At 70.4% G+C, this 54,789-nt stretch carries 58 protein-coding genes (1 of these 58 cut by a window edge); 25 read left to right on the plus strand and 33 right to left on the minus strand.

Translation table 11 applies throughout. From position 1 onward, the window contains the following. The 4 genes in view from BWI15_RS03340 to BWI15_RS03355 are tightly spaced (at most 25 nt apart) and all read right to left on the minus strand, a layout consistent with a single transcriptional unit that may run on beyond the window. Positions 1–1,854: the 5' portion of an aldo/keto reductase gene (locus BWI15_RS03340; RefSeq protein WP_077012784.1), read on the minus strand. It extends 132 nt beyond the left edge of the window; 1,854 of the gene's 1,986 nt are visible here — the first part of the coding sequence; its start codon is at positions 1,852–1,854; its stop codon lies off the left edge, out of view. A gap of 25 nt (positions 1,855–1,879) precedes the next feature. Next, positions 1,880–2,707, minus strand: coding sequence for a carbohydrate ABC transporter permease (locus BWI15_RS03345; protein ID WP_077012785.1), 828 nt, complete (start codon positions 2,705–2,707; stop codon positions 1,880–1,882). Next, complete coding sequence (locus BWI15_RS03350) at positions 2,697–3,749, minus strand: carbohydrate ABC transporter permease (RefSeq protein ID WP_077012786.1); 1,053 nt, start codon at positions 3,747–3,749, stop codon at positions 2,697–2,699. The genes BWI15_RS03345 and BWI15_RS03350 overlap by 11 nt, the downstream gene beginning before the upstream one ends. Position 3,750: 1 nt before the next feature. Beyond that, positions 3,751–5,034, minus strand: coding sequence for an ABC transporter substrate-binding protein (locus tag BWI15_RS03355; protein WP_077012787.1), 1,284 nt, complete (start codon positions 5,032–5,034; stop codon positions 3,751–3,753). A gap of 193 nt (positions 5,035–5,227) precedes the next feature. On the opposite strand from BWI15_RS03355, the gene BWI15_RS03360 reads away from it, so the two are divergent. Further along, the gene (locus tag BWI15_RS03360; RefSeq protein ID WP_077012788.1) at positions 5,228–5,872 is read left to right on the plus strand and encodes an HAD family hydrolase; all 645 of its coding nucleotides are present in this window, start codon (positions 5,228–5,230) and stop codon (positions 5,870–5,872) included. Here BWI15_RS03360 and BWI15_RS03365 read toward each other — a convergent pair. Together BWI15_RS03365 and BWI15_RS03370 are read right to left on the minus strand one after the other, a co-directional pair. Continuing rightward, complete coding sequence (locus tag BWI15_RS03365) at positions 5,801–6,910, minus strand: MFS transporter (protein ID WP_077012789.1); 1,110 nt, start codon at positions 6,908–6,910, stop codon at positions 5,801–5,803. The two genes, BWI15_RS03360 and BWI15_RS03365, sit on opposite strands and share 72 nt — an antisense overlap. Further along, entirely contained in the window at positions 6,907–7,515 is a 609-nt protein-coding gene (locus BWI15_RS03370) for an HAD-IA family hydrolase (protein WP_077012909.1), read from the minus strand. Before BWI15_RS03370 ends, BWI15_RS03365 begins: the two co-directional genes overlap by 4 nt. Positions 7,516–7,604: 89 nt before the next feature. On the opposite strand from BWI15_RS03370, the gene BWI15_RS03375 reads away from it, so the two are divergent. Next, positions 7,605–8,765, plus strand: coding sequence for an ROK family protein (locus BWI15_RS03375; RefSeq protein WP_077012790.1), 1,161 nt, complete (start codon positions 7,605–7,607; stop codon positions 8,763–8,765). Here the strand turns inward: BWI15_RS03375 and BWI15_RS03380 are convergent. The 3 genes from BWI15_RS03380 to BWI15_RS03390 are packed head-to-tail and all read right to left on the minus strand — an operon-like array spanning position 8,727 to position 11,221. Next, the gene (locus BWI15_RS03380) at positions 8,727–9,380 is read right to left on the minus strand and encodes a DinB family protein (RefSeq protein ID WP_077012791.1); all 654 of its coding nucleotides are present in this window, start codon (positions 9,378–9,380) and stop codon (positions 8,727–8,729) included. The genes BWI15_RS03375 and BWI15_RS03380 overlap by 39 nt on opposite strands. Next, positions 9,377–10,207, minus strand: a complete 831-nt coding sequence (gene thiD / locus BWI15_RS03385; RefSeq protein ID WP_077012792.1) for a bifunctional hydroxymethylpyrimidine kinase/phosphomethylpyrimidine kinase — start codon at positions 10,205–10,207, stop codon at positions 9,377–9,379. The genes BWI15_RS03380 and thiD overlap by 4 nt, the downstream gene beginning before the upstream one ends. A gap of 51 nt (positions 10,208–10,258) precedes the next feature. Then, positions 10,259–11,221, minus strand: a complete 963-nt coding sequence (locus BWI15_RS03390) for a thiamine-phosphate kinase (RefSeq protein ID WP_077012793.1) — start codon at positions 11,219–11,221, stop codon at positions 10,259–10,261. 127 nt (positions 11,222–11,348) lie between these two features. Between BWI15_RS03390 and BWI15_RS03395 the strand changes: the two genes are divergently transcribed. From BWI15_RS03395 to BWI15_RS03440, 10 genes are all read left to right on the plus strand, one after another. Further along, positions 11,349–11,585: an Lrp/AsnC family transcriptional regulator gene (locus BWI15_RS03395; RefSeq protein ID WP_184806149.1), complete on the plus strand. Its 237-nt coding sequence runs from the start codon at positions 11,349–11,351 to the stop codon at positions 11,583–11,585. Between the two features lie 62 nt (positions 11,586–11,647). Further along, positions 11,648–12,079 carry a DUF3515 domain-containing protein gene (locus tag BWI15_RS03400; protein ID WP_237771106.1) on the plus strand — a complete coding sequence of 144 codons (432 nt, stop codon included), beginning with the start codon at positions 11,648–11,650 and terminating at the stop codon, positions 12,077–12,079. Positions 12,080–12,114: 35 nt separating this feature from the next. After that, on the plus strand, positions 12,115–13,353 hold the full coding sequence (locus BWI15_RS03405) for a sensor histidine kinase (protein WP_077012795.1): 1,239 nt from the start codon (positions 12,115–12,117) through the stop codon (positions 13,351–13,353). 1 nt (position 13,354) lies between these two features. After that, the gene (locus BWI15_RS03410; protein ID WP_077012796.1) at positions 13,355–14,008 is read left to right on the plus strand and encodes a response regulator transcription factor; all 654 of its coding nucleotides are present in this window, start codon (positions 13,355–13,357) and stop codon (positions 14,006–14,008) included. A 79-nt stretch (positions 14,009–14,087) separates the two neighbouring features. Next, a complete protein-coding gene (locus BWI15_RS03415; RefSeq protein WP_083750542.1) occupies positions 14,088–14,540 on the plus strand; it encodes a DUF6463 family protein in 453 nt (150 codons plus the stop codon). Between the two features lie 109 nt (positions 14,541–14,649). Then, positions 14,650–15,066, plus strand: coding sequence for a YciI family protein (locus tag BWI15_RS03420; protein WP_077012797.1), 417 nt, complete (start codon positions 14,650–14,652; stop codon positions 15,064–15,066). Then, entirely contained in the window at positions 15,066–16,268 is a 1,203-nt protein-coding gene (locus BWI15_RS03425; RefSeq protein WP_077012798.1) for an RNA polymerase sigma factor, read from the plus strand. Before BWI15_RS03420 ends, BWI15_RS03425 begins: the two co-directional genes overlap by 1 nt. Before the next feature lie 77 nt (positions 16,269–16,345). Continuing rightward, the gene (locus BWI15_RS03430) at positions 16,346–16,870 is read left to right on the plus strand and encodes an ArsR/SmtB family transcription factor (RefSeq protein WP_077012799.1); all 525 of its coding nucleotides are present in this window, start codon (positions 16,346–16,348) and stop codon (positions 16,868–16,870) included. Further along, positions 16,870–18,096: an MFS transporter gene (locus tag BWI15_RS03435; protein WP_077012800.1), complete on the plus strand. Its 1,227-nt coding sequence runs from the start codon at positions 16,870–16,872 to the stop codon at positions 18,094–18,096. The genes BWI15_RS03430 and BWI15_RS03435 overlap by 1 nt, the downstream gene beginning before the upstream one ends. Positions 18,097–18,191: 95 nt before the next feature. Beyond that, a complete protein-coding gene (locus BWI15_RS03440; RefSeq protein WP_077012801.1) occupies positions 18,192–19,436 on the plus strand; it encodes a pentapeptide repeat-containing protein in 1,245 nt (414 codons plus the stop codon). A 6-nt stretch (positions 19,437–19,442) separates the two neighbouring features. Here BWI15_RS03440 and BWI15_RS03445 read toward each other — a convergent pair whose 3' ends face one another. The 5 genes from BWI15_RS03445 to BWI15_RS03465 all read right to left on the minus strand — a co-directional run bounded on the left by BWI15_RS03445 (position 19,443) and on the right by BWI15_RS03465 (position 23,868). Continuing rightward, positions 19,443–20,318, minus strand: a complete 876-nt coding sequence (locus tag BWI15_RS03445) for an MBL fold metallo-hydrolase (protein ID WP_237771107.1) — start codon at positions 20,316–20,318, stop codon at positions 19,443–19,445. A gap of 79 nt (positions 20,319–20,397) precedes the next feature. After that, on the minus strand, positions 20,398–21,138 hold the full coding sequence (locus tag BWI15_RS03450; protein WP_077012803.1) for an SDR family NAD(P)-dependent oxidoreductase: 741 nt from the start codon (positions 21,136–21,138) through the stop codon (positions 20,398–20,400). Between the two features lie 98 nt (positions 21,139–21,236). Then, positions 21,237–21,896 carry a response regulator gene (locus BWI15_RS03455; RefSeq protein WP_077012804.1) on the minus strand — a complete coding sequence of 220 codons (660 nt, stop codon included), beginning with the start codon at positions 21,894–21,896 and terminating at the stop codon, positions 21,237–21,239. Next, positions 21,893–23,044, minus strand: coding sequence for a sensor histidine kinase (locus BWI15_RS03460; protein WP_077012805.1), 1,152 nt, complete (start codon positions 23,042–23,044; stop codon positions 21,893–21,895). Before BWI15_RS03460 ends, BWI15_RS03455 begins: the two co-directional genes overlap by 4 nt. Beyond that, positions 23,041–23,868: a CPBP family intramembrane glutamic endopeptidase gene (locus BWI15_RS03465; RefSeq protein WP_077012806.1), complete on the minus strand. Its 828-nt coding sequence runs from the start codon at positions 23,866–23,868 to the stop codon at positions 23,041–23,043. The genes BWI15_RS03460 and BWI15_RS03465 overlap by 4 nt, the downstream gene beginning before the upstream one ends. Before the next feature lie 218 nt (positions 23,869–24,086). Between BWI15_RS03465 and BWI15_RS39215 the strand changes: the two genes are divergently transcribed. Further along, complete coding sequence (locus tag BWI15_RS39215) at positions 24,087–24,434, plus strand: hypothetical protein (RefSeq protein WP_168197253.1); 348 nt, start codon at positions 24,087–24,089, stop codon at positions 24,432–24,434. Between the two features lie 192 nt (positions 24,435–24,626). Further along, positions 24,627–25,199 carry a TetR/AcrR family transcriptional regulator gene (locus tag BWI15_RS03475; protein WP_077012912.1) on the plus strand — a complete coding sequence of 191 codons (573 nt, stop codon included), beginning with the start codon at positions 24,627–24,629 and terminating at the stop codon, positions 25,197–25,199. Here BWI15_RS03475 and BWI15_RS03480 read toward each other — a convergent pair. Beyond that, entirely contained in the window at positions 25,196–26,071 is an 876-nt protein-coding gene (locus BWI15_RS03480) for an NmrA/HSCARG family protein (RefSeq protein ID WP_083750543.1), read from the minus strand. The two genes, BWI15_RS03475 and BWI15_RS03480, sit on opposite strands and share 4 nt — an antisense overlap. A gap of 64 nt (positions 26,072–26,135) precedes the next feature. Between BWI15_RS03480 and BWI15_RS03485 the strand changes: the two genes are divergently transcribed. The 3 genes from BWI15_RS03485 (at position 26,136) to BWI15_RS03495 (ending at position 29,580) form a co-directional block, all read left to right on the plus strand. Beyond that, entirely contained in the window at positions 26,136–27,464 is a 1,329-nt protein-coding gene (locus tag BWI15_RS03485; protein WP_077012808.1) for an FAD-binding oxidoreductase, read from the plus strand. A gap of 181 nt (positions 27,465–27,645) precedes the next feature. Continuing rightward, the gene (locus tag BWI15_RS03490) at positions 27,646–28,590 is read left to right on the plus strand and encodes an NADP-dependent oxidoreductase (RefSeq protein WP_077012809.1); all 945 of its coding nucleotides are present in this window, start codon (positions 27,646–27,648) and stop codon (positions 28,588–28,590) included. Between the two features lie 39 nt (positions 28,591–28,629). Continuing rightward, the gene (locus tag BWI15_RS03495; RefSeq protein ID WP_077012810.1) at positions 28,630–29,580 is read left to right on the plus strand and encodes an alpha/beta hydrolase; all 951 of its coding nucleotides are present in this window, start codon (positions 28,630–28,632) and stop codon (positions 29,578–29,580) included. On the opposite strand, the gene BWI15_RS03500 is transcribed toward BWI15_RS03495, so the two are convergent. Beyond that, positions 29,558–31,147 (minus strand): MFS transporter, encoded by a 1,590-nt coding sequence (locus BWI15_RS03500; RefSeq protein WP_077012811.1) that lies wholly within the window; start codon positions 31,145–31,147, stop codon positions 29,558–29,560. The two genes, BWI15_RS03495 and BWI15_RS03500, sit on opposite strands and share 23 nt — an antisense overlap. Positions 31,148–31,221: 74 nt before the next feature. Further along, positions 31,222–31,863: a class I SAM-dependent methyltransferase gene (locus BWI15_RS03505; RefSeq protein ID WP_077012812.1), complete on the minus strand. Its 642-nt coding sequence runs from the start codon at positions 31,861–31,863 to the stop codon at positions 31,222–31,224. Between the two features lie 113 nt (positions 31,864–31,976). Between BWI15_RS03505 and BWI15_RS03510 the strand changes: the two genes are divergently transcribed. Further along, complete coding sequence (locus tag BWI15_RS03510; RefSeq protein ID WP_077012813.1) at positions 31,977–32,573, plus strand: helix-turn-helix domain-containing protein; 597 nt, start codon at positions 31,977–31,979, stop codon at positions 32,571–32,573. Between the two features lie 69 nt (positions 32,574–32,642). Here the strand turns inward: BWI15_RS03510 and BWI15_RS03515 are convergent, their stop codons facing one another. The 4 genes from BWI15_RS03515 to BWI15_RS03530 are packed head-to-tail and all read right to left on the minus strand — an operon-like array spanning position 32,643 to position 36,391. Continuing rightward, positions 32,643–33,776, minus strand: coding sequence for a D-alanine--D-alanine ligase family protein (locus tag BWI15_RS03515; protein WP_077012814.1), 1,134 nt, complete (start codon positions 33,774–33,776; stop codon positions 32,643–32,645). Between the two features lie 58 nt (positions 33,777–33,834). Further along, the gene (locus BWI15_RS03520; RefSeq protein WP_077012815.1) at positions 33,835–34,977 is read right to left on the minus strand and encodes an NAD(P)/FAD-dependent oxidoreductase; all 1,143 of its coding nucleotides are present in this window, start codon (positions 34,975–34,977) and stop codon (positions 33,835–33,837) included. Further along, a complete protein-coding gene (locus BWI15_RS03525) occupies positions 34,977–35,168 on the minus strand; it encodes a ferredoxin (protein ID WP_077012816.1) in 192 nt (63 codons plus the stop codon). The genes BWI15_RS03520 and BWI15_RS03525 overlap by 1 nt, the downstream gene beginning before the upstream one ends. Next, entirely contained in the window at positions 35,168–36,391 is a 1,224-nt protein-coding gene (locus tag BWI15_RS03530) for a cytochrome P450 (protein WP_077012817.1), read from the minus strand. The genes BWI15_RS03525 and BWI15_RS03530 overlap by 1 nt, the downstream gene beginning before the upstream one ends. A gap of 96 nt (positions 36,392–36,487) precedes the next feature. Here BWI15_RS03530 and BWI15_RS03535 point away from each other — a divergent pair, with 96 nt between their 5' ends. Further along, positions 36,488–37,081: a TetR/AcrR family transcriptional regulator gene (locus BWI15_RS03535; RefSeq protein ID WP_077012818.1), complete on the plus strand. Its 594-nt coding sequence runs from the start codon at positions 36,488–36,490 to the stop codon at positions 37,079–37,081. A 23-nt stretch (positions 37,082–37,104) separates the two neighbouring features. Continuing rightward, positions 37,105–38,211, plus strand: coding sequence for a trans-sulfuration enzyme family protein (locus tag BWI15_RS03540; protein ID WP_077012819.1), 1,107 nt, complete (start codon positions 37,105–37,107; stop codon positions 38,209–38,211). Here the strand turns inward: BWI15_RS03540 and BWI15_RS03545 are convergent. Both BWI15_RS03545 and BWI15_RS03550 read right to left on the minus strand, forming a co-directional pair. Continuing rightward, positions 38,208–39,404: an MFS transporter gene (locus BWI15_RS03545; RefSeq protein ID WP_077012820.1), complete on the minus strand. Its 1,197-nt coding sequence runs from the start codon at positions 39,402–39,404 to the stop codon at positions 38,208–38,210. The two genes, BWI15_RS03540 and BWI15_RS03545, sit on opposite strands and share 4 nt — an antisense overlap. Continuing rightward, a complete protein-coding gene (locus BWI15_RS03550) occupies positions 39,401–40,186 on the minus strand; it encodes a DeoR/GlpR family DNA-binding transcription regulator (protein WP_077012821.1) in 786 nt (261 codons plus the stop codon). The genes BWI15_RS03545 and BWI15_RS03550 overlap by 4 nt, the downstream gene beginning before the upstream one ends. A 64-nt stretch (positions 40,187–40,250) precedes the next feature. Here BWI15_RS03550 and BWI15_RS03555 point away from each other — a divergent pair, with 64 nt between their 5' ends. Further along, complete coding sequence (locus BWI15_RS03555) at positions 40,251–41,408, plus strand: MFS transporter (RefSeq protein ID WP_237771108.1); 1,158 nt, start codon at positions 40,251–40,253, stop codon at positions 41,406–41,408. On the opposite strand, the gene BWI15_RS03560 is transcribed toward BWI15_RS03555, so the two are convergent. Then, positions 41,392–42,111 (minus strand): FadR/GntR family transcriptional regulator, encoded by a 720-nt coding sequence (locus BWI15_RS03560; protein ID WP_083750545.1) that lies wholly within the window; start codon positions 42,109–42,111, stop codon positions 41,392–41,394. The two genes, BWI15_RS03555 and BWI15_RS03560, sit on opposite strands and share 17 nt — an antisense overlap. A 22-nt stretch (positions 42,112–42,133) precedes the next feature. Between BWI15_RS03560 and BWI15_RS03565 the strand changes: the two genes are divergently transcribed. Beyond that, positions 42,134–43,330 carry a CynX/NimT family MFS transporter gene (locus BWI15_RS03565; RefSeq protein ID WP_077012823.1) on the plus strand — a complete coding sequence of 399 codons (1,197 nt, stop codon included), beginning with the start codon at positions 42,134–42,136 and terminating at the stop codon, positions 43,328–43,330. A 9-nt stretch (positions 43,331–43,339) separates the two neighbouring features. Here the strand turns inward: BWI15_RS03565 and BWI15_RS03570 are convergent, their stop codons facing one another. After that, positions 43,340–44,347, minus strand: a complete 1,008-nt coding sequence (locus tag BWI15_RS03570) for a sugar phosphate isomerase/epimerase family protein (protein WP_077012824.1) — start codon at positions 44,345–44,347, stop codon at positions 43,340–43,342. A 51-nt stretch (positions 44,348–44,398) separates the two neighbouring features. Continuing rightward, positions 44,399–45,487: a Gfo/Idh/MocA family protein gene (locus BWI15_RS03575; protein ID WP_237771109.1), complete on the minus strand. Its 1,089-nt coding sequence runs from the start codon at positions 45,485–45,487 to the stop codon at positions 44,399–44,401. A 78-nt stretch (positions 45,488–45,565) separates the two neighbouring features. On the opposite strand from BWI15_RS03575, the gene BWI15_RS03580 reads away from it, so the two are divergent. After that, positions 45,566–46,714 carry an ROK family transcriptional regulator gene (locus tag BWI15_RS03580; protein WP_077012826.1) on the plus strand — a complete coding sequence of 383 codons (1,149 nt, stop codon included), beginning with the start codon at positions 45,566–45,568 and terminating at the stop codon, positions 46,712–46,714. Here the strand turns inward: BWI15_RS03580 and BWI15_RS03585 are convergent. Genes BWI15_RS03585 through BWI15_RS03595 form a run of 3 tightly spaced genes read right to left on the minus strand, consistent with a single transcriptional unit; the run spans position 46,701 to position 49,380 of the window. Beyond that, positions 46,701–47,615, minus strand: coding sequence for an aminoglycoside phosphotransferase family protein (locus BWI15_RS03585; RefSeq protein ID WP_202817562.1), 915 nt, complete (start codon positions 47,613–47,615; stop codon positions 46,701–46,703). The two genes, BWI15_RS03580 and BWI15_RS03585, sit on opposite strands and share 14 nt — an antisense overlap. Continuing rightward, complete coding sequence (locus tag BWI15_RS03590; RefSeq protein WP_077012828.1) at positions 47,612–48,616, minus strand: NAD(P)H-dependent glycerol-3-phosphate dehydrogenase; 1,005 nt, start codon at positions 48,614–48,616, stop codon at positions 47,612–47,614. Before BWI15_RS03590 ends, BWI15_RS03585 begins: the two co-directional genes overlap by 4 nt. Continuing rightward, the gene (locus BWI15_RS03595) at positions 48,613–49,380 is read right to left on the minus strand and encodes a lysophospholipid acyltransferase family protein (protein ID WP_237771110.1); all 768 of its coding nucleotides are present in this window, start codon (positions 49,378–49,380) and stop codon (positions 48,613–48,615) included. The genes BWI15_RS03590 and BWI15_RS03595 overlap by 4 nt, the downstream gene beginning before the upstream one ends. A gap of 51 nt (positions 49,381–49,431) precedes the next feature. On the opposite strand from BWI15_RS03595, the gene cofC reads away from it, so the two are divergent. After that, positions 49,432–50,166: a 2-phospho-L-lactate guanylyltransferase gene (cofC, locus tag BWI15_RS03600; RefSeq protein WP_077012829.1), complete on the plus strand. Its 735-nt coding sequence runs from the start codon at positions 49,432–49,434 to the stop codon at positions 50,164–50,166. Between the two features lie 13 nt (positions 50,167–50,179). Here the strand turns inward: cofC and BWI15_RS03605 are convergent, their stop codons facing one another. From BWI15_RS03605 to corA, 4 genes are all read right to left on the minus strand, one after another. Then, positions 50,180–50,386: a hypothetical protein gene (locus tag BWI15_RS03605; protein ID WP_077012830.1), complete on the minus strand. Its 207-nt coding sequence runs from the start codon at positions 50,384–50,386 to the stop codon at positions 50,180–50,182. A gap of 166 nt (positions 50,387–50,552) precedes the next feature. Next, the gene (locus BWI15_RS03610) at positions 50,553–51,143 is read right to left on the minus strand and encodes an HU family DNA-binding protein (protein WP_077012831.1); all 591 of its coding nucleotides are present in this window, start codon (positions 51,141–51,143) and stop codon (positions 50,553–50,555) included. Between the two features lie 223 nt (positions 51,144–51,366). Continuing rightward, complete coding sequence (locus tag BWI15_RS03615) at positions 51,367–51,552, minus strand: hypothetical protein (protein WP_077012832.1); 186 nt, start codon at positions 51,550–51,552, stop codon at positions 51,367–51,369. Positions 51,553–51,616: 64 nt separating this feature from the next. Then, positions 51,617–52,789 (minus strand): magnesium/cobalt transporter CorA, encoded by a 1,173-nt coding sequence (gene corA / locus BWI15_RS03620; RefSeq protein ID WP_077012833.1) that lies wholly within the window; start codon positions 52,787–52,789, stop codon positions 51,617–51,619. A 1,051-nt stretch (positions 52,790–53,840) separates the two neighbouring features. On the opposite strand from corA, the gene BWI15_RS03625 reads away from it, so the two are divergent. Further along, a complete protein-coding gene (locus BWI15_RS03625) occupies positions 53,841–54,395 on the plus strand; it encodes a phosphotransferase-like protein (protein WP_077012834.1) in 555 nt (184 codons plus the stop codon). Positions 54,396–54,789: the final 394 nt, after the last annotated feature.

Consider the following 54,789-nt stretch of genomic DNA (forward strand, 5'->3'; position numbering starts at 1 on the left):
GGCCAGCGCGATCGCGGTCGGCTCGACGCCCTTCGCCGCGGCCAGCTCCCGGGCCCGGTCCAGCCGCCGGAAGTTCTCGTCGGAGTAGAAGCAGCGCACGAGCTCCTCGTCGGAGGTGTCCTCCGGCTTCGCCCGCCCGGTGAAGAACCCGCGGGCCTGGCTCGACCACGGGAACAGCGCGACCTGCCGCTCCCGCAACCACGCCTGCGACTCGTCGTCGCTGACGTGCCGGCAACCCTGCCACGGGACGTCGTAGGCCCGGGCGAGGCTGAGGTGGTTGCTCAGCAGCGTGAACGGCTGCTTGCCGTTCGCTTCGGCGTACGCGTTGGCCTCGTCGAAGCGGGTGGTGGTCCAGTTCGACCCGCCGTACGCCTTGATCCGGCCGGCGCGGAAGTGCTCGTCCAGGACGTCGACGAACTCGCCGACCGGAATCTCCTCGTTGTCACGGTGCATCAGGTAGAGGTCGACGTGGTCGGTCTGCAGCCGCTCGAGACTCTCGTGCAGCTGCCGGGTGATCGACTCCGGATCGCAGTGCGGCGTGTGCGCGCCCTTGCCGATGACAACCACCTCGTCCCGGTTGCCACGGGACCGCATCCACTGCCCGAGCAGCTTCTCACCCCGGCCGCCGCCGTAGATGTAGGCCGTGTCGAACGTCGTCCCACCGCGCTCCACGAAGTCGTCGAAGATCGTCGCGGCGTGCGGCAGCGTGTTCTGGTTGTCGACGCCCATCACCAGCCGGGACACCTGCTTGTCCAGGCCGGCCACGGTGCCGTAGGTCATCGGGGCGTCGTCGCGCCGGGCCAGCGGGCGGCCGGTCGCGGTCGGGATCACCGCGTCGTCGCGCTCACCGGCGTACTGCTGGCCGATCAGCTTGCGCCACTCGTCCTGGACCTCGAGGTTGCCCAGCGTGTCCGCCCAGGACATCTCCGGCGCCTGCCGCTGCTCGATCGCGGCGGCGACCGCGTCCGCCTCGGCGGCGTAGATGAAGGCCGGTTCCGCGGCGATGTCCCGCGGCTCCTGACCCACCTTGTGCACGGTCACGTGGGTCGGCTTGCCGTCGCCGCCGAACCACGGGTCCTCGATCACGAGGTAGCCCTCGCTGCCGTAGACCTTGACCAGCGGCTCGTCCTTCAGCCGGACGCCGGTGTTGACGTGCGCGGTCAGCCCGCTGTCGAAGAACAGCGTCGCGACCGCCCACTCGTCGGCGCCGGTCTCGCCGACCGTGCCCGCGGCGGTGACGGCGGCCGGGTCGGCGAACGGCTTGCCGACCGCGGCACCCGCGATCAGCCGGGCCATCGAGACCGGGTAGCCGCCGACGTCGAGAATGCCGCCGCCGGCCAGCTCGTCGGCGTACAGGCGGTGGCCGGCGTTGAACTGCGACTGGAACGCGAACGACGCCTGGATCTGGTGCACGGCGCCGATCTCGCCGTCGCGGATCAGCTGCGCGACCAGCTTGGTCTGCGGCAGGCACCGGTACATGTACGCCTCCATCAAGAAGACGTCGTGGCGGACCGCGGCCTCGATCATCGCCGCGGCCCACGACCGGTTGATCGCCAGCGGTTTCTCGCACAGCACGTGCTTGCCGGCCTCGGCCGCCTTGATCGCCCACTGCGGGTGCAGCGGGTGCGGCGTGGCGATGTAGACCGCGTCGACGGTGTCGTCGGCCAGCAGCGCCTCGTACGACGCGTGCCGGTGCGGGATCGCGAACTGGTCCCCGAACGCGTCGGCCGAGGCCTGGCTGCGGCTGCCGACCGCGGCCAGCACGCCGGTGGTCGAGGACGGGAGCTGACTGGCGAACCGGGAGGCGATGTTGCCGGTTCCCAGGACTCCCCAGCGGATCTTGTCGAGTTGCACGTAGGCCCCTAAAGACGGTGGACGATCAGAATTTCATGGCGCCGGCGGCGATGTCGGCGATGAAGTGACGGCCGCCGATGATGAACACCCCGATCAAGGGGATCACGCTCATCAGGGCGCCCGCCATCACCATGCTGTAATCGGTGCCGTAGACACCGTTCAGCTGCTGGAGGGCGACCTGGAGGGTGAGCCGGTTGGGGTCGGTCATCACGATCAGCGGCCACAGATAGTCGTTCCAGACGTTGATGAAGGTGAAGATGCCGAGAAAGGCCAGGCCGGGCCGCAGCACCGGCAGGCCGACGGTGAGGTACTGCCGGAAGAAGCCGGCGCCGTCGACCTTGGCGGCCGAGATCAGTTCGTCGGGGATCGCGCCCTTGGCGTACTGGCGCATCCAGAAGATCCCGAACGCGTTCGCCGCGCCCGGGATGATCAGCGCCTTCAGCGACCCGATCCAGCCGAATTCGGCCAGCGTGACGAACTGCGGCACCAGCGCCAGCTGGGACGGGATCATGAAGGTGACCAGCAGGATCCCGAACAGCAGGTTCCGGCCGGGGAACTCGTACTTGGCGAACGCGAACGCGGCCAGCGAGTCGAAGAACAGCACCAGCACGGTGACTCCCAGCGAGGCGAGCAGCGTGAGCAGCATCGCGCCGAAGAAGTCGATGTTGTCCAGCACGTTGCCCATGTTCTCCCACAGGTGCGACCCCAGCACCAGCTTCGGTGGGTAGGTGAAGATGTCCGGCGTAGTGTTCGAGGCCATCACCAGCATCCAGTAGAACGGGAACAGCGAGACCAGTACGCCGAGCATCAGCACGACGTGGCTGACCACCTCACGGACTCGTTCAGTGCGCATCGGTGGACTCCTTCCCGGCGGTGCCGGCCGCGGTCTGCTCCGCGGCGATCTTGCGCTGCACCCGGCGGGCGGCCCGCTTGGTCAGCCGTTCGTCGTCGCTGCCGCCGATCAGCCGCCAGTTGATGATCGAGAACAGCACGATCAGCACGAACAGCGCCCAGCCGATCGCCGCGCCGTAGCCGAACTGGTTGGAGCCGAAGGCGTTGTCGTACAGGTAGGACACGATGGTCAGACCGCCGTCGCCGGGGCCGCCGATCGCGCCGCTGCTGCCGAACAGGACCTGCGACTCGGTGAAGATCTGCAGGCCGCCGATGGTCGAGGTGACCGTGGTGAACAGGATCACCGGGCGCAGCAGCGGCACGGTGATCTGCCAGAACTGCTGCCGCGGCGACGCGCCGTCGACCTTGGCGGCCTCGTAGATGTCGGACGAGATCGCCTGCAGGCCGGCCAGGAAGATGATCGCGTTGTAGCCGGTCCAGCGCCAGGCCACGATGGTCGCGATCGCGACCTTGATCCCCCACGGCTGGCTGAGCCACTCGATCTTGTCCAGCCCGACCGAGGTCATGAACGCGTTGAGCAGGCCGAAGTTGTTGCTGAAGATCGAGCCGAACACCATCGTCACCGCGACCACCGAGGTGATGTTGGGGATGAAGTACGCGATCCGGTAGAAGCTGCGGAACCGGGTCGCGTTGTGCAGCGCGTTGGCGATGATCAGGGCCAGCAGCAGCATCGGGACGGTCGAGATCACCCAGATGATCAGCGTGTTGGTGATCGACTTCCAGAACGTCGGGTCGGTGAGCAGGTAGCTGTACTGCTCCAGGCCGACCCACGTCATCTGGCCGATGCCGTCCCAGGAGTGGAACGACAGCCAGATCGAGAAGAACACCGGAAACGCGCCGAAGATCGCGAACAGCACGAAGAACGGCGACACCGCGGCGTACTGCGGGAGCGCTTGCCGGAACCTGTTCGGCCGCTTGCTCGGGTCGGTGTCCTGGGTCGTGCTGACGGTGGCGGTGGGACGGAGTGCGTCGCTGACGGCCATCTCAGATCGCCCCCACTCTGGTCAGCTCGCGGTCGACCAGTTTCTGTGCGTCCCGCCAGGCCTGCTCCGAGGTCTTGCTGCCGATCTCGATGTTGACCAGCTCGGCCTTGATCGGGTCGCCGATGATCGAGTCGTACGGGCTGAAGTAGGTGCCCGGATACTTCTTCGCGGAGTCGGCGAACACGTCGACGATCCGCTGGCCGCCGAAGAACGGATCGGGACCGGTCATCCTCGGGTCGTCGTAGCTGGCCGGCGTGGAGGGGAACAGGACCGGGTCGAGGAACGACTGGGCCTGGTTCTTGGCCGACTCCAGCCAGGTGATGAACGCGAACGCGGCCTCGGGATCCTTGCAGTACTTGGTGATCGCGAGGAACGAGCCACCGCGGTTGCCGGGGCCGCCGGGCGCCGGGGTCACCCGCCACAGGCCCTTGGTCTTCGGCGCCGCGTTCTTCGGGCCGAGCTGGGCCCACCAGACCGCGCCGACGAAGGCGACCAGCCGGCCGTTGGTGACGACGGCGTTGGCGTCGGTGCTGCCGTCCTGCGCGTTCGCGGACAGCCCTTCCTTGACCACCCGCACGGCCAGGTCCCAGGCCTGCTTGATGTGGTCACCGTCGCCGATGTACGCGCCGTCCGGCGTCATGTAGCGCTTGGGCAGCTGGGCCAGCGCGTACTGGTAGAGCGACGTGATGTTGTCGGTGATCGCCGAGCCGGGCACCGCCTGCTTGAGCTTCTTGCCGAGCGCGATGAAGTCGTCCCACTCGGGTGCGGCGGCGGCCACGTCAGCGGGCTCGGTCGGCAGGCCGGCCTTCTCGAAGACGTCGCGGCGGTAGAACAACGCGGTCGGGCCGGTGTCCATCGGGTAGGCCATCATCCGGTTCTCGGGGGTGATGCCGAGCTTCCACTTCCACTCCAGGAAGTCGCCCTTGAACTTGTCCGCGCCGAGCTCGTGCAGGTCGAGGAACTGATCGGCGTTCGGGAAGTAGGTGGCCACGTCGTCGTTCAGGCCGACGATGTCGGGGACCAGGGACTTGCCGGCCAGGGAGGTCAGCAGCTTGGTCTTGTAGTCGCCGCCGATCCGGGTCAGCGAGATCTTCTTGCCGGGCGCGCCCGGGATGCCTTGGGCCGCCTGGGCGACCAGGTCGTCGTTCACCGATCCGGTCCATGCCCACAGGCTCAGCTCGTCGGGCGCGCCGAGTGAGCTCCGGGAACCGCAGCCGGTGAGGCCCGAGGCCGCGGCGGCACCGCCCGCGGTCAGGGCCAGGAACTTCCGTCGGGTCAGAGTCATGCGCCTCACCGGGCTCTCTGTGTTCGATAACGCCAGAAGTTGTTCGCCAGTGTTCAGGTGGCGTCAAGGTAAGCGCATACCAACTGAACCGGTCAAGGGGTCGTCCCGGCCGCGCCGCCCATCGTCCGGAACCGGCCGCGCCTCAGCCAGGCCGCCGCGCCCGGCGTACCCGGCGGCCTGGTTGGATGGCGGTATGAGCATCGAAGCCGTGCTGTTCGACGCCGACGGCGTGATCCAGCTGCCGACCGTCGACTGGCAAGCCACGCTGGCGACCTTCATCCGCCCGGACCAGTCGGCCGACGAGTTCGTGCTCGATCTGATGGCCTCGGAGGGCCCGTCACTGGCCGGCAAGGGCGACTTCCGCGAGGCGATGGCCGAGGTGCTGGCCCGCTGGCAGGTGACGACGCCGCTGGAGGAGCTGCTGGTGCTCTGGGAGCAGTTCGCCGCCGTACCGGAGGCGATCGAGGTCGTCCAGGAGCTGCGGGCGGCCGGCGTACCGAGTCATCTGGCGACCAACCAGCAGCCGTACCGGCGGGCGATCATGAACGACCAGCGTGACTACGGGCAGTGGTTCGACCAGTCGTTCTACTCCTGCGACCTGGGCGTCGCGAAGCCGGATCCGGCGTACTTCAAGACGATTCTGACCGCGATCGACCAGCCGCCGGCGGCGGTGCTGTTCGTCGACGACAACCCGGGCAACGTCGCCGGAGCGCGGGAGGCCGGGTTGCACGCCGAGGTGTTCCACCTGTCGGCCGGCGTACCGGCGCTACGCGGGCTCCTTCACGGGTACGGGCTTCCGGTCGCGGCTGATGGCCCAGAGCAGGGCGAGCAGGGGTAGCGGGATCAGGAAGGCGGTCCGCAGGTCGAGCCAGCCGGCCAGCGCGGCCAGGAAGCTGGGGGCCAGCAGGATCGCCGTACCGGAGGCCAGGGCGCCGAGTGCTGCGAGGCGGGCGGGGTTGATGCCGGGGATGGCGACCAGCGCGGCGATGGTGAGTGGGTAGAGCGGCGCTACGCCGAGTCCGGCGAGGACCAGTCCGGCGGTGACGGCTGCTGGTGCGTCGAAGAGGCTGACGAGCAGCGTGCCCGCGGTGGCGAGCAAACCGGCCGGGATCATCGGTGACCAGCCACGCCAGTGCAGCGGACCGATCGCCCGGCCGACTGCCATGCCGATCGGGAAGGCGCTACCGAGCAGGGCCGCACCAGCCATCGGTACGCCGGTCGCCGCGAGCCGGGCCACTGCCCAGACGACGAAGCAGAACTCGACAGCCACGGCCAGTACGACCCGCACCCAGCCTTTGAAGACATGCGATCCGGGAGCCCGCTGGCTCGAGTCATGGGGACTGGGTCCGTCGCCGGGACCAGCCAGAGCAGCCAGCAAAAGCAGCGGCGGTACGGCGGCCAGCAGGGCGAGCCGACCTGTTGCACCGAGCGAGTCGACCCCACCGATCGCCAGCGGAGCGAAGATGCCCGTCGCGCTGGCCACTGCGTTCACTCTGGTCAGCCGCGCGGCGGCCGTCGGGCCATGCAGGAGCAGCGGCGCGACCAGCACGAGCAGTGCGCCGCCGATTCCGATCAGCAGCCCGCCGGTGACCGCCAGGACGAAGCCGTGGGCCAGTGCGAGCGAGGCGGCACCGACTGCGCAGACGAGGGAGCCGGCGCGCAGGACCGTTCCGATGTGCAGCGTGCGCAGCAGGAGCGGGCCGGCGACCGCGACGATCAGCAGCCCGATCGCGAAGGCCGACGAGAGCACGGCCAGCTCGTCGGTCCGCTTGTCGAGGTCTCTGGCCAGCAGCGCCACCGACGCCCCGAGTCCGGCCAGCAGGAAGCCGAGAGCCGACAGGGCCAGACCGATCCGGAAGTCGACGCGGTTGGTCATAGGAGCGCGGCGAGCTGGTGCAGGTCCGTCAGCTCGACGTCACCTTTCAGTCCTTTGAGAGCAGCCGTCTGGGCCCCGGCCGCTCGACCGGCGGCCAGGCCGACCTCCGCGTCCTCGACGACCAGACAGCGCTCCGCCGGTACGCCGAGCAGCTCGGCACCGCGCAGGTAGCCCTCCGGGTCCGGCTTGCCGTGGGTGATGTCCTCGATGGTGACCAGCACCCGCGGCTCGATCCCGGCCACCGCCAGGCGCACCTTGGCGAGCCGCTGGTCCGCGCTGGTGACGACCGCCCACGGCAGACCACGCTCCTCCAGGAGGTCGAGCAGCTCGCGCGCACCGGGCGTCGCCGTGACGTCGGAGAGATCGTCGTACTGCAGTTCGTGCTGGCGAGCGGCGGCGGCCGCCCGAGCCGTCGGGTCGAGATCGGGCAGCACCCGTGCGACCACGGACTCGGCCGGGCTGCCGTGCGCGACGGCGAGCACGGCCAGCGGGTCGACGCCGTACTCGGCCGACCAGGTCCTCCACGCCCGCTCGACGGCGCCGTCGGAGTCGACCAGGGTGCCGTCCATGTCGAACAGGACCGCGCGGATGTCCCGCAGTGGCATGATCGCCTCCATTAAGCTCGTTCTCCGAGGATAACCTTGTTAAGCCTGGGGACGGCAAGCGCTTGACCAGGGTGTGGGAGGGTCCGGGCATGAGCAGGCGAGGGCGGTGGCAGACCGCGGCCGAGGTGCTGGGTCTGCTGGGCCGCCGGCCGGGCATCACCCGGGCCGCGGTCGCCAAGGAGCTGCGGCTCAGCACCGGCTCGGCCACCGAGGTCACCACCCGGCTGCGCGACCTCCAGTTGCTCAGTGAGCTCCCCGCACCGATCCAGGGCCGCGGGCGACCGACCACCGTGCTCGCGGCGCACCCGCTCGGTCCGATCGTGCTCGCCCTGGAGATCCGGCAGGGCGGCTGGCGAAGCGGTGTGGTCTCGCTGGACGGTTCGCTGGAGCAGCTCCCGCCGCGCCGCCACCACAGCCGTCGCCCGGGCACCGTGCTGTCCGCACTGCGCGAGGTCGTCGCCGCGACTCAAGCGCAGTACGGCGATCGCCTGCGAGCCGTCGCTCTCGCCGTGCCCGGCACTGTGCGAGGTCTGGTCCTGCTGCAGGCGTCGACGCTCGACTGGACCGACGTCGACCTCACCCCTGTCGTGCGCGACACCGGGTTGTTCCTGCTGACCGGCAACGACGCCACGCTCGCCGGAGTGGCCGAGGCGAGGACAGGCGCAGCCGCGGGAGCCGGGACCGCGCTTCACCTGATCGTGGAGGTGGGCATCGGCGGCACGCTCCTGCTGGACGGCGTACCGGTGGGTGGGGCGAACGGTACGGCCGGGGAGTACGGGCACACCCCGTACGGCGATCGCTCGGTCCGCTGTCCGTGCGGGGCGCGTGGCTGCTGGGACCTGGAGATCGACGGTCGTGCCCTGGCCCGCCATCTGGGCGAGCGGGAACCTGACGACCCGTACAGCTACGCCGACGAGCTGCTGCGACAGCCTTCAGTCCGGACCCGCCAGGCGATCGAGACCGTGGCGGGGGCCCTGGGCGCCGGGATCGCCGGCCTGGTCAACGCGCACGATCCGGCGGTGATCACACTCGGCGGGCTGGCGGTCCCTCTGCGAGCTGCCGCGCCGGATGCGTTCGCGGCGGCGTACTCGGACAACCTGATGGCGTTCCATCGGTCCGCTCCCCCGCCGGTGCTGGACGCGGCGCACCCGACGGACGGCGTACTGCGGGGTGCCGGTGCGCTGGGACTGGACCACCTGACGTCCGAGGCGTCACTGACCGCCTGGGCCGACGCTCTCAGTAGGAGCTGACTGCTCCTCCACCGCCTGGTCGCCCTCCACCGTTTCCTCGACGACCGGCTTCGGGGCCGGGACGATCGGCGGCTCGACCTTGGCCAGGATCTCGATGATGTCGTGCCGGTGGTGCTGGATCTCGTGAGCCGTGTGCCGGATGATCCAGCTCAGCGTGCGCGGCGCCCGGACCGGGTAGTTGTAGAGCCCGAGCCGGCCGAGCTCCTGCGGCGTGAGCACCCGCGCGGCCGCGCCGAACTCCCGCGCGAAGCGCATCACCGCGGCCCCGACCTCGACCGGGTTCTGGAACTCGTACTTGTCCTGCTTGACCCGGCCGGTCCGGTCCATCGGCGCGTACACCGGCCGGTCCTCGGCCAGGCACTGCGCGATCCGCTGGCGCTGCACCTCGAGCACGTCGCGGATGTGGCAGGCGTACTCGATCGCGGACCACACGTCCGGCTCGGGCCGCAGCCGGACGACGTCGGGGTCCGGGCCGGCGGCGGCCTTGGTCAGCGCCATCGCCGACTCGGCCGCCTGCCGGATCAGCAACGTCACCGTGCCCTGCAGGTCACCCGTGCCGTAGTTGAACCCGCACTGTTCACACAGCCCGTCGACCGGCGGCTGCTGCTTGCTCACTGACCACTTCCCTTGCGCTGTGCACTCTCGTGGTGGCGCCACGCGTGATCCACCGGCCCGATGCCACCACCCAGGGCGAACCCGTTCGCGATCGCACCGGTGACGTACTCCTTCGCCGCCCCTACTGCCGACGGTACGTCGTAGCCGCGGGCCAGGTACGACGCGATGGTGCTGGCCAGCGTGCAGCCGGTGCCGTGCGTGTGCCGGTTGTCCGCCCGCGGCGCACTGAACTCCTGCCGTACGCCGGGGCCGTGCAGGACGTCGACAGCGGTGTCGCCGGAGTCGTGGCCGCCCTTGACGAGCACCCACTGCGCGCCGGCGTCCAGCAACGTCTTCGCGGCCAGCTCACGGTCGTCCGGCGTCCGCAGCTCCACACCGGCCACCGGACCGAGCTCGGTGAGGTTCGGCGTGAGTACGGTCGCCAGCGGGACCACCTCGGACCGCACGGCCTCCATCGCCTCGGCACCGAGCAGGGCGTCACCGTGCTTCGACACCGCGACCGGGTCGATCACGATCGGCACCTCCGGCGGCAGCGTGCGCAGCAGCGCGGCAACCACCCGGACCATGCCGGCCGACGCGAGCATGCCGGTCTTCACCGCGTCGACGCCGATGTCGTCGACCACACTGCGGAACTGGGCCTCGACCTGCTCGGCCGGCAACTCCCAGGCGCCCTGGACGCCGAGGCTGTTCTGCGCGGTGATCGCCGTGAGCACGCTCATGCCGTGCACGCCGTTGGCCAGCATCGCCTTCAGGTCGGCCTGGATCCCGGCGCCACCGCCGGAGTCGGATCCGGCGACGGTGAGCACTCTGGGCGGGGCGGACGTCATCTCTGCTCCTCGACTCTGTCGGTTCGTGCGGCGGTCACCGGATCGCGCCGTTCAGCTGGTGAAGTGGGAGTGCCCGGCGGTCGCCGCGAACAGCTCGCCGTCCACGGTCACCGTCCCGCCCGGCACGATTTGGTTGCCTTCAGCAACCGTGCCGATCACGGTCCAGCCGTCGGGCACGTCGGCCGGCTCGAAGGTCCCGACCAGCGCGTGGTCCTCGCCACCGGTCAGCACGAAGGACAACGCGTCGAGACCGGTGGCCGCGGCGACCGCCTGCAGCGGTTCGGGGATCGTCAGCGCCCGGGTCCGGACGTCGATCACGACCTGGCTCGCCTCGGCGAGGTGACGCAGGTCGGCGATCAGGCCGTCGCTGACGTCGCACATCGACGAAGCGCCGGCGATCGCGGCCCGCGGGCCTTCGGCGTACGGGGGCTGGGGACGGCGGTGGGCGTCGACGACCGAGCGGGGCGAGCGGAAGCCGCGGGTGAGGACGGCGTACCCGGCCTCGGCCCAGCCCAGCCGGCCCGCGAACGCCAACTCGTCACCAGGCCGCGCGCCGGAGCGCAGCACGGGCTGGCGGCCGTCGAGCGAACCGAAGGCGGTCACCGAGACGAGGATCTTGTCCGACTGCACGGTGTCGCCGCCGACGATGCTCGCGCCGACCAGGTCGGCCTCGTCGGCCAGCCCCTGGTTGAGCTCGACCGCCCACGCCGTCGCCAGGTCCGCGGGTCCGCCGAAGCCGACCACGAGCGCGGTCGGCCGCGCCCCCATCGCCGCCACGTCGGCCAGGTTCTGCGCGGCGGCCTTGCGGCCCACGTCGTACGCCGAGGACCAGTCCTGCCGGAAGTGCCGGCCTTCGACCAGCAGATCGGTGGTGATCACCATCCGCCCGTCCGGCACCGCCACCACGGCCGCGTCGTCCCCCGGCCCGACCAGGACGTCCTCACCTCGGGACAGCCCCCGGGTGACGGCCTCGATCAAGCCGAACTCCCCGGTACTGCCCAACGTCTCTGTCACGTCAGTAGACCTCCCATATCGCCGACGCGAGTCTAGGCGGTACGGTGACGTGGCAACGACGAGTACGCCCGGCCGCTCTGCAGTACTGTGGCCGGTGCCCGCTGAGGACGACTGAGTGGAGAACGACGTGGTGGTCCAGGCCTACATTTTGATCCAGACCGAGGTCGGCAAGGCCGCCGACGTCGCAGCGCAGATCGCCGAGGTCCAGGGCGTCACCCTGGCCGAGGACGTCACCGGCCCGTACGACGTGATCGTGCGCGCCGAGGCCCGCAACGTCGACGAACTCGGCAAGCTGGTCGTGGCCCGGGTCCAGAACGTTCCCGGCATCACCCGCACGCTGACCTGCCCCGTCGTCCACATCTGACCATCGACCGGCCTGTCCCGACCCGCCGTGGGCGCGCACTCGGTGCTGCCTCCACGGCGGTCGTGCTGCTCACCGTCGTGGCCGGCTGCGGCTCCGATCCGGTGCCGGTCGCCGTACCGCAGCCGGCTCCCGAGGTCGTCGAGGCCTGCACGCCGCTGGTGAAGGCGCTGCCGGCCAAAATCCTCGACGCCGAACGTCGCGAGACCGATCCGCCGAGCCCGCTCACCACGGCGTACGGCGACCCGCCGATCGAGATCACCTGCGGCGTGTCTCCGCCGGCCGGTATGGCGCAGGCGCAGTCGCAGTGCTTCGAGGTGAACGGCGTCGGCTGGTTCGCCAACGAGGCCGGCAACGGCGTCATCTTCACCACGATCGGCCGCAGGCTCTACGTCGAGATCGCCGTGCCGGCCAAGTACGCGCCCGAGGCCAACGCCCTGACCGACGTCTCGGACGCCGTCAAGGCGCACAACACCCTCATCACGCCCTGCACCTGACCGCTGATGGCAGCACCCGGGCCTACGATCGGGCCATGACCTCGACCGGCCGCACCGACCGGTGGCTGCGGGCCCATCCGGTCGTACCGGACGCCCTTCTGGCTCTCGCGATCGCCGCGGTCGCCGGACCGCTGTCGCTGGAGATCCTGCGCGCGGCCACGTCGCCTGCCTGGGTGCTGTGGACGGCCGGAGTCTGCGGGGTCGTGGTGCTGGCCGCCGTGGCGCTGCGGCGGATCGCCGCGGAAGCCGCGTTCGTGCTTGCCACGCTGGCGATGGCGGTGACCGTTGCCTTGCCGAACACGACGATCCGCACCGCCGGGCTGGGACTGGCCGACGCGGGCGCGGCGATGGAGATCCCGCTCTTCTTCCTTCCCTCGTCGGCGGTCTACCTGGTGCTCCTGTACGCCGTCGCCACGCAGAGCACCCCGGCCAAGAGCCTGCTGGCCCTCGGTATCAGCCTGACCGGAGCCGTGCTGTGCACCGCGCGAACGGCCACGGCGTACGGCGCTCTCCCTGCGGGCTGGCTCACGCTGCTGCTGGCTCTCCTCGCCCTGGTCGCGGCTGTCGCCGGTACTTGGTCCGTGGGCCGTTCCCACTTCGACCGGCGGCAACGGCAGGCCGAAGAAGCTGCCGAAGCCGCCGAGCGCGCGGTGACCGGCGAACGTCAGCGCATCGCCCGGGACATGCACGACATCGTGGCGCATTCGTTGGCGGTCATCGTGCGTCAGGCCGAAGGTGGCGCCGCCATCGCCGCCAAGTCGCCGGACCGCGCGGCCCAGGCGCTGTCCGTCATCGCCGGCACCGCGCGGGAGGCGCTGACCGACATGCGCGGCACGCTGCAGGTCCTGCGGGAGGCCGCTCCACAGGAGACCGTGCAGCCGTCGCTCGCCGCGATCCCGGCCTTGGTGGAGCGGGTCCGCGCAACCGGTGTCGACGTCCGCCTGACCGAGCGGGGCACGCCCGTCGCCATGACGCCGGGCGCGGCGACCGCGGCGTACCGGGTGGTGCAGGAAGCGCTGACCAACAGCGTCAAACACGCGGGCTCGAACCCGACGGTCACCGTCACGGTCGAGCATTCACCGCGGAGGTCGGCCGTCACCGTCGCCGACGACGGTGGAAACGCCGACGACCGCCCGGCGATGCCCGGGGCCGGCGCCGGTCTGCGCGGTGCGGAGGAACGAGTGCACGCGGCGGGCGGTACGTTCGAGGCCGGTCCGGCCGACGGCGGCTTCAGAGTGCGGGCGGAGTTCGGCGCTCGCGACAGGCAGGGGTGAGATGACGATCAGAGTCGCGCTGGTCGACGACCAGGAACTGATCCGGGTCGGCCTGGCCATGGTGGTCGACGCCACCGACGACATCCGGATCGTCCTGCAGGCCGCCGATGGCGTGGAGGCGGTCGCGCGGCTCGACGAGACCCAGGTCGACGTCGTGCTGATGGACGTCCAGATGCCGCGGCTGAACGGCGTCGAGGCCACCAGACTGGTGACGGCTCGCGAGAACCCGCCGAAGGTGATCCTGCTGACGACGTTCGATCTCGACGAGTACGCGTTCGACGGCCTGCGCGCCGGAGCGAGTGGGTTCCTGCTCAAGGACGCCTCGGCCGACGAGGTGCTGCACGCGATTCGCGCCGTGCACGCCGGTGATTCCGTGATCGCACCGTCCACGACCCGCCGCATGCTGGAGCATCTGGCGACCGTCCGGGACGGCCGCGGGGCCTCTCCGCTGCTGGACCGGCTGACCGCCCGCGAGCGCGACGTGTTGCTGGAGATCGCCCGAGGCCACTCGAACGCCGAGACCGCGCAGCGGCTGTTCCTGTCCGAGGCGACGGTGAAGACCCACGTCGCCCACGTGCTGGCCAAGCTCGAGGTCCGGGACCGGGTCCAGGCGGTGATCTTCGCCTACGAGAACGGGCTCGTCCGTCCGGGCTAGGCCGATCTCATCACTTCGGCGGAGCGGGTCACGCCCTGCGGTGGACGTCTCCGGCCAGCCCGGCGCACAGGCTGGTGCCATGGCATTCATCGACACGACTTCCACCCCGTCGACCTCGCGCGTCTGGTGGCGCGATCTGTCCGCTGCCGGCGGGCTGCTCGCGATCGGCGGCGGCGTCTTCCACACCGTTGTCTCCGCGGTGATGCGCCGCGACGTCTGGGCGCAGATCGCCGACGACGGATTCTTCAAGACCATCAGTCTGAACCCGTCGGCCGACCAGCTCGCCGCGGCGGAGGCCTTCTGGTTCAGTCCCGGCAGCTTCGGCGTGCCGTTGCTCCTGCTCGGGTCGCTCGTGACGTGGCTGACCCGGCGCGGCCACCGCGTGCCCGGGTGGCTGGGCGGCGGCCTGGTCGCGTGGGCTCTGCTGATCGGGTTGCTGAGTGGCTTCGACGGTGGAACGTTCGCCCTGCTGACCGTCGGCGGGCTGCTCGCGGCCGGCGGCTGGACCAGCCGCCGCCGGTTGGAGCGCTGAGCCTCGGCCCAGGTTTCTCGCAAAGGCGTGTCCGGTTCGGTGCGGGAGCGTCGACGTTCCCGACGAGAGGCACCACAGTGGTGTTACTCCACACCGACGGGAGACCGAGATGAAGTACATGATCCTGACCTACGCCTCGCAGCAGGACTACGACGGCATGGCCGGGCAGGACTCCGGCAAGCCCGCCTGGAGCGAGGACGACTTCGCCGCGATGGGCGCGTTCATGGAGAAGTTCAACGCCGATCTCGCCGAGTCCGGTGAACTGGTCGAGACCCGCGGCCTGGCCGCGCCCGCGCTGACCCGCCGGATCGGCTCGAAGAACGGCGAGCCGGTGGTCACCGACGGCCCGTACGCCGAAACGCAGGAAGTCCTGGCCGGTTACTGGATCGTGGAGTGCGACTCCTTCGACCGCGCGGTCGAGATCGCCGCGCGGCTCGGCGACACCCCGGCTCCGGAGTTCGTCCGCGCCACGGCGTACGCGGATATCCGGCCGATCGTGGAGGGCGGCGAGGACCTGGCCGGCTGATGGACCGCACGCTCGAGGACCTGCTGCGCGAACTCGCGCCTCAGGTCCTCGGCGCGCTGGTCCGGCGGTACGGGCACTTCGACACCGCCGAGGACGCGGTCCAGGAGGCCCTGCTCGCCGCCGCCCGGCAGTGGCCGGACGAGGGGTGCCCGGACAACCCGCGCGGCTGGCTGATCACGGTGGCCTCGCGCCGGCTGACCGATCTGCTCCGCAGTGAGCAGGCCCGGCAGCGGCGTGAGAACCAGGTCGCGCAATGGTCGGTGGTGCCGCACGAGCCGATCACCGACTCCGACGACACGCTCATCCTGCTGTTCCTGTGCTGCCATCCATCGCTGTCGCCGGCGTCGCAGGTCGCGCTCACCCTGCGCGCCGTCGGCGGTCTCACCACCACCGAGCTCGCCCGCGCGTTCCTGGTGCCGGAGGCAACGATGACCCGGCGGATCACCCGGGCCAAGCAGTCGGTCAAGTCGAGCGGCGCCCGCTTCTCATTGCCGCCGGACCACGCCGACCGGCTCGACGCCGTCCTCAAGGTGATCTACCTGATCTTCACCGAGGGCTACGCCAGTACAACGGGCCCGCAGCTGCACCGCGTCGAGCTGGCCGGCGAGGCGATCCGTCTCGGCCGGTTGATCCACGAGCTGCTGCCCGACGATCCCGAGGTGACCGGCCTGCTGGCCCTCATGCTGCTCACCGACGCCCGGCGCCCGGCCCGGACCGGGCCGTCGGGCGAGCTGATCCCCATGCACGAGCAGGACCGCTCCCGCTGGATCCGCTCGTCGATCGACGAAGGCGTCGCTCTGATCACCGCCGCACTCCCCCGCGGACCCATCGGCCCGTACCAGCTGCAGGCCGCGATCGCCGCCGTGCACGACGAAGCGCCCTCCGCCGAGCAGACCGACTGGCCGCAGATCGCCGCCCTGTACGGCGTACTGCTGCGGCTGACCGACAATCCGATCGTCGCCCTGAACCACGTCGTGGCGGTCGCGATGGCCCAGGGTCCCGCGATCGGCCTCAAGCTCCTGGCCACCATTGACACCGATCCCCGCCTCACCCACGACCACCGGCTGCACGCCGTCCGGGGCCATCTCCTGGAGATGTCGGGCGACCCGGAGGCCGCCCGGGCCGCGTACGAACAGGCCGCCTCGCTCGCCACGAGCCTTCCCCAGCGCCGGTACCTGAACAAGAAGCTCGCCGGGCTCTGACTGCCCAATAACCCTTTGACAGTCGAGCGGGCCGGCGGCACCATACTGCCCAAGACTTCTTGGGGAGTGGGTGCGTGATGGCCGACGACGGCATCAAGGAACTGCGGGCGGCGGCTCATCCGGTGCGGTTGCGCATCCTCTCGCTGCTGACCGGGTCGGCGATGAGCGCCGCCGAGGTGGCTCGCGAGCTCGGCCTGACGCATGCGAACGCGTCGTACCATCTGCGGCTCCTGCTGCAGTCGGGCACGATCGTCGAGGCCGGCGAGGAGCGGATCCGTGGCGGCGTCGCCAAGCGGTACCGCTATCCCCACGAGGACCGCGGACAGCGCCGGCAGATCGTGACCACGCAGAGCCGGATCGCCGAACTGCGGGCCCTCGCGCGCGAGCTCGAGCGGCGGCTACAGCAGCGCAAGCGGCGGACGCGCGGCCATTTCAGCGACATCGACGCCTGGGTGGCGCCGGAGGCCTACGACCGCGTTCGCGAGCTGCTGGCGGAGGCGTCGGCGCTGATGCACGACCACAACCAGCCACCCCGTACGCCGGGGACCGTGCACGTCAGTGCCACCTCGTGGATCTTCGAGATGACCCGGAAGGCCCGCTGATGAGCAACGCGCTCGCCCCGCTCAAAGAGGCGAACTTCCGCTACTACTGGCTGGCCCGGCTGATCGACCGGGCCGGCACCACGATGGCCGGCGTCGCGCTCGCCTTCGCGGTGCTGCACGTGAGCGACTCGCCCGGCGCCCTCGGCACGGTCCTGGCCGCGCACAGCATCCCGATGGTCGTGTTCCTGCTGGCGGGCGGCGTGCTGGCCGACCGGTTCGGCCGGACGTTGGTGATCCAGGCAACGAACGTCGCGTCAGGTCTCAGTCAGCTCGCGATCGCGGGGCTGGTGATCACCGGCACCGCCGAGATCTGGCACCTGGTGATTCTCACCGCGATCAACGGCACGGCCACCGCGGCGCGGATGCCGGCACTGGCGGGCGTGCTGCCGCAGCTGGTTCCGCGCGAGCTGTTCAAGCCGGCGAACCTCGTGATCGCCGTACCGGAGAACGCGCTGATGGTGCTCGGCCCGGCCGTGAGCGGCGTACTCGTGGTCGTGATCGGACCGGGGTGGGCGCTGGCCGTGGACGGCCTGACGTACCTGCTGGCCGCGCTGATCCTGACGCGAGTCCGCATTCCTCGTCCGGCCGAGGTCAGCAAGGGAGTGATCGCCGACCTGCGCGAAGGCTGGTCCTACTTCCGCGCCACCACGTGGCTGTGGGTGGTGGTCGCCTCGTTCTCGTTGCTCAACGCCATCGTCAGCGGGGCGTTCAACACCCTCGGCCCGGTGCTCGCGACCCAGACCGACCTCGGCGAAGCCGGTTGGGGCCTGATCCGCTCAGCCCAGGCGGTCGGCTTCCTGGTGTGCTCGCTGATCCTGATCCGCATCTCGTTCCACCGCCCGCTGCGCTGGGGCATGGCGGCCGTCGCCCTCCAGGGCCTGCCGATGCTGGTCCTCGGCTTCGAGCCGGTACTCGCGGCCGGCATGGTCGCGGCCTTCCTGGCCGGCCTCGGCGTCCAGGTCTTCGGCCTCGGCTGGGATCTCGCCATGCAGGAGCACGTGCCCGACGAAATGCTGTCCCGCGCCTACTCCTACGACATGCTCGGTTCGTTCGTGGCGATCCCCCTCGGCCAACTCGCCTTCGGCCCTCTGGGCCTGGCCTTCGGCATCCAGCCGGTGATGATCGTGGCCGGCATCGCGTACGTCGTGATCGCGCTGGTCCCGCTGGTGTCACGATCGGTGCGCGATCTCCCGCGCGCGACGGTTCCGGCCGCCGAAACCCACTGAGCCCGCGGCTCGGCCGAGGTCGAGTCCCCTGACGAGTGGACACCTGATCCCGGTCGCTGCACGGTGGATGCAGGTTCCCGCGTCCTGGAGGAGGAATGGCGAGCTGGCGTCAGCGCGTACTGGGACCGATCCTTGACGGGCACCGCGACCGTGACCTGGCCCGAACACCGCCTCTGGGTCCGTTGGCGTGGCAAGCCGCTGCGGCTGTCGCCGTGGCGCTGGCCGGCGCGGTCGGGTTGTACCTGTTGCTGGCCTGGCTGCTCGGCGTCGACCCGCGGTCCGATCCGGCGGAACCTGCAGCCGATCAGCAGAGGTTGCTTGCGGAGCTGGTGAAAATCGCCCTTGGCCTGGCGGCCGGCGTGGGAGCGTCCGTCGCGCTGATCATCGGATACCGGCGCGCGCGGGTCGAGGAGGCCGGCAGTCACCGCGACGACCGGCGGCTGTTCAGCAGCCGGTACCAGGACGCCGCCGACCTGCTCGGCCACGACAAGGCCGCCGTACGGCTGGCCGGTGTCTACGCGATGTCCCGGCTCGCGGACGACTGGAACGAGCAACGGCAGCAGTGCATCGACGTGCTCTGCGCGTACCTGCGTCTGCCCTACGATCCAGCGAGCGGCGACGGCGGCGAACGCGAGGTCCGCCTCACCGTCGTCCGGCTCATCGGTGCCCATCTGCAGCCGTCGGCCACCCGGCCCTGGCACGGCCACGACCTCGACTTCACCGGAGCGGTCTTCGACGGCGGCGACTTCAGCGGTGCGGTGTTCTCCGGTGGCGTGCGCTTCACCGGCGCGGTGTTCGTGGGGAGACCTGTGGACTTCAGCGGCGCAGAGTTCGCGGACGGCACCGCCGACTTCACCGGAGCGCGGTTCACCGAGGGCAGCGTCAACTTCGGCACCGCTCGGTTCACCGGCAGCACCGTCCGATTCACCGAGGCCCAGTTCGCCGGCGGGTCGCTCAGCTTCGGGCGCGCGCAGTTCGCCGCCGGCACCGTCAGCTTCAGCGGTCGACCGGTTGTCGTCGACAGGAGCCGCGACACGACGTTCTCCGGAAGCCACGTCAACTTCTCCCGCGCGAACTTCACCGGTGGACGGGTTGATTTCAAGCACACGAAGTTCGCTTCCGGACGCCTGGGATTCATGGGCGCCACGTTCTGCGGCAGCACCGTCGACTTCACCGGCGCGGTGTTCGCCGGCGGCACCGTCAGCTTCCACAGCGCTCGGTTCACCGGTGGCGAGGTGAATCTCTCCGCGGCGAAGCTCGCGGCCAAAGGCAAGCCGCCCCAGGATCTGCCCGCCACGGCGAACAGATTCCTGAGACTGCCCGACTGGCTCGCCCAATAGAGTCGGCTACGCCGAACCAGCCGGCTCGAAGCTGGCGAGCATCTGTTCCAGCGCGTGCTGGTCGGGGCCGACGAAGGGGTCGGAGCCCGGCGCGGCGGTGAGCATGTCGAGGAACTCCGCCGTCTGTCCGGCGGCGGGTGGCAGGTGCGTGCTGAGGATGACGGCCGGGTCCATCGCGCGCAGCGGCTCGACGGTGTCCGCGTACCGGTCCGGATCGACGGCGTGGACCCAAGGACTGTCGAGAGTGGCCCACAGCAACTGTCCGGCCCGCAGGTCGTCCCGCGGAACGTCGCGGACCTCGCTGCTGCCGGCGAGTTCGCTGGTCGGCATCGGTGCGCCGAAGCAGTCGGAACTGAAGCAGATTCCCGACTTGTCGTCGTAGAAGCCCACCGTCGCGGGACTGTCGAACAGCGGCGGCCGGAAGGCACGCAGGGTGCGGTCGCCCACGTCGAGTGACTGACCGGGGTTGAGCAGGTACACCCGGTCCATCGGCAGCGGCCGCTCGGTGGACATGATGCCCGCGCCGATGAAGGTGGTGATCACCTTGGCCCGCGGTGCCAGGTCGAGCAGGTCGAACAGCGCACCGGTGTGGTCCCGGTCGGGATGCGTCAGCCAGATCCAGCGCACGTCGCGCGGATCGATCACCGTGCCGAGTGCGTTCAGGAACCCCCGGTCGGGAAGGCTGAGCCCGGTGTCGACCACCACCGGTTCGGTTGCCTGCAGCACGAAAGCGTTCACGGCCAGGAAGCCGATGCCCGGGACCGGGAGTTGGTCGTTCAGCACGCTGACGTCGGATCCGATGCGATGTATTTCCATGATTGCCCCCTTACAGCGGATGGTCTGCCTGCCCGGCCGGTCAGTCAACCCTTCGACGTGGACCACCGACGGTGCTCGGGAGCTCACGAAAAATCACCCGGCAGGGGCCGGCTTCGGGGTCAAGCAGGCTGCGGCTGGGAAGCGTTCACCGCTGCTCGAACAGCATCGCCGTGGTGCCGGCGTCCACGAAGAGCTCGACGCCGGTGACGGACCGGGACTCCGGCGAGACCAGGAAGGCGACCGCGTTGCCGATGTCGATCGCCTCGACCGCGGTCGGCAGCATCTGCTTGCCGGCCACGAAGTCGGCCAGCAGGTGTTCGTTGCCGCGGGCCTCGACCGCGCCGGGATGGACGATGTTGCAGCGGATGTTGTGCCGGCCGTAGTCCCGCGCGATACCCCGGGTCAGCCCGGCCAGCGCCGCCTTCGTCGCGGCGTACAAGGTGAAGGTCTCGGCGGCTCCCGCGGCGTGCACCGACCCGATGTTGACGATCGCGCCGCCGCCGTTGTCCACCATGATCGGCACCACCTCGCGGATGCACGTCCACGGCCCGCGGTAGTTGATCGCGTGCAGCCGGTCGAACTCCTCCGGCGTCGCCTCCGCGCCGTGCTTGCGCAGCCCGACGCCCGCACTGTTGACCAAGGCATCGAGTCGCCCGTACGCCGCAACGGTCGCCGCCACGACCTCTCGTACCGACTCGGCATCGGTGACGTCCAACCGCATCGCTACGGCGGTCCCACCCGACGCGCGGAGTTCCTCGACCACCGCCTCCGCCGCGGCGAAATCCTGGTCCGCGACCACCACGGTCCATCCCTTGCCCGCCAGCGCCCGGCAGATCCCGCTGCCGATCCGCACCCCGCCTCCGCCCGTCACGACGCACACCCGCATCCCCGTACACCTTCCGTCGTTGTCGATGGTCGCCCCGATTCCATCAGACCCCGCATCGTTGTGCTGCGCCGCCGGGGGAAACTCCGAGGGTCGGCTGCTCAGGTGACCAGGCCGCGGCGGTAGGCGTACACGACCGCCTGGACCCGGTCACGCAGGCCGAGTTTGGCGAGGATGCGCGACACATAGGTCTTGACGGTCTCGTGGCTGATCACCAGCGTGGCGGCGATTTCGCTGTTGGACAGGCCGTCCGCGATCAGCATCAGCACCTCCAGTTCGCGCGGGGTCAGCGGGATGCTGTCCGGTGCGTCCTCCGCGGGCCGGATCCGCGCGGCGTACCGGCCGACGAGCTGGCGCGTCACCTCGGGAGCCAGCAGGGCGGCGCCGCTCGCGACGGTCCGGATGCCGTGCAGCAGCTGAGCCGGCGGTGCGTCCTTGAGCAGGAAGCCGCTGGCGCCCGCGCGCAGCGCCTCGTACACGTACTCGTCCAGGTTGAACGTCGTCACCACGAGCACCTTGGCCGGCCGGGCGACGTCCTCGCCGGCGAGCAGCCGGGTCGCCTCGATGCCGTCGAGGACGGGCATCCTGACGTCCATCACCACCACGTCCGGCTCCAGCCGGCCGGCCAGCTCGACCGCGGACCGGCCGTCCCCGCACTCGCCGACCACTTCGAGGTCGGGCTGCGCGTCGATGATCGTCGCGAACCCGGTCCGGATCAGCGCCTGGTCGTCGCAGACCAGCACCCGTACCGGTGCGGTCACGACGGGCTCCCGGCCGGAATGCACGCCCGGACGACGAAGCCACCGTCCCGGCGTACGGCGCTGAACTCACCGCCGAGCATGGTCACCCGCTCCCGCAGCCCGGCCAGACCGCGACCGCTGCCACCCGGAGACGCCGGGTGTGTCCCCGGACCGTCGGTGCGGATCTCCACGATGATCTCCCGTTCGCCGTGACGTACGTGGACGCTGGTGTGGTTGCCATAGGCATGCTTGAGCGCGTTGGTCAGCGCCTCCTGCACAACCCGGTACGCCGTGACGCCGGCGCTGCCGGCGGCCGCCATCGGTTCACCCTCCTCGGTGAGCTCGACCGGTTGGCCGGCCCGGCGCGTCTGCTCCACCAGGGCGGTCAGCTCGCCGAGGGACGGTGTTCGCGGTTCGGCGCTGTGATCCGGGTTGAGCAGGCCGAGCAGCTGCCTCAGATCGGTGACGGCCTGTCGGCCGGTGTCGGTGATGGCTGTCAGCGTCTGGTCGAGGCGTTCCGGAGAGGTGGTCAGATAGCGCGCGGCTTCGGCCTGCACCACCATCGCGGTGACGTGGTGGGTCACGACGTCGTGCAGTTCGCGAGCGACGCGCGTGCGTTCCGTCGTCAGGGTGGTCTCGGCGACGTGGCGCCGACGCTCGGCCTCGGCCGCCCGCGACAGCCGGAGCCACGCACCGATGCCCCAGGCAAGCGCCAGCGCGAGGTAGAAGGTCGCGTAGTCCGCGACGCCTTCGGTTGAACCCTGCCGGTCCAGTGCGACGACCAGCGGTACGTACGCGGCCGACGCCACGACCATCGTCGTACGCCGGTACCGGGCCAGGTGAGCGGCCGCGCTCAGCAGTGCGATGGGAAGCGCCGTACCAGCGGCGGTGTGGTAGCCGAGAAGCTGGTCGGCGGCGAAGCCGAGCGACACCAACGCGAGGCAGACGAGCGGCCACTTCCGGCGTACGGCGAGCGGAGCGCATTCGAGCGCGATCACCGCGAACGCCAGCGCGTCCATCGGCCGGGTCGGCAGGTCTCCGAGCTGAGTCCCGTTGCTGCGCAGCGGCGGGAGGAGCGAGGCGAAAACGAGCACCAGCCCCAACGACGCGTCCCGGACGGTGACGTCGAACCGGCGCCACAGGTCCGGGACCCGCCGGAGGTCGATCACGGGACGAGAGTAGCGGCCGGGGTGTCACGGCGAGGGCGAGCCACCAGGGTGCCGCGGCGGCGAGCCAGCCACAGGAACACGACGGTCAGCACCAGGCCGGCCACGACCGCGGCGATGCTCGCTTCCGGTCCGAACTCCCCGCCGCTGAGCGCGACCGATCCCGACGTCACGCCGTCCAGCAAGCCCTGCGGGGCGCTCGTGCCGGAGACGTCGGTGCCGAAGATGGCGGACTCGGCGAAGTTCCACCCGAAGTGCACGCCGATCGGGACCCACAGCGTGCGGGTCGCCGCGTAGGCGGCGCCGAGCATGCCGCCGGCCTGGATCGCGATGGCGATCGTGCTCCACAGGGTCGCGTGCGGGTTGAACAGATGCGACAGCCCGAACAGCAGGCTGGTCAGGGCCAACGCCAGGCCGGTGCCGAGGCGGCCTTCGACGATCCTGAACAGGATGCCGCGGAAGATCAGTTCCTCCGTCACCGCGGCCGCCGCCACGAAGCCGAACAGTGCCACCGCGCCCGCCCCCGACCCCCAGCCGGCCACCTCGTAGCCGCCGAGCGCGGCGATGGTCGCGATCACCACCGCGAACATGCCGACGCCGATCAAGAACCCACGCCCGGCTTTCGCCGCGGCTCCGCCCAGCGCCACCTCCACCGGCGTACGGCGTTCTGTCCGGCGCACGATCCATCGGTAGGCGAGCAGCGACAGGACCGCCGTCGCGACGCCGAGGACGAGGGTCAGCGGCGTGTTCCACCCCACCGCGCCGACGGCCAAGCTGCCGCCGAAGGCCACCACTGCCACGACCACCAGTTGCTGCACCAAGCGCATGTCCACTCCTTCGCGAGATTCCCGCGAACCAGCGCCGCGGACACCTGCAACGCTATGGACCCTTCGCGCCGGAATCGTCACCGCGCAGTGGACACCTGCGGGTAGCTCGCACGGGGGACGAACGGACCGCGCGACACCTTCGGCGGGAGTGCTTGGACGACCGGGACAGACGAGCAAAACTGGAAGCCGAGTCGAGCAGACCCGTGGGAGGAGCGACCATGCAGACCGGCAGCCGGGACCGTTCCGACGCCGCCACCACCGAGGCGACTGTGCACGCCGAAGCCCTCGCCGACGACCCGCCGGCCGAGCCCGCGCATCCCTTCTGGACCGCCGCCGCCGCGACGACGACCGGCGCCTGGCTCGGCATGATCGTCTCCGTCCTCGGCTGGTTCGACGAACCACTCGAGATCTGGTTCCAGATCAGCAAGCTCGCCACCGCCGTAGGAGCCTGCACCGGCCTCGGCCTGGCCGCCACCCTCACCGCCGTCCGAGCCCACCACCGCCGCACGAACCAATCCAGCGCCCGGCTCACGCCGTACGACGTGTTCTCCCCTCAACGCGGCTGACCGCCACCTGTCCGTGGGACATCTACGTCACCGACCCGATCGGCAACCAGAAGTTCGTCCCGAAGGGCGCGGTCGACCCCGCCGACCAGCCGCTGACCCACCGACAACAGGGGCCGTAGGCAACCATGTCGCAACTCCAGCGGTCGTCCACCACACCCCAGCGACCGGCTGCTCGCGTAGGATCTGTTGATCGTGACCTCATCGCGACCGCGCAAGCTTCGCAAGGATGCGGCGGAGAACGCTGAGCGGCTGATCGCGGCCGCGGTGCGCGCGGGGCTGGCCGAGGGCAAGTTCGTTCCGATGGAGCAGATCGCGGCCGAGGCCGGGGTCGGGGTCGGGACGCTGTATCGCCGCTACCCGAATCGGGAGGCGTTGCTCGAGGCGATGGCGGTTCGGGCGTACCGCCTGATTCTGGCCGAGGCGGAGGACGCGCTGGAATCGGGCGAGACCGGGCACGACGCGATCAGCCGGTTCCTGCATCGCACGTTCGAGCGCCGGGACGAGCTGGTGCTTCCGCTGCACGGAGCGCCGATGACCGAAGGCACGGAGTCGGCGGAACTGCGGGCGCGGATGCGGCAGACGATGTCCGCCATCGTCGAGCGCGGCCATCGGGACGGTTCGGTCCGCGCGGAGGTGAACGCGGGCACGGTGGTGCGCTTCGGCGCGATGCTGGCGCAGCCGATGTCGAACGTGCCGGACTGGCCGAGTGCGGCCGCGGAGCAGCGCGCCGTCTTTCTCCGCGGCATCGCACCCGATCCGAACTAGGCCGAAGCCCGTACGCCGGACAGCGCGGTCACCCACGACGCGAAGTCCCGCACCTCGGGCACGAGCCGGCGCGTCAGGCCGAAGTCCGCCTGGTACGCCGGAACGGTTCCGAACCACCGGAACATCGCCCGCAGATCCTCGTCGTCGCCCAGCACCTCCAGCGGCAACTCCTCGTACCGCGTCGGCCGGCCGAGGATCTCCGCCGTACGCTCGGCCACCTGCGTGAGCGTGAGCTCGTCGCCGCCGAGCTCGACCGCGTCACCGTCGATCGCGCCCGGGTCGATCACAAGACGCGCTGCCGCGGCACCGACGTCGCGGACGGCGATCATCTGCAGCGGGACGTCACCGGCAACCGGCAGCCGAAGCACCAACTCGCCACTGCCCGCATCGGCGAGCTGCGGCGCGAGGTTCTCCATGAAAAACGTCGGCCGGACGAACTTCACCGGTACGACGTCACTCAGCCGCCGCTCGACCTCGTACTTGCTCTCGAAGTGCGGGATGCCCGTCGCGCGCTCGGCGCCACCGACGGACGAGTACACGACGTGCGGCACTCCCGCCCGCGCCGCGGCGTCCGCGACGGTCAGACCACGGCGTACTTCGCCCTCGGTGCCGTCCGATCCCGCGAACGTCGTCATGAAAAACAGCGCCGAGACGTCGATGAGTCCGCGCTGCAGGGACCCGCCGTCTTCCTGATCGGCGGCGACGACCTCGACGCCGCGGGCCGTCAGGGCCCGCGCACCGGCGGACTCCGGATCACGGACAAGTGCGCGCACCGCCCGCTGCTGTTCGAGCAAGGCCTCGATCACGCTGCTGCCCTGCTGACCGGTCGCGCCGATGACGGCGATGGGGTGCTGACGATCGTTCATGGTCATCCAATCTGAGTAGGTACCGGTCTAAGCGGAAGAAATCGTCCGTTTATTCCCGTAGCCTGGGCGCATGCTTCTCGATCAGCAAGCCGACGGCTACGCCGCCGCGACCCAGCCCCACAACTCCTCCGTCGAGCAGCGACCCGCGCGAGTCGCCGTCATCTCCCGTCCCGAAGACCTCGCGCCCGCGCTCGAAGCCGTGGACGCTCTCGCGCAGTCCTCGGGCGCCGCACTCGAAGTCGTCCCGCAGGCCACCGGCCACGGCGCCGGCGCACCAGTCGGCGACGGAGCGGTCCTCTTCGACACCGCGCGCCTCAACCACATCGCCATCGATCCGCAAACGCGCGTCGCCACGGTCGGCGCCGGCGCGACCTGGTCCGCGATCAACGCCGCCGCCGAGCAGCACGGCCTGCTCGGGCTGGCGGGTTCCGCTCCGAGCGTGTCCGTGTCCGGCTACACCTTCGGCGGCGGCATCGGCTGGCTCGTCCGGCGGAACGGGCTCGCGAGTGGCGCCCTCCGAGCTGTGCACTACGTCGACGGCGAAGGTCGCTATCGGGTCGCCGCGGACGACGCCGCCGAGGAGATCGATCGCGAGGCGATCTGGGCGTTCCGTGGAGCGGGTGGCGTCGGGATCGCACACACGCTGGAGTTCGACCTCGTACCGGCTCCGGACCTGCACGCCGGCGCACTGCTTTGGGACGCCGAGGCGCTACCGGAACTGATGGCCGCCTGGTCGAGCCGGATCGCGAGTCTCGGCACCAGCGTCTCCTCCAGCATCGGAGTGCTGCACGTTCCGCCCCTGCCGCCGTTCCCGGAGGAACTCCACGGCAAGGTCGCGGTCCACCTGGCGATCGCCGATCCCGATGGTCCCGCCACGGCAGCCCCGCTGCTCGAGGCCATGCGAGCGGCGGCGACGCCCGTGTCCGACACCTGGGGCCCGACCGACGCGGCGGGACTCTCGCGGATCCACCTCGACCCACCCACGGCGACCCCGGCCATCGGCGACGCCCGCTGGCTCGACGCATCCACTCCGGAAGTCGCCGCGGCACTGCTCGCGACGGCCGCCGGAGACGACGCTCCGATCGTGATGATGGAGATCCGGCACGTCGCCGGAGCGCCGACCGGCCGTGCCGGAGCCGTCGTGACGCCGCCGGGCCAGTTCATCTACCACGCCGTCGCACCCCTCGGACGGTTCCCCCGCGAGCGGATCGAAGCCGGCTTCGCACGGGCACGATCCGTCTGGTCGACGGCCGACGCGGGTTCCACGCCGGGCTCGTGGATCGAGGGCGCCGCGACGGTCCCCGACGCCCTGCCGAAGGAGATCCGGGACCGCGCCCGCGCGATCGCGGAGGCCGTCGATCCCAGGGCCCGCATCCGCCGCTCCCGCCTGCTCGGCTGAGCGCCCACCCCTTTCGAAAGCTCCCACCCCAGAGCCTCCGGCCGAGCCGCGCCACTCTCCCGCGCCAGACCCCAATAGCCCGGGCAGCCCACAACGTTTGCTTCGAATTCGAAGCAGTGCTACCGTCGACAACAAGCGCTTCGAATTCGAAGCAAAGTCACTCCAGCGAAAGAAGCTCCCCATGAAGGCAGTGCGTTTCCACCAGTACGGCGACCCGGACGTCCTCCGCTACGAAGACGTCGACGTCCCCGTCCCCGCCGCCGGCCAGGTCCGGATCAAGGTCGCCGCGACGTCGTTCAACCCGGTCGACGCCGGGATCCGCAGCGGCGGTCTCCAGGGCCCGTTCCCGGTCGCCCTGCCGCACACCCCCGGCATCGACGTCGCCGGCACGATCGACGCGATCGGCGACGAGGTCGGCAACCTCGCGATCGGCGACAAGGTCATCGGCTTCCTGCCCATGGCCGGCGCCGGCGCGGCCGCCGAGTACGTCATCGCTCCCGCCGAGGTCCTCACCTCCGCGCCGAGCAGCGTGCCGCTCGCCGACGCGGCGGCCTTGCCGAGTGTCGGGCTGACCGCCCGGCAGGCCCTGTTCGAGCTCGGTCAGCTCACCGCCGGTCAGCGCGTTCTCGTCACGGGAGCCGGCGGCGCCGTGGGTGCGTACGCCGTCCAGCTCGCGAAGAACGCCGGCGCGTACGTCGTCGCGACCGCGAGCCCGCGCAGCGAAGACCGCGTCCGGGCCGCAGGCGCCGATGAGATCCTCGACCACACCACAACTGACATCGTCGCCGCGGTGACCGAGCCGGTCGACCTCCTGCTCAACCTCGCACCGATCGACCCGGAGCAGTTCGCCAAGCAAGCGACCCTCGTCCGCAACGGCGGAACCGTGGTCAACACGACGGTGTGGATGCAAGCCCCGAGCGACGAGGCGCGCGGCATCCGTGGGCTGAACGTCTTCGTCCGCAGCGACGCCGGTCAGCTCGCCGAACTCGTCGCCGCCGTCGACCAGGGCGAAGTGCGGATCGACATCAGCCGCCGCATCCAGCTCGAGGACCTCCCGGCCCTGCACACCGAAGCCGCCAACGGCGGCGTGTCCGGCAAGGTCGTCGTCCTCACCCCGAACGCCTGACCCACTCCCCCACCGAACTCGAACCGAAACGGAAGAACCATGTCGTTCACCCTCGATCCCGAAGTTGCCCGGGCGATGGCCCCGATGGGCGAAGCGATGGCCGGTACGACGCCGCCCGCCGTCGGTGACGTCGACGGGCGGCGCGCCCTCTGGGAGCCGATCCTGGACGCCGCCGGCAAGGCGCAGCCGATACCGGACGACGTCACCACGCACGACTACGTCGCCACCACCGACGACGGCGCCCAGCTCACGATGCGCTGGTACACCAAGAGCGGCAGCACGCCTGGCTCGGCCGTCCTGTTCTTCCACGGCGGCGGCTACCTGTTCGGCCACATCGAGCACTTCGACGGGCCGGTCAGCCGCTACGTCTCGGCCAGCGGCGTACCCATGCTGTCCGTCGAATACCGCCGCGCGCCGGAGCACCCGCACCCGGCACCGGTCGAGGACGCCTACACCGCCCTCACCTGGCTCGACGCACACGCCTCCGAACTCGGCGTCGACCGCGAACGGATCGGCGTCATGGGCGACAGCGCCGGCGGTGGGCTGGCCGCCGCACTGTCGCTCCTCAGCCGCGAACGCGGCGGCCCGCACATCGCCCGGCAGATCCTGCTGATGCCGATGCTGGACGACCGCAACACCAACCCCGATCCGCATGTCGCACCGCTCGCCATCTGGTCGTACGACGACAGCCGCACCGCGTGGCCCGCACTGCTCGGCGATGCCGCCGGCGGACCAGGCGTTCCCGTCACCGCGGCCCCCGCTCGTCTCGAGGACGCGACCGGCCTGCCGCCGGCGTACCTCGAGATCGGGCAGATCGACGCCTTTCGCGACGAGACCGCCGCCTACGCGATCACGCTCAGCCGCGCCGGGGTGCCGGTCGAGTTCCACCTGCATCCCGGCGTACCGCACGAGTTCGACTCGATCGCGTTCGAGGCGGACGTCTCCCGCCGGGCGATCGCCGACCGCATCAGGGTGCTGAAGTCGATCTGACCTCCGAGTTCTCCTCGGCCCGGTCGACGACGGCGGCCTGAGGACCACGGGCGAGTACGTAGACGAACAGCACGGCCATCACGGCGGCCCCGGCCCACATGGCGTGTTGCCAGCCGTCGACGAACGACTCCTGGGCGGCTCGCACCACTGCCTGTGCCTGAGGACCGGCGCTGCCGGCGGCCGCGACGGCGTTCGCGACGCCCTCGCGAGCGGTGTCGGCCAGGCCGGTCGGTACGCCGTCGAGTTTGGCGTCGATCGAGCCCTGGTAGCCGGCGGACAGGACGGCGCCGAGCAGGGCGATGCCGAGGGCGGTGCCGAACTCGCGGGTCACGTCGTTGAGCGCCGAGGCGACACCTTGCCGCTCGCGTGGCAGCGAACTGGTGATCGACTCGGTCGACGGCGTCATGGACAGGCCCATCCCCAGGCCCATCACCAGCATGCCGGGAAGAACGGAGAGAAAGCCTCGGTCGAGGGAGACGAAAGCCGCCATCAAGGCCAGCCCGATCCCGCCGAGCAGGACGCCGGTCGCCATCGTGGAGCGCCTGCCGATCTTGACGGCGACCCGTGGGGCGAAGGCGGAGGCGAACATCATCAGCAGCGCCATCGGCATCAGCGCCAGGGTCGCGCTCAACGCGGACCAGCCGAGCACGGCCTGCAGGAACGGGAAGAACACCACGAAGATCCCGGCCTGGACCCCGAACACCGCGAGCAGGGTCACCGATCCACTGGCCAGACCGCGTTGACCGAAGAGCCGGAGGTCGAGCAGCGGCGCGACCTGGCGCAGTTCCCACACCACGAAGCCGGTCGCGGCGGCAAGACCGGCGACGAGCGCGGCGAGCGTCGCGGGCTCGGTCCAGCCGTGCACCGGGCCCTCGTGCAGCACGAAGATCAGACCGACGACCGCGACGACGGAGGTGATCGAGCCGACGATGTCGAAGCGGTGTGCGGTGTGCTCGCGGGAGTTGGGCACCGACCGCAGGATCAGCGCGGCCGACCCGAGCACGAGCGCGATCGGCAGCACGAAGAGCCAGCGCCAGGTGGCGACGTCGACGAGCAGCGCCGACAGGTACATCCCGAGGATGCCGCCGCCTCCGGCGACCGCGGTCCAGACGCCGATTCCCTTCGAACGTTCGGCTTCGGGAAAGGTCGAGGTGATCACGGCGAGCGTGACCGGCATGATCATCGCGGCCCCCACCCCGGCCAGGAGCCGGGAAGCCAGCATCATCTCCGAGGAGACGGCCAACCCGCCGGCGACGTTCGCGGCACCGAAGACGACCAGCCCGGCCAGCAGGACGGGTTTGCGTCCCCACCGGTCGCCGAGCGCCCCGAGCGGCAGCAGCAGTGCGGCGAGGCTGATCGTGTAGAGGTTGATGAACCACAGGACCTCGGACTGGGAGGCGCCGAACTCGACGGCGAGCTGTGGCTGGGCGACGTTGAGGCCGGTGACCGAGGCGACGACGGCCATCAGCGCGACGCACACCGCGATCAGCACCGTACGCCGCTGACGCGCGTCGTGAATGGTCGTGCCGGACGCGTCGGCCACGACCGGGACTGGTTTCGTACTCACAGGGGTCCTTTCGAGAGGGCAGGGCGAAGCGGCGCCAGGAGCCGCTGAGGCCCGGCGCTGGTCGGTCGGTGAGGTCAGTGGCGGCGGGAGGCCCTGACGACGACGTCGTGCAGCACGACCTCGCGGCCGCCGTGAGCGGACATGGTCCGGTCCACCTCCTCAGCGGTCACGACCTCCCACACCGCCGGGTCGAGACGCGTCGTGATGGCGTCCGCGGTCGCGGAAGCCTCGGCCGGCGGCCCGTCGCCGCCGTGCCCGTGACCGTGGCCATCGGCGCCGTCGTGGTGCAGGTGACCGACGATCAGGAGGCTGCCTCCAGGAGCAACCCACGAAGCGATGCGGTCGTAGAACTCCAACTGCGGCATCGCCGGGTGGGCATAGTGCGTAGTGACCAGGTCGAACTGTGCCTCCGGCTCCCACGTGGACAGGTCCGCTTGGACCCACTGCACCCGCTCAGCAACTCCGCTCTCGGTGGCCCGTGCGGCCGCGCGGGCAAGCGCTTCCGCGGCGATGTCCGCCGCGGTGACCCGCCAGCCGCGCGTGGCGAGCCAGATCGCCTCGGCTCCGGCTCCGCACCCCGCGTCGAGTGCGGACCCGGGCGGCAGGTCGCCGAGTTCCCGCGCCAGATACGGGTTCGGCGAAGCGGTGCTCATGGACGCTCCGCTGTCTCCCTGCCAGATCTGGTCCCAGTACGCCTGGTCGAACGAGTGCGTCATCGGCGGTTCTCCTCATCGGTACGGCGTCGGCCGGCGCGGCACGACCACGCTTCCGATGGTGGCCGTCGGCAATCGCTCTCGCAAACCTTCTTGCCGAATGGCAAACTGACATCATGGACGAAGCCACCGATCGCACCCTCGACGCGGTAGGACCGCGACTCAAGCAGCTGCGCCGGCGCCGCGACATCACCTTGAGCGATCTCGCCGGGCAGACCGGCATCTCGGTGAGCACGCTGTCCCGGCTCGAAGCGGGCCTGCGTCGTCCCACCCTCGAACAACTGCTGCCGCTGGCTCGCGCGTACGGCGTCACGCTCGACGAACTGGTCGACGCACCGCCGACCGGTGATCCGCGGATCAACCTGCGACCGATCGTGACCGGCGACGGCCGGAAGATCCTGCCGCTGAGCCGCCGGCCCGGGGGCATCCAGGCCTACAAGTTCGTGCTGCCGGCCGGACGCGACGACGCCGAACCGGACCTTCGGACCCACGAAGGCTACGACTGGGCCTTCGTGCTCAACGGGCGGCTCCGGCTGGTGCTCGGTGAGCACGACCTCATCCTCGAGCCCGGCGAGGCCGCGGAGTTCGACACCCGCACCCCGCACTGGTTCGGAGCGACCAGCTCAGGACCTGTGGAGTTCCTCAGTCTGATCGGCAAACAGGGCGAACGCGCGCACGTCCGCGCCGCCCCCAAGCAGCGCGGAGCGCAGTAGCATCGCGCCGGCCGGTTGGCAGGCGGCGTCGGACTGCCGAGCGGCGGATCACGTGCCGTTCGGCGTGGCTCAGCGCAGGCCGGTGGGCCGGGTCTGAGCGAGCGTCAGCAAGCGCTCGACCAGGCTCGGGTAGTCCAGGCCGGAGGCCGCCCACAGGCGCGGGAACATGCTGGTCGGCGTGAAGCCGGGCATGGTGTTGATCTCGTTGATGACGACGCGGCCGTCGGAGTCGAGGAAGAAGTCGACCCGGGCCAGGCCCTCGGCTTCGATCGCGTCGAAGGCGGTGATCGCCTTGGCGCGGATCTCGGCCTCGATCTCGGCCGGCAGCTCGGCAGGCACCGACAGCGCGGTGTACTGCTCGCCCTCCGGCAGGTACTTGGTCTCGAAGTCGTAGAAGGCGTGACCGCCGCCGGAGACCGCGATCTCACCGCACACGCTGGCCTCGGCCGGGCCACCGTTCAGGCCGCCCAGGACGCCGACCTCGATCTCGCGCGGGTTCTTCACCGACGCCTCGACGATCACCTTCGGGTCGTGCGCGCGGGCCTCCGCGATCGCGTCGTCCAGCTCGTCGAGCGTGTCGACCTTGCTGATCCCCAGGCTCGAGCCGCCGCGGGCCGGCTTCACGAAGACCGGGAAGCCGAGCTGCTCGACGGCCGTCCGGCAGGCCTGCGGGTCGCGCAGCCAGTCGCGGTCGCGGATCACGACGTACGGGCCGACCTCGAGGCCGGCGGCCGCGAAGACGACCTTCATGTAGTGCTTGTCCATGCCGACCGCGCTGGACAGGACGCCGGACCCGACGTACCGGATGTCCGACATCTCCAGCAGGCCCTGCAGCGTGCCGTCCTCGCCCCACGGGCCGTGCAGCAGCGGGAACACGACGTCGACCTCACCGAGCGTGCTCGGCACCTGATCGGGCTCGGAGACGACCAGCTCGCGGTCGGCGCCGAACAGCACCGGCGCCGCGGTGACGTCCACCTCGGGCAGCTTGCCGTCGGTGATCGACAGCCGGTCCGGGTCGCCGCTCTCCAGCACCCAGTGCCCGCTGGTGGTGATGCCGACCGGCACCACGTCGTACTTGTCGCGGTCGATCGCCTGCAGCACGTTGGCCGCGGTGACGCAGGAGATGGCGTGCTCGCTCGACCGGCCACCGAAAACGACAGCGACGCGGGGCTTGCTTCTTTCGTCCCTCGAGAACTCACTCACCGGCTCGACGATAGCGCTAGCCCCGGCGCATCCTGACCGGGGTTTGGTAAAGATGTCTTCAGATTGCTGTCAGTAGCGCCCGTGCGGCCCGTAGCTCACGCGGCATGTTCCAGCCCAGAACGGCGGTCACCCGGCCGTCGGACACGTAGTGCGCGAGGAACTTCCGCGCCGCCGGATCACCCTGGACGACGACCAGGCGCGCGTCCGGCGCGATCACGCCGTACACCTGGATCCGGGCGTCGTACTGGTCGGTCCAGAAGTACGGCACCGGGTCGAAGTCGACCTCCTGCCCGAGGATGCGCCGCGCGGCGCAGACCGCCTGCTCGGTTGCGTTGAACCGGTGTTCCAGCCGCAGTGAGGTGCCGAAGCGTGAGCTAATCCACCGCGCCACGTCTCCAGCGGCGTGCACTCCGTCGGGCGCCTCGTCGCACAGCACGCCGTCCCGGCAGGGCAAGCCCGAGGCATCCAACCAGTTGGTTGCCGGGCGGGAGCCCACGGCAACAAGCACGGCGTCCGCCTTGACGACCGAGCCGTCGGCCAGCTCAACGCCCTCCACTGCCGACTCCCCGACCAGACCGGTCACCGCCGTCCCGCCCACAACCCGTACGCCGTTCGCCGCGTGCAGCTCGGAGATCATCCAGCCCAGCTCGGCTCCCAGCTGCACTGCCATCGGAGCCGGAGCCACGTCAACCAACGTCACTTCGCAGCCGAGCTGACGAGCCGCCGCAGCCGTCTCCGATCCCAGGAACCCGGCCCCGACCACCACGACGGACTCCGCGTCCACCAGCGACTTCCGCAGCGCTACCGCATCGTCCAGCGTCCTCAGCACGTGCACGCCGTCCAGGTGGTGCCCTGCACTCAGCCGCACAGGCTGCACCCCGGTCGCCACGACTAGGTGGTCCCAGCCCACCTCCTCCCCGGTCGAGAGCTCCACGACCCGCCTGTCCAGGTCCAGCCCGGCAGCACGGACTCCGAGCCGCAAGTCGATGCCCTGCTCGGCGTACGTCGTACTGGCGCCGAAGCTGGTCCGCTCGACCGGCCAGGTGCCGAGCAGCACCTGCTTGGACAGCGGCGGGCGGTCGTACGGCAGATGCGGCTCGTCACCGATCACCGTGACCGCTCCGGCGAAGCCCTCGCGGCGCAGTGTTTGCGCGGTCGTGGACCCCGCGGCCGAGGCACCGACGACGACTACTCGCTCCATCACTCGCTCAGCAGGATCGCCCGGGCCGGGCAGAGCAACGCCGCCTCGCGGGTGGCGTCGTACTCGTCGGCCAGCGGCTTGCGGAGCAGTACGGCGACGCCGTCCTCGTCGCGCTGGTCGAAGACCTCCGGGGCGGCCAGCACGCACTGCCCGGCGGCGACACAGCTTTCCTGGTCGATCTCGACGTCCATCACTTCGCCTCCACCGCGTCCCAGGTCACCGGCAGCTCGACCAGTCCGTACACCAGCGCGTCGTGCTTGAACCGCAGCTCCTCGAACGGCACCGCGAGCCGCAGCGTCGGGATCCGCCGGAACAGCCGGGTGTAGACCTCGATCAGCTCGACCCGCGCCAGTTGTTGCCCAAGGCACTGATGCGGGCCGAAGCCGAAGGCCAGGTGCGCGGACGCCTTGCGGGTCAGGTCGATCCGGTCCGGCTCGGGAAAGACGCGGGTGTCCCGGTTCCCGGCGCTGATCGCGGCGATCAGGTACTCCCCCGCCTTCACCGTCTCGGCACCGATCGGGATGTCGTCGAGCACGTGCCGGAACAGGCCGAACTGCACGACCGTCAGGTAGCGCAGCATCTCCTCGACCGCGCTGGGCGCGATCTCCGGGTGCTCGCGCAATTGCTGGAGCTGGTCGGGGTTGCGCAGCAGAGCGAGCGTGCTGAGCCCGATCATGTTCGCCGTCGTCTCGTGGCCGGCGATCAGCAAGGTGATGCCGATCGTCACCAGCTCCGGCACGCTCAGCGGCGTGCCCTGGTCCTCGGCCCGGGTGATCAGCCGGGTCAGCAGGTCGTCGGCCGACCGGTCCTCCTGCTTCGACATGACCAGCTCGGCCATGTACTGCTGGAGCTCCTCGCTCGTTGCCAGTTGCTCCTGCTGGGTGCGCTTCACCGAGAGCAGCAGGGCCGACCAGTGCTGGAACTGGTCGCGGTCGGCGTACGGGACGCCGAGCAGCTCGCAGATCACCAGCGACGGAATCGGCAGCGCGAACTGCTCGACCAGGTCGACCGGTCCGCCGGTCGCCAGCATCGCGTCGAGGTGCTGCTCGACCAGGTCGACGATGCGCGGCCGCAGCGCCTGCACGCGCTTGACGGTGAACTCCGCGGTGAGCAGGCGGCGCAGGTGGGCGTGCCGCTCGCCGTCGTTCTGCAGGATCGAGCCCGACTCCACCTCGCGCTGCAGGTCCGCGTGCGGCGACATGTGGGCCGACGGGGCCGACCGGGAGCTCAGGTTCGGGTTGCTCAGCACCGTGCGGACGTCGTCGTACCGGCTGACGACCCAGGCGTCGACGCCGAGCGGGGTGGAGACCTTGGCGGGCTGCTCGCCGGCCTGCAGTTCGGCGTACCCGGTGGCGGGGTCGAACGGGCAGCCGCTCGGCCGGGTGCTCGGGAAACCCGGTTGGGTCTCGGTCATCAGAACCCCCAGGACTCTGGTCGCGAAATCTGGAAGTAACTACCATATGACTGTGAGTGCTGTAATTTCAAAACCCGCACGAAGTAAGTTGGAGAAATGGGACTGCGCGAGCTGAAGCGGGAGCGGACCCGCCGGCTGATCTCGGACAAGGCTTTCGAGCTGTTCACCGATCACGGATTCGGCCGGACGACGGTCGAGCAGATCGCCGCGGCGGCCGAGGTCGGCCCGAGCACGCTCTACCGGTACTTCCCGACCAAGGAGACGCTGGTTCTCGAGTTCGTCGAGCAGAGCTTGTTCGACGCGATCGACTGGTTGCGTGAGCAGCCCGCCGCGCTGGAGCTGCCGGTCGCGCTGGAGCAGGTGATCGACCGGGTGCTCGACCGGATGGAGAGCAACCCCGACCGCGTCCGCGCCGTCTACGACCTGGCCGAGCAGACCCCGTCCCTGGGCGCCCACCTGACCGACGCGATCTGGCGCTGGCGCAAGGACCTCAGCGCCGAGCTGGTACGCCGCTCCGCCGCGACCGAGCTGACCGCCAAGCTCGCCGCCGGCACCACGATGAACATCCTCGAGATCGTCGTGGAGACCTGGGTCCGCGACCCGGCCGGCCCGTCGATCAAGGAACTGGCCCGGCAGACCCTCCAGCTGTTCCGCGACGGAGCGATCCCACTCCCCCGCGCTCGCCGGTAGTCCCGGTTGGCACAATCCCCGGTATGACCTCTGACCTCGATCCGTCCACCGTCGTCGTGCATGCCGGGCGCCCCGAGCGGGTGCCGAACGCGCCGCTGGGTGAGTCCCCGGTGTTCAGCTCCACCTACATCGCCGGTGGGGACCGCGGTTACGGGCGGTTCGGCAACGACGCCTGGGACGCGTTCGAGCAGACGCTCGGTGAACTCGAAGGCGGTCGTGGCCTCACCTTCGCCTCCGGTATGGCGGCCGCCGCGGCGCTGCTCGACCTCGTACCGGTCGGCGGTCTGGTGGTCGCGCCGCAGCACGCCTACAGCGGCGTACTCGGTCTGCTCGACCAGCAGGTCGCGACCGGCCGGGTGAAGCTCCGGCGCGTCGACATCGCCGACACGGACCAGGTCACCGCGGCGGTCGCCGGCGCCGACCTGCTGTGGGTCGAGTCGCCGACCAACCCGGCCATGGAGGTCGCCGACCTGCCCGCTCTCACGGCAGCCGGCCGTGCGGCCGGTGCGACCGTTGTCGTCGACAACACCTTCGCCACTCCGCTGCTGCAGCGCCCGCTGGACTTCGGGGCCGACGTGGTGATGCACTCCGCGACCAAGTTCATCGCCGGGCACTCCGACGTCGTGCTGGGCGCGATCATCACCGCGAACAACGACCTGTGGACCGCCCTGGAGTCCAAGCGCCGCAACCTCGGCGCCGTCCCCGGCCCGATGGAGGCCTGGCTGGGACTGCGCGGACTCCGCACCCTCGCGCTCCGGCTGGAGCGCGCCCAGTCGAACGCGGCGTTCCTGGCCAACCGCCTGCTCGGGCACCCGCGCGTCAGCCGAGTCCGATACCCCGGTCTGCCGGACGATCCCGGCCACGCCCGTGCCAAGGCGCAGATGTCCGGCTTCGGCGCGATCCTGGCGGTCGAGCTCGGCGGGGACGCGGAGGGCGCTCAGCGGGTCTGCGAGTCCACCAAGCTCTGGGTGCACGCGACCAGCCTCGGCGGCGTCGAGTCCATGCTGGAGCGCCGCCGTCGCTGGCCCGCCGAGGTCCCCACCATCCCCGCCGACCTGATCCGCCTGTCGGTGGGCATCGAGCACCCCGACGACCTCTGGTCCGACCTGAAGCAGGCCCTCAAGGCCTAGTCGGTACGCCGGGCCGGCGGAGCTACCTCCGCCGGCTCGCGCGACCGCAGGACCGGCGCGCCCAGGACAGTCAGCACACACAGGACGACCGGCAGCAGGAAGGCGATGTTCAGCGGCATCCAGTGCGCGAGCCCGCCGATCAGCGCCGGGCCGGCGAGCAGTCCGACGTACCCGAGACCCACGACGCGGGCCATCAGCGCGCCGGACGCCCTCGGGTCCAGGTTGCCCGCAGCGGTGAACAACTGCGGCACGCCCCCGGCCAATCCGAGCCCGAACAGCGCCCAGCCGACCAGCCCCACCGGGACCCACGGGCTCACGATCACGATCATCAGCCCTACCGCGGCGAGCGCGGCGCCGTACCGGACGATCGCCATCGCGCCGATCACCGCGGCCACCCGGTCGGTGGCGAACCGCCCGACCGTCATCGCGACCGCGAACGCGCCGTACGCGTAGGCCGCCGTACTGGTCGAGGTGCCGAGCACGTCCCGGAACTGCAGCGCGGCCCAGTCGTTCGCCACACCCTCGGCCAGCATCAGCCCGAAAGCCAGTCCGCCGAGCGCCCACACCAGCTTGGCCGGCGGCTTGGCCCGCGGCTCCTCGGATTCGTCCGACTCCTCCGGTACGTCGGCCTCGATCAGGTAGCGACTGGTCGCCAGCGACACCACGACGAGCAGCACTCCACACGCCCCGAGCGTCACCTCTGTCGGTACGCCGGCCCGCAGCGTCATCGCGCCGATCAGCGCCGCGATGGCCCCGCCGATCGACCACATCGCGTGGAAGGCGGCCATGATCGGCCGCGGGTAGGCCCGCTCGACCACCACGGCGTGCGCGTTCATCCCGACGTCGAGTGAGCCATTGGCGAAGCCGAGCACGATCAAGGTCAGGCCCAGCGTCCACCAGGTGTTCGTGAGGCCGGGACCGAACAGCGACAACCCGAGCAGCGCGCCGGCGGCCGGCACCAGCCGGCGCTGACCGACCCGATCGGCGAGCGGACCGGCGACCTGCATGCCCAGGAACGCGGCACCGCCGAGGACCAGCAGCAGGAGGCCCAGCGTGCTGTGGGTGATGCCGGTCGCGTGCTCGATGTTCGGGATGTGCACGACCCACAGGCCGATGGCGAAGCCGTTGATCCCGAAGTACACCCAGGTCGCGATCCGGGCCGCCCGCGGTGGGGCGGCGACGAGCGTGCTCAAGAGAGGTTGTCCTTTCCGGACTCGCCGGCCACCTGGACGAGGACGCCGCGCTCAGCCAGCGCGGCGCGTTCGTCCTCGGGGGCGGACGGGTCGGTGATGATCAGGTCGGGTCGTTCGGCCGGGCAGATGTAGGCCAGCGCGGCGCGGTCCCACTTCGCGCCGTCGACCAGCGCGATCGAGCGGGTGGCGACGGCCATCGCCTGCAGCTTCACCTCGGCGTCGCCCAGATCGAAAGCGGTCAGCCCGCTCTCCAGGCTGAACGCGCACGGGCTGAGCACCGCGACGTCGAAGCGCAGCGCCCGCAGCGAGGCGAGGGTCAGCGGTCCGACCAGCGACTGCTCGCCTTTGCGCGGCTCGCCACCGGGCATCAGCAGCCGGATCCCGGGTTCGTCGACGAGCTCCTGAGCGACCTGCATCGACAACGGCATCACCGTCATCGTCCGGCCCCGCAACTGCCTGGCCACCTCGAGCGCCGTCGTACCGCTGTCGAGAATGACCGCCTCGCCGTCGCGCAGCTGGTCGACAGCAGCCGCGGCGATCGCCCGCTTCGCCTCGACTGCGACCGTAGACCGCGCCGCGAACGGCGGTTCGACCCCGGCCGGCATCGCCGAGACCGCGCCGCCGTGGACGCGCTTGAGCACGCCCTGGGCGGCCAGGAAGTCCAGATCTCGCCGCACCGTCATGTCGGACGCACCGGTCAGCTCGACCAGCTCGGTGACCGCGACCCGGGACGTGCCGCGCAGCCGCTCTACGATGACTCGCTGACGTTCGGCGCTCTTCACGACACCGAATCTAACATCTTCTGCTGTTCGTTCAAACATTCCGTCTGTTGATATGGACTTCTCTGTGACGATCGACGAGGTACGTCGCGCCCGCGTGGCGGTGGCCATCGTGTTCTGCGTGCACGGCGCGGTGACCGGCTCCTTCGCGACCCGGGTGCCCTGGATCCAGGACCACGCCGGAGTGAGTCCGGGCCAGCTCGGCCTGGCACTCGCGTTCCCGGCGCTCGGCGCGGCGATCGCGATGCCGCTGGCCGCCCGGATCAGCCACCGCTTCGGCTCCCGGACCGCGTTGCGCGGCCTGCTCGCGCTGTGGACGCTGGCGCTGATCCTGCCGTCGCTCGCGCCGAACCTGCTCGCGCTGTGCGCCGCCCTGCTCGTGTACGGCGCGACCGCGGGCATGGCCGACGTCGCGATGAACGCGCTCGGCGTCGAGGTCGAGCACCGGATGGAGAAGTCGATCATGTCCGGCCTGCACGGGATGTGGAGCGTCGGGGCGCTGGCCGGCTCGAGCATCGGAACGGTCGCGGCGCACCTCGAGATCAACGCGCAGCTGCACCACCTGGTGATGGCCGTCGTGCTGACGGTGCTCGGGGCGATCGCCTGCCAGTCCGTGCTCAACCTGCACCCGACCGAGGACGAGGTCGCGCCGCCGCGGTTCGCCCTGCCACCGAAGTCGGCGTACCTGATCGGCGCGGTCGGCTTCTGCGCGGTGTTCGCCGAGGGTGCCAGCCTCGACTGGTCGGCGGTCTATCTGGAGGACGTGCTCACCACCTCGGCCGGCGTCGCCGCCGCGGCCACCACCGGCTTCGCGCTCACGATGGCCGTCGCGCGGCTGGTCGGCGACGCGGTGGTCGACCGCTTCGGCGCCGTCCCCACCGTCCGCGTCTCCGGCGTCGTGGCCACCCTGGGCGGGCTGCTCGTCGTACTGGCTCCGCATCCGGTCGTCGCGATGGCCGGGTTCGGCCTGCTCGGGCTCGGCATCGCCGTCGTCGTCCCGCTGGCCTTCGCCGCCGCCGCCAAGTCGGGCCCCAACGCCAGCCAGGCCATCGCCGGCGTCGCCACCGTCACCTACGCGTCCGGTCTGGTCGCTCCTTCGATCATCGGAGGCATCGCGCAGGCGAGCAGCTTGACGCTGTCGTTCGTGGTCGTGACCGTGCTCGCTGTCGGCCTGGCTCTCTTCGCGCCGGTCCTCTCGCCCCGCCCGGTCACCGAGTCTGCTTGACGGTCTCGATCAGCGCGTACGACACCCGCCCGGCCTCCTCCGGATCGCCGGCCCGAATGGCCTCGAACACCGCGAGGTGCGACTGCAGCAACAGCGGATCCTCCGGGAACGACGCGGTTCGGTGGATGGACTCGGTGAGCACCTCCGCGATCGCGTCGTACAGGCGCAGCAGCAAGTGGTTGCCGGACGCCTCGACGACGCCACGGTGGAACGCGGTGTCGGCCGCCACGAACGCCTCGAGGTCGGCAGCGTCGTGCGCGGCGGCGCGGGAGTCGAGGGCGGCCGTCAGCCGCTCGAGTCCGCTGGGGTCCGGTCGCCGGGCGGCCAGTCGCGCGGCGGCCGCTTCGATCCCGGCCCTGGCGTCGAGCACCTGGTCGAGGGACGACAGGTCGTCGCGGACCAGGACACCGGTGATCTCGTTGGTGGCACGGACGTAGGTGCCGTCGCCGACGCGCGGTTCGAGCAGACCGGTCAGGCTCAAGGAGCGCAGGGCTTCCCGGACCGTCCCACGGCTGACTCCGAGCTCGGCGGCGAGTTGGTTCTCCCCCGGGATCCGGGACCCCCTGGGCCACTGCCCGGACTCGATCAGCGCGCGAAAACGCTCCGAGACCTGCAGCACGAGCGGCACCTGACGTACCGGTCCGTCCAGTGACACGGTGGCGACCTCCGATCCGGTGAGGCGTACCGTGTAAATGTAGGACATTTCCGCAGCGAAGGGCGTTTTCGTGTCACTGTCCGCCGAACCGATCCGGCTGCGTGGGCCGCTGATCGCCGCGACCGCCTTCGTCGTCGCCCTCACGCTGCGGCCCGCCTTGACGGCCGTCGGTCCGGTGCTGCCGCGGATCGGAGCCGATCAGCACCTCGGTGAGGCCGCGCTCGGCCTGCTGGGGACCTTGCCACTGCTCGCCTTCGCGGCCGCTTCACCACTCATCCACTTCGCCTCCCGGCGCTTCGGGATGGAGCGGACGGTGTTCTGGTCGCTCCTGGTCCTGGCGGCCGGCAGCGTGCTGCGGTCGTACACCGGAACGGCCGGCCTGTGGATCGGGACCGTCGTGATCGGCGCCGCGATCGCGGTCGGCAACGTGCTGGTGCCGGTGATCATCAAGCGCGACTACGCCAACCACGTGTCCCGCGCGACCGGCGTCTACACCGCCTTCATCACCGGCGGCGCGGCGATCGCGTCACTGGTCGCGGTGCCGATCGCGGACGCGGCCGACTGGCGGCTCTCGCTGGCGATCTGGGGCGGCCTCACCCTGGTCGTCGCCGTCGTCTGGCTGCCGCGGGCGATGCAGCCGGTCTCCGTCCCGCCGCCGAGCACGGCGTACGACACACCACTGGCGAGCGTCTGGCGACAGCCGATGGCCTGGCTCGTCACCGGGTTCATGGGCCTGCAGTCGACCAGCTTCTACCTGCTCGTCACCTGGCTGCCCACGATCGAGATGTCGCACGGGGTCTCCGAGCACGCCACCGGAGTCCACCTCTTCCTGTTCCAGGTCTGCGGCCTGATCGGCGGCCTCAGCATCCCCAGGCTGCTGCGCGACCCGGCCAGTCAACGCGCCGGAACCGTCACCGCGAGCGTCCCCATCCTGGTCGCCCTGCTCGGACTCCTTCTGGTCCCGGACCTGGCGCTCGGCTGGGCGATGATCGCCGGACTGGGTCAGGGCGCGGCGCTGGTCGCCGCACTCTCGCTGATCAGCATCCGTGGCCGCACGCACCACGAGACGACCCAGCTGTCTGGGATGGCGCAGTCGGTCGGCTATCTGCTGGCTGCGGCCGGTCCGGTCGTGGCCGGTTTCCTCACCGAGCGGACCGGCGGCTGGGACGTCACGCTGATCGTGTTCTCGGCACTCGCCGCGGTCCAGCTGGCCATCGGCGTCGCCGCCGGTCGCGACACCCGCGTCGAGCGGGCGTCGCGACCGTAGGCGGTCTGCTTACTTGTCGGTGGCGAACGCCGCGTCGAAGGCGGCTTCCGGCTTGTCGAAGGCCAGGTTGCGAATGACGTTGACCGCCTCGGCGGCGCCGACCTTGCGCTCCATGCCGGCGTCCTCCCACTCGACCGAGATCGGGCCGGTGTAGCCGATCGAGTTGAGCACCCGGAAGCAGTCCTCCCAGTTCACGTCGCCGTGACCGGTGGAGTAGAAGTCCCAGCCGCGCCGCGGGTCGCCCCACGGCAGGTGCGAGCCGAGCCGGCCGTTGCGGCCGCCGCCGACGCGCATCCGGGTGTCCTTGCAGTCCACGTGGTAGATCCGGTCCTTGAAGTCCCACAGGAACGCGACCGGGTCGATGTCCTGCCAGACCATGTGGCTGGGATCCCAGTTCAGGCCGAACGCCTCCCGGTGCCCGATCGCCTCCAGGGCCAGCGTCGTGGTCCAGTAGTCGTAGGCGATCTCCGACGGGTGCACCTCGTGCGCGAACCGCACGCCCTCGGCGTCGAACACGTCGAGGATCGGGTTCCACCGGTCGGCGAAGTCCTGGTAACCGGCGTCGATCCGCTCGGCCGGCACCGGCGGGAACATCGCGACGTACTGCCAGATCGACGACCCGGTGAAGCCGATGACGGTGTCGACGCCGAGCTTGGCCGCGGCCCGCGCGGTGTTCTTCAGGTCCTCGGCCGCGCGCTGCCGCACGCCCTCGGCGTCCCCGTCGCCCCAGACCCGGCCCGGCACGATCGCCTGGTGCCGGAAGTCGATCGGGTCGTCGCAGACCGCCTGGCCGACCAGGTGGTTCGAGATCGCCCAGACCTTCAGGTTGTACTTGTCCAGGATGTCCTTGCGGGTCTGGACGTAGTTCGGGTCGTCGATCGCCTGCTGGACGTCGAAGTGGTCACCGGAGCAGGCGATCTCGACGCCGTCGTAACCCGCCGACGACGCGAACTCGCAGACCTCTTCGAACGGCAGGTCGGCCCACTGGCCGGTGAACAAGGTGATCGGGCGTGGCATCCGCGGTGCTCCTCAAGCTGAAAGTGATGATCCGGTACGGCGTACGACGTGCTAGTCCTCGACCTCGACCCAGGCCGAGCCGTCGGCGGCCGAGCGCAGGACGGCGTCGACCAGGCGGGCCGACCGTGCGCCGGCGGCGAAGTCCGGAAGTCCGTCCGGACGGTCGCCACCGCGCACGGCCGCGTAGGTGTCCGCGACGAACGAGTCGAACGCGTCCTGGTAGCCCTGGGCGTGACCGGCGGGCAGCCGGTTCACCCGGGCCGCGGGCGGGCTCAGGGTCTCGGGGTCGCGGGTGAGCAGCTGGCTGGCGGCCCGGTGGCCGACCCACAGCCGGTCCGGGTCCTCCTGGTCGAAGCCGAAGCTCGACTCGGCGCCGGAGACCTCCAGGTAGAGCCGGTTCTTGCGCCCGGCCGCGACCTGGCTGACCACGACGGTGCCGACGACACCGGACTCGGTACGGAACTGCGCCGTCGCCAGGTCCTCGGTCCGTACGTCGACGCCGCCGCGCCGCGACCGCACGGTCCGGGTCTGCGCGCTGACGGCGGCGATCCGGTCACCGGTGACGAACTCGGTCAGGTCGCACCAGTGCGAGCCGATGTCGGCGAAGGTCCGCGACGGTCCGCCGGCCGCGTCGTCCACGCGCCAGTTGTCGTCGTCGGCACCGGCCAGCCAGTCCTGCAGGTAGCTGCCGTGCAGGCTGGTGATCATGCCCGCGTCGCCGGCGGCGATCCGGGTCCGCAGCTCGCGGACCATCGGGTGGTAGCGGTAGACGAACGGCACGGTGGCGACCAGTCCGGCCTCCTGCGCGGCCGCGAGCAGTCCGGCGGCGTCCTTGGCGTTCGTCGCGAGGGGCTTCTCGCAGATGACGTGCTTGCCGGCTTCGAGCGCCTTCAAGGTCACCGGGAGGTGCGTGCTGTTCGGCGTACAGACGTGCACGAGGTCGATGTCCGCGGCGAGCAGGTCGTCGAGCGTCGCGAAGCCCTGCTCCGCGCCGGTGGCCTCGGCCGCGGCGTCCGCGCGCTCCGGGCTCGACCCGATCGCGCCGACGATCCGCGCGCCGCCGACCAGTGCCGAGCGGCCGTGCACCCGGCCCATGAAGCCGCCACCGATGATTCCGACCTTGAGCTTGTCTGTGGACACGCTCGGGACGCTATGTGACACTTTTGAATCCTGTCAAGCAAAAGTCCGCCGACCGTCCGACGAAAGTGCGTTCGCCCGATGACCGATCTCAGCACCACCGCCGCCGAGGCGGGTCCGCTGCTGCGGTTGCTGCTCGACGGACAACCGCGCACCCGCGCCGAACTGATCGACCTGAGCGGCCTGGCCCGGTCGACGGTGACCGGCAGGATCGAGGCGCTGCTGGCCAGCGGACTCGTCGTACCGTCCGGTGAGGCGGCGTCGACAGGTGGTCGTCCCCCGGCCCGGTTCCGGTTCAATCCGGCGGCGCGGCTGGTGCTCGCGGCCGACGTCGGCGCGACGCATCTCTCGGTCGCGCTGACCGATCTGACCGGCGAGCTGATCGGCAGCAGCACGCTGCGGCTCAACATCGCCGAGGGCCCTGAGGTGGTGCTCGGCGCGATCGTCGACACCGGTCGTGAACTGCTGGCGACGGCCGGCCGCTCCCCTGCCGACCTGGCCGGCACCGGTGTCGGCCTGCCCGGCCCGGTCGAGCACCGCACCGGCCGCCCGAACCATCCGCCGATCATGCCCGGCTGGGACTCGTACGACGTCGTCGCCCGGCTGGCCGCCGACCTGCCCGGCCCGGTCCTGGTCGACAACGACGTGAACATCATGGCGCTGGGCGAACACAGCACGGCGTACGCGGACGTCGAGCACCTGCTGTTCGTGAAGGTTGCCACCGGCATCGGCGCGGGCGTGATCAGCGGCGGCCGGCTGCACCGCGGTGCTCAGGGCGCGGCCGGCGACATCGGCCACGTCCAGACGCCTGGCCACACGACACCCTGCCGTTGCGGCAACCGTGGCTGTCTGGAGGCCGTCGCCTCCGGTACGGCGATCGCCGCGCGGCTGGCGTCGTCCGGTATCCCCGCGGTGTCGAGCCGGGACGTCGTCGAACTGGTCCGCTCCGGCAACCCCGTCGCGACTCGAGCGGTCCGCCAGGCAGGGCGGGAAATCGGCTCGGTCCTGGCGACCTGCGTGAGTCTGCTCAACCCGTCGGTGATCGTCGTCGGCGGATCGCTCTCGCTGGCCGGCGACAGCCTGCTCGCGGGGATCCGAGAGGCCATCTACGCCCGGTCGTTGCCCCTGGCCACCACCGAGCTGCAGGTTGTCGCCTCCCGCACCGGCCCCGACGCCGCGCTCCACGGCGCCGCGGCGCTGGTGCTGCAGCACACCCTCATCGCCAACTGACGGCCAACTCGTCCACGAAGGCGACGAGCTGCTTCAGCGTCGCCCCACCCCGAGCCACCGAGAACCCAGTCCTGCGCCCCCAGTACGCCGCCTGCACCAACTGCAGCTGTACCCAGCGCCGCACCCGTTCACGATCGAGCTCCGCGGCCTCGGCGAACACGTCCATCTCGCGACGAAGCGCCTCGAGCACATCGCCACGGCCGCGCAGCGCGTACGCCCGGGGCTTGAACAACGTGCCGCCGTCGTAGGCCGGATCGCCCACCCATCCCGTCGGATCGACCGCCAGCCACGGTTCGCGATCGCCGCGCAGGATGTTGCGAGGATGAAGGTCCCCGTGCACCAGGAGATCCGGCTGCCGCCGTCCCAGTTCGTCCACGACCGCCAGGGCCGAATCCACGACCGAGGCCGGCAGCATCCCGGGAAACTCCCGGGCACCGGCTCGGACATGGTCTGCCCAGCCGTCTGCCAGGTCCGCCAGCCGGGGCAAGCCCTCCGGTGCGGGGACGGACAACCGATGGCACAGCTGTCCCGCCACCGTAGCGATCTCGTCGCCGTCGTCGAGGTCCACCAGTCGCGACGGCCGCGCCCGCTCAAGCAAGATCGCGCACCGCTCGTCGTCCTGCTCGTACAGCAACGCCGCACCGCGTCCGCCCCACGTCGCCAACGCCTTCGCCTCGTGTGCGCTGCTCCGATGCGGGAACGAAACCTTGAGCACCGCAGGACCAGCAGCACCGCGCACCGGGACCACCAGACCGACGTGGCCGTGCGTCGGCGGACCGTCGACCACACAGTCCCAGCGAATCAGCAGGTCGTCGACGATCGCGGGAAGTGCGGCCAGCCAGGCCGCGCCCGCCTCCCCCTCGCGCTCGATCGTGGACCGGGCCAAGGGGGCCGGGATCATCCCCACCGCTCCGATTTCGCCGAGCGGGAGATCAGGCTGAACAGCATGTCCTTCGGCGTCATCTCGCCGGCCACCACCTTCGTCACGTGTTCCACGATCGGCATCTCGACATCGTGGTGGTGGGCGAGCTCGGTGATCGACGAGCACGACTTCACGCCCTCGGCGACCTGCCGGGTCGCGCCGGCGATCTCCGCGACCGTCATGCCCTGGCCGAGCTTCTCGCCGAACGTCCGGTTGCGGGACAACGGCGACGAACAGGTCGCGACCAGATCGCCCAGCCCGGCGAGGCCGGAGAACGTGTGCTCGTCCGCGCCCAGCGCCGTACCCAGTCGTGCCGTCTCGACCAGACCACGGGTGATCACCGACGCGCGCGCGTTGTCGCCGAACCCGAGGCCGACCGCCATGCCGACCGCGAGGGCGATGACGTTCTTGGTCGCGCCGCCGAGCTCGCAGCCGATCACGTCGGTGTTCGTGTACGGGCGGAACGTCGGCGAGTGGCAGAGCTTCTGCAGCCGGGTCGCGGTGCCCTCGTCGGCGCAGGCGACCACCGCCGCGGCCGGTTGTCCCTCGGCGATCTCGCGCGCCAGGTTCGGGCCGGAGACGACGGCGATGCGTTCAGGACCGGCGCCGGTGAGCTCGGCGATCACCTCCGACATGCGCTTCGTCGTACCGACCTCGACGCCCTTCATCAGGCTGACCAGCGGCACCGCCGACGGCAGTACGCCGGCCCAGTCGCGCAGGTTGTCCCGCAACGACTGGCTCGGCACCGCCAGCACGATCGCCTCGGCACCGTCGGCCGCGGCGGCCGGGTCGTGCGTCGCGGTGATCGCGTCGGGCAGCCGCAGTCCGGGCAGGTAGTCCGGGTTCTCGTGCCGGGTGTTGATCGCCTCGCACAACGACTCCCGGCGGCCCCACACCGACACCTGGTTCCCCGCGTTGGCCAGCACCGTGGCGAACGCCGTACCCCAGGATCCCGCGCCGAACACCGCTACTTTGGTCATGCGTTCTCCTCGTTGGCGCGTCGCTCGTCCTCGGCCTTGGCCTTGCGGAGGTCGAACAGTTCCTTCGGCGGCGTCTCACCACGCAGCTCACCGAGCCCGTCGGCGACCGCCCGCATGATCACCTCGGTTGCCTCGTGCAACAGCTCGGCGGTGATCGGCTTGCCGCGGAACGCGTCCAGGTCAACCGGCGGCCCGGCCTTCACCTTCATCGTCTTGCGCGGCAGCAGCCCGATCCGGAACTTGCTGTTGTAGGAGTGGAAGACCTCCTGCGCGCCCCAGTTCGCGATCGGGATCACCGGGCACCCGGTCATCAGCGCGATCCGGGCCGCGCCGGTCTTGCCGGTCATCGGCCACAGGTCGGGGTCGCGGGTGATCGTGCCCTCGGGATAGACCCCGACGCACTCGCCCCGCTCGACCGCGGCGACCGCGTCCCGGAACGCGTCGGCGGCCTGCGCCGACTCGCGGTACACCGGGATCTGCCCGGCCGCGGAGATGATTCGCCCGGCGATCGGCAGCTTGAACACCGACGCCTTGCCGAGCAGCCGCGGGATCCGCCGGCACTCCCAGATGTAGAAACCGATCACGAACGGGTCGAAGTGCGAGATGTGGTTGGTCACGAACACCACCCCGCCGGTCCGTGGCATGTTCTCGCGGCCCTGAAAGTCCGGCTTGGTGAACACCAGCATGAACGGCTTGACCAGCGCCACCACCAGGCCGAACCAGAACCCACGGGGTGGGCGAGGGTCGTGTGCCGGGCTGTTCACTGTGCCTCCTGCTGGTCGTCGCGGCCGTGCGTCATGGGAGAATCCTGCCTGATGGAAGACGTACAGGTCGCTGCCTGGATCCTCGTGGTCCCGGTGAAGCGTACGGCGATCGCGAAGAGCCGGCTTGCTGCGGCCTACCCTCAGCACCGTCCGGAGCTGGCGCGCGCCTTTGCGGCCGACACCATCTCCGCCGCGCTGGCCTCACCGCTGGTCCGTGCCGTCCTGGTCGTCACCGACGATCCGCAGGTCGCCGCGGACGTCGCCGCGGCGGGCGCCCGCGTCGTACCGGACCTGCCGGCGGCCGACACACAGCTCGGACCCGACTCGCCAGCGGCGCCGGCGTACCTCGGCCCCGGCCAACCGGTGGGCGGTCTCAACGAGGCGCTCGTGCACGGCGCGGCTTTGGCCGCCGCCGAGTTCCCCGGTGCCGGCGTTGCCGCGCTGTCGGCGGACCTGCCCGCTTTGCGCACCGACGAGCTGACCGCCGCCCTCACCGCGTGCGTCTCCGACCGCTCGTTCGTCATCGACCAGCCCGGGACCGGCACGACACTGCTCGCCGCTCGCCCGGGCGTCGCCCTCGATCCTCGCTTCGGCGTCGGTTCAGCCTTGGCCCACCAGGCCTCGGGCGCCGTTCCGCTGGACCTGCCGATTCCTTCGGTACGGCGTGATGTCGACACCGCCGCGGATCTCGCGGACGCCGTCCAGCTGGGAGTCGGCCCGCGAACCGCCGAGGTGCTGGCGATCGTGTTCGGCGCCGTGGCGGGCTCCGACGGGCTGGCCTGCTAGTCCCGTCTCCCCGTCAGTGCAGGGTGATGAAGTGGACCGCGGTGATCGCGATCCCTTGGCCTGATCCGCTGGTCTCGATCCGCACCCGCTGACCCACGCGCAGGAAGCGCACCGGCGTACCGGCCAGCTCGTCGGCGCTGAACGGCAACTCCACGCCGGTGTCGGTCAGCACCGCACCGGACCTGGACGCCTCGTCGTAACGGCTCACGGTCGCCTGCATGGTGCCACGCTAGGGCATGCCCGGCCGGGGCGCAGCCGGAGGTTGCCGAAGACACCTTCTCCGGGCAGGGCGCCTCGCCGCGTGGGGCCGGACATGGCGAAGGCCGGTCGCCCCTGGAGTGGGGAGACCGGCCTTCGCTGGTACAGCGGTGCCGCAGTGCCGAAGGTCAGCGAGCCGAAGCCTTCTTGGCCGGCGCCTTCTTGGCGGGGGCCTTCTTGGCCGGCGCCTTCTTGGCCACGGTGGCCTTCTTGACCGGGGCCTTCTTCGCCACGGTCTTGGCCGGAGCCTTCTTCGCCGGAGCCTTCTTGGCGACCGTCTTGGTGGCAGCGGCCTTGGCCGGCGCCTTCTTGGCGGCGGTCTTGGTCGCGGCGGCCTTGGCCGGCGTGGCCTTCTTGGCCGTCGTGGCCTTCTTGGCCGGAGCGGCAGCCTTGGTGGCGGTCGCGGCCGGCTTCGGCGTCACCAGCTTCGGCAGCTTCTTGGCACCGGAGACAACGGCCTTCAGCTCCGCACCCGCACGGAACTTCGGAACCACGGTCTTCTTGGCACGCTTGGTCTCGCCGGTCCGCGGGTTGCGGACCATGCGGGCACCACGCTCGATGGCCTCGAAGGCACCGAACCCGGTGATGGCGACCTTGCCGCCCTTCTTGGTCAGCTCGCGCTGGACGGTGTCGATCACCGACTCCAGGGCGTGCTGGGCCGAACGGCGATTTCCGTCGAAGTGCACTGCGAGCGCTTCGACCAACTGGCTCTTGTTCACTGCTTCCCTCCGTGAACGTAGGCGTCGAGCACAGCGCTCGATCTCACGTGAACGTTATGGACTCAACAGGCCGTTCACAAACACCAACGCGGCAATTCGGCCTTGTTTTGGGCGATTTGCCCCTGTTTTGGCCCCGAATCGCCCTTCCGGGGCCCTCGGATTCCCTTCTGAGCAACGATCCGGCGACCAACGGTGACCCCCGCCACAGCCCGTCCGGGACTCTTCAGCGACGCTTTCCGCGTAACGATCGCAGTCCCGACCGGGCGGTGTCGAGACCTCGCGTCACCGAGCTGTCGCCTTTACGGGCCCGCAACGTCTGGCTCACCTTGCCCAGCAACCAGTCCACCAGTGGCACCGCGATCGCCAGCACCACCCACATGATCAGCCGCCGGCGCAGGAACAACCACATCTTTGCCTCCAGGTTCTCGGGTCTGTGCAGTCCCAGTGCCCGCGACGGAAACCGAAGATGTGTGTCAGAGCCAGCCGCGGCGCTTGAAGACCTGGTGCAGACTGCCACAGACCAACGCCATCAGGCCGATCGCGAACGGATAGCCCCACCGCCAGTGCAGTTCCGGCATCACGTCGAAGTTCATCCCGTACACGGTCCCGATCAGGGTCGGCGCGAACAGGATCGCCGCCCACGCGGAGATCCGCTTCACCTCTTCGTTCTGCGCGTTGCTGGCCACGGTGAGGGACTTCATCTCCTCGTTCTGCTGCTGGGCCACCAGGGTCGCGTTCACGGTCAGGATGTCGCGCAGCAGTTCACGGAAACCGTCCACCCGCTCCACCACCTGGGTGACGTGGTCGGCGACGTCGCGCAACGACCGCTGCAGCTCCTGGTCCACGCCGTACTTGTCGAAACCGGCCCGCAACGAGTCCAGCATCCCGATCAGCGGCCGGGTCGCGCGCTGGAACTCGATCACCTCACGGGACAACTCGTAGATGCGCCGCGACACCTTCGGGTCGCCGCGGAACACCTCGGTCTCGATCTCGTCGATGTCGTTCTCCAGCCCCGCGACCACCGGCGCGTACCCGTCGACGACCTTGTCCATGATCGCGTAGAGCACCGCTTCGGTCCCCTGCCGCAACAGCTCCGGATCACGCTCGACGCGACGCCGTACGGCCGCCAGGTTGGGCGCTTCGGCGTGCCGGACCGTCACCACGAAGTCCGGTCCCACGAACACGTGCACCTCGCCGAACTCGACCTCCTCGGTCACGTCCCGGTACCGCGCGGCCTTCAGTACGACGAACAACGTGTCGCCGTACCGCTCCAGCTTCGGCCGCTGGTGCGCCTGGATCGCGTCCTCGATCGCCAACTCGTGCAGGTCGAACTCCTGCGCCAGCGACATCAGCTCCCGCCGGTCCGGCCGGTACAACCCGATCCACGCCAAACTGCGCGGCGCTTCGTGCAGCACCTGGTAGGTGTCGGCCAACGACTCCGGCGACGCGACCCGGCGCCCGTCGCAGTAGATCGCACTGTCGACAACGCTGTGCCCTTTGGGCTTGGTGTGCACCGGGTGCTCGACGACCGGCTCGATCGCGGCGGGCGGAGTGGTCGCGAGGCCACCGGCGTACCGGCGGGCGGCGGCACGCAACGACGGCGTACGGCCGAAAGCACGAAGGGTGCGCAGGCGCAGGTCGGACATGAGTCCTCCAGGAGATGCAGACGGAATTCGTACCGGCACGACGTCTGCCCGACCTCCGCGGCCGCAGCCACGCACCACAGCACACCCCGCACGAGCTCGCGCCGGGGTGGCTGACCTGGAAGAGGAAGCTAGTTGCCTCGAGGCCGAGCGAGATCGGTATGTCTGGAGGGGTCACTGGTCATCAGCGCCTCACCTCCTCGATCTCGCAACCTGGTCAGGACAACTCCGCAAGACTAACACCGAAGTTATCGTCCAAGATGTGCAATCCGTTACGCGCAGGTTTACACCCCACGCGGGCTCCTCCGTTCGCTGGCGCTCACTACGGTGCCTGCTCCCGCCCACCCTTTGCTCAGTTTGCGTGCTGTCGCCCGATTCAAGTGCGGCGCTACCGCGCCGAGCACGCGTGCTGTCGCTCGCTTGAATCCACGCTGCCGCGCGGGATGCGCGTGCTGTCGCTCGCTTCAGTCGCGCTGGCGCGGGTGCCTCTGCTGTCGCGTTCAGATACGCGCTGGCGCACGGTGAAACATCCGCCGCGCGCACATGCGGCACTGGCGCGCGAGTGGGCGCGCGGGCAGCAGCCCACACCGAGCGGCGCCACCGAGTCGAAGCAATCGCGTCGCCGTGAGATGTGGTTCCCGCAACCTCACACCGCTCGCTCACCCCGGTCCGCCAACCATGTCCGCAGGGCTGTGTTCTGGTGGTTGTCCTCAGCAACCGAATCAACGGCTGCACGACCACCAGCAGGGTCTACCGCGGTCGCAGCATCGGTCGGCCGTCGGAAGCGCATCCCCGGTGGTCTACGACGGCGAAGGCATTGAAGTCGACCACCCGGCTCAGGTCCTCCGGGCCGAAGCTGGATTCAATCTCGACCGACGCGAAGAAGTAGCAGGCGAACCGACGTCGCCGATTCCCCGATCGAGCCGAGGAGACTTCTGGCACTCCTCGTCGGCAACCACCAGAGGTCTCGACCCGGTCGTCGCTCATCGGCAGCAGCCAATCGGCATGAGGGTCATCGGCGAAAACGGCTGGACACTCCTGATGGGAGGGACACATGCCGAAAGTCGTCCTGATCACCGGCATGCAGGCCGCCGGCAAATCCACCGTCGCGCCCCTGCTCGCCGCCCGGATGGGTCCACCGGCCGCGACCCTGGACGGCGACGTCTTCTACCACGCGGTGGTCGCCGGCGCCGTCTCCATGTCGCCCGATCCGGACCCAGAAGCGGTCCGCCAGCTGGAACTGCGGTACGCCGCCACCGCGAAGATCGCGCAGCACTACGCCGACGCGGGCTTCGACTTCACCTGTTCCGACATCATCCTCGGCGAACACGTCGAACGCTGGTTCGCCAACCTGCACGACGTCGAGCCGCACCTCGTCGTGCTGGTCCCTTCGGTGGAGTCGATCGTCGAGCGCGAGCTGGGCCGCGGCTCCTCGTCGTACCGGCACTGGCTTCGTCCCGGCGGAACCCTCGCGGACGCCGTCCGCCTGCTCCAGTCCGGCCTGGAGCACATCCCCCGCCGCGGCCTCTGGCTCGACACCACCGGCCAAACGCCTGAGCAGTCCGTCGAAACCATCCTGGCCGACAACTTCACAACCACCCGCTGGTGACGCGGGACGGGCCGGACCAGTGCCCGCGACCGCCAACCGGTTCTCTACGCCCTGGTCACAGCGTCCCCTGCGGCACGCCACATCGGCGGACTTGTCGACCTGGCCCGGTACTCGAGCACCCGTGGCTGCCTCAGGACCTCAAGACCATCTGAGTCCGGCCGCCCCAAGCCGGCGAACACACCAATCGGGTGGGCTCGCGCTCGGATCTCGACCTACCTACCCTGCGGCGACGCGAGCCATCACCGTGCCCGCCGGACGTCCGTCAGCGCACCTCTGAAACGCGACAGCGCGCACGAGAAGCGGGCGCCAGCACGCGCACTCAGCGCAAGCTGAAACGCGCGGCAGCGCACACCTCAAGCGGGCGACAGCACGCGCACCCGAACCCAGGGTGGGC

Origin of the sequence: Kribbella sp. ALI-6-A (assembly GCF_001984195.1) — a bacterium.
Taxonomy (GTDB): domain Bacteria; phylum Actinomycetota; class Actinomycetes; order Propionibacteriales; family Kribbellaceae; genus Kribbella.

What these genes read in the sequence shown, in the direction of transcription:
- BWI15_RS03540 (WP_077012819.1), top strand. Translation starts at nt 37,105, where the DNA reads ATGACCTCTGACCTCGATCCGTCCACCGTCGTCGTGCATGCCGGGCGC.
- BWI15_RS03410 (WP_077012796.1), top strand. Translation starts at nt 13,355, where the DNA reads ATGACGATCAGAGTCGCGCTGGTCGACGACCAGGAACTGATCCGGGTC.
- BWI15_RS03480 (WP_083750543.1), bottom strand. Translation starts at nt 26,071, where the DNA reads ATGACCATGAACGATCGTCAGCACCCCATCGCCGTCATCGGCGCGACC.
- BWI15_RS03350 (WP_077012786.1), bottom strand. Translation starts at nt 3,749, where the DNA reads ATGGCCGTCAGCGACGCACTCCGTCCCACCGCCACCGTCAGCACGACC.
- BWI15_RS03435 (WP_077012800.1), top strand. Translation starts at nt 16,870, where the DNA reads ATGAGCAACGCGCTCGCCCCGCTCAAAGAGGCGAACTTCCGCTACTAC.
- BWI15_RS03370 (WP_077012909.1), bottom strand. Translation starts at nt 7,515, where the DNA reads ATGCCACTGCGGGACATCCGCGCGGTCCTGTTCGACATGGACGGCACC.
- BWI15_RS03345 (WP_077012785.1), bottom strand. Translation starts at nt 2,707, where the DNA reads ATGCGCACTGAACGAGTCCGTGAGGTGGTCAGCCACGTCGTGCTGATG.
- BWI15_RS03405 (WP_077012795.1), top strand. Translation starts at nt 12,115, where the DNA reads ATGACCTCGACCGGCCGCACCGACCGGTGGCTGCGGGCCCATCCGGTC.
- BWI15_RS03535 (WP_077012818.1), top strand. Translation starts at nt 36,488, where the DNA reads ATGGGACTGCGCGAGCTGAAGCGGGAGCGGACCCGCCGGCTGATCTCG.
- BWI15_RS03450 (WP_077012803.1), bottom strand. Translation starts at nt 21,138, where the DNA reads ATGCGGGTGTGCGTCGTGACGGGCGGAGGCGGGGTGCGGATCGGCAGC.
- BWI15_RS03605 (WP_077012830.1), bottom strand. Translation starts at nt 50,386, where the DNA reads ATGCAGGCGACCGTGAGCCGTTACGACGAGGCGTCCAGGTCCGGTGCG.
- BWI15_RS03375 (WP_077012790.1), top strand. Translation starts at nt 7,605, where the DNA reads ATGAGCAGGCGAGGGCGGTGGCAGACCGCGGCCGAGGTGCTGGGTCTG.
- BWI15_RS03415 (WP_083750542.1), top strand. Translation starts at nt 14,088, where the DNA reads ATGGCATTCATCGACACGACTTCCACCCCGTCGACCTCGCGCGTCTGG.
- BWI15_RS03495 (WP_077012810.1), top strand. Translation starts at nt 28,630, where the DNA reads ATGTCGTTCACCCTCGATCCCGAAGTTGCCCGGGCGATGGCCCCGATG.
- BWI15_RS03530 (WP_077012817.1), bottom strand. Translation starts at nt 36,391, where the DNA reads ATGACCGAGACCCAACCGGGTTTCCCGAGCACCCGGCCGAGCGGCTGC.
- BWI15_RS03625 (WP_077012834.1), top strand. Translation starts at nt 53,841, where the DNA reads ATGCCGAAAGTCGTCCTGATCACCGGCATGCAGGCCGCCGGCAAATCC.
- BWI15_RS03360 (WP_077012788.1), top strand. Translation starts at nt 5,228, where the DNA reads ATGAGCATCGAAGCCGTGCTGTTCGACGCCGACGGCGTGATCCAGCTG.
- BWI15_RS39215 (WP_168197253.1), top strand. Translation starts at nt 24,087, where the DNA reads ATGCAGACCGGCAGCCGGGACCGTTCCGACGCCGCCACCACCGAGGCG.
- BWI15_RS03525 (WP_077012816.1), bottom strand. Translation starts at nt 35,168, where the DNA reads ATGGACGTCGAGATCGACCAGGAAAGCTGTGTCGCCGCCGGGCAGTGC.
- BWI15_RS03485 (WP_077012808.1), top strand. Translation starts at nt 26,136, where the DNA reads ATGCTTCTCGATCAGCAAGCCGACGGCTACGCCGCCGCGACCCAGCCC.
- BWI15_RS03585 (WP_202817562.1), bottom strand. Translation starts at nt 47,615, where the DNA reads ATGATCCCGGCCCCCTTGGCCCGGTCCACGATCGAGCGCGAGGGGGAG.
- BWI15_RS03440 (WP_077012801.1), top strand. Translation starts at nt 18,192, where the DNA reads ATGGCGAGCTGGCGTCAGCGCGTACTGGGACCGATCCTTGACGGGCAC.
- BWI15_RS03420 (WP_077012797.1), top strand. Translation starts at nt 14,650, where the DNA reads ATGAAGTACATGATCCTGACCTACGCCTCGCAGCAGGACTACGACGGC.
- cofC (WP_077012829.1), top strand. Translation starts at nt 49,432, where the DNA reads ATGGAAGACGTACAGGTCGCTGCCTGGATCCTCGTGGTCCCGGTGAAG.
- BWI15_RS03520 (WP_077012815.1), bottom strand. Translation starts at nt 34,977, where the DNA reads ATGGAGCGAGTAGTCGTCGTCGGTGCCTCGGCCGCGGGGTCCACGACC.
- BWI15_RS03580 (WP_077012826.1), top strand. Translation starts at nt 45,566, where the DNA reads ATGACCGATCTCAGCACCACCGCCGCCGAGGCGGGTCCGCTGCTGCGG.
- BWI15_RS03355 (WP_077012787.1), bottom strand. Translation starts at nt 5,034, where the DNA reads ATGACTCTGACCCGACGGAAGTTCCTGGCCCTGACCGCGGGCGGTGCC.
- BWI15_RS03365 (WP_077012789.1), bottom strand. Translation starts at nt 6,910, where the DNA reads ATGACCAACCGCGTCGACTTCCGGATCGGTCTGGCCCTGTCGGCTCTC.
- BWI15_RS03560 (WP_083750545.1), bottom strand. Translation starts at nt 42,111, where the DNA reads ATGTCCTACATTTACACGGTACGCCTCACCGGATCGGAGGTCGCCACC.
- BWI15_RS03590 (WP_077012828.1), bottom strand. Translation starts at nt 48,616, where the DNA reads ATGACCAAAGTAGCGGTGTTCGGCGCGGGATCCTGGGGTACGGCGTTC.
- BWI15_RS03465 (WP_077012806.1), bottom strand. Translation starts at nt 23,868, where the DNA reads ATGCGCTTGGTGCAGCAACTGGTGGTCGTGGCAGTGGTGGCCTTCGGC.
- BWI15_RS03615 (WP_077012832.1), bottom strand. Translation starts at nt 51,552, where the DNA reads ATGTGGTTGTTCCTGCGCCGGCGGCTGATCATGTGGGTGGTGCTGGCG.
- BWI15_RS03430 (WP_077012799.1), top strand. Translation starts at nt 16,346, where the DNA reads ATGGCCGACGACGGCATCAAGGAACTGCGGGCGGCGGCTCATCCGGTG.
- BWI15_RS03505 (WP_077012812.1), bottom strand. Translation starts at nt 31,863, where the DNA reads ATGACGCACTCGTTCGACCAGGCGTACTGGGACCAGATCTGGCAGGGA.
- BWI15_RS03570 (WP_077012824.1), bottom strand. Translation starts at nt 44,347, where the DNA reads ATGCCACGCCCGATCACCTTGTTCACCGGCCAGTGGGCCGACCTGCCG.
- corA (WP_077012833.1), bottom strand. Translation starts at nt 52,789, where the DNA reads ATGTCCGACCTGCGCCTGCGCACCCTTCGTGCTTTCGGCCGTACGCCG.
- BWI15_RS03510 (WP_077012813.1), top strand. Translation starts at nt 31,977, where the DNA reads ATGGACGAAGCCACCGATCGCACCCTCGACGCGGTAGGACCGCGACTC.
- BWI15_RS03490 (WP_077012809.1), top strand. Translation starts at nt 27,646, where the DNA reads ATGAAGGCAGTGCGTTTCCACCAGTACGGCGACCCGGACGTCCTCCGC.
- BWI15_RS03425 (WP_077012798.1), top strand. Translation starts at nt 15,066, where the DNA reads ATGGACCGCACGCTCGAGGACCTGCTGCGCGAACTCGCGCCTCAGGTC.
- thiD (WP_077012792.1), bottom strand. Translation starts at nt 10,207, where the DNA reads ATGACGTCCGCCCCGCCCAGAGTGCTCACCGTCGCCGGATCCGACTCC.